54 protein-coding genes (1 of these 54 running past the window's edge) are annotated in these 56,075 nt (G+C 63.8%); 31 read left to right on the forward strand and 23 right to left on the reverse strand.

Features of this window, described 5'->3' with window-relative positions; all coding sequences use genetic code 11:
• Positions 1-406 precede the first annotated feature (406 nt).
• From P3T18_RS24425 to cysM, 7 genes are all read left to right on the forward strand, one after another.
• Positions 407-700, forward strand: a complete 294-nt coding sequence (locus tag P3T18_RS24425; RefSeq protein WP_429302558.1) for a LapA family protein — start codon at positions 407-409, stop codon at positions 698-700.
• 70 nt (positions 701-770) lie between these two features.
• Positions 771-1,946: a lipopolysaccharide assembly protein LapB gene (gene lapB, locus P3T18_RS24430; RefSeq protein ID WP_429302559.1), complete on the forward strand. Its 1,176-nt coding sequence runs from the start codon at positions 771-773 to the stop codon at positions 1,944-1,946.
• A gap of 159 nt (positions 1,947-2,105) precedes the next feature.
• The gene (locus tag P3T18_RS24435; protein WP_429302560.1) at positions 2,106-3,521 is read left to right on the forward strand and encodes a UDP-glucose dehydrogenase family protein; all 1,416 of its coding nucleotides are present in this window, start codon (positions 2,106-2,108) and stop codon (positions 3,519-3,521) included.
• The gene (gene rfaE1, locus P3T18_RS24440) at positions 3,475-4,482 is read left to right on the forward strand and encodes a D-glycero-beta-D-manno-heptose-7-phosphate kinase (protein WP_429302561.1); all 1,008 of its coding nucleotides are present in this window, start codon (positions 3,475-3,477) and stop codon (positions 4,480-4,482) included. Before P3T18_RS24435 ends, rfaE1 begins: the two co-directional genes overlap by 47 nt.
• 150 nt (positions 4,483-4,632) lie before the next feature.
• Positions 4,633-5,625 (forward strand): ADP-glyceromanno-heptose 6-epimerase, encoded by a 993-nt coding sequence (rfaD, locus tag P3T18_RS24445; protein WP_429302562.1) that lies wholly within the window; start codon positions 4,633-4,635, stop codon positions 5,623-5,625.
• Positions 5,626-5,702: 77 nt separating this feature from the next.
• Positions 5,703-6,077, forward strand: a complete 375-nt coding sequence (locus tag P3T18_RS24450; RefSeq protein WP_429302563.1) for a ComEA family DNA-binding protein — start codon at positions 5,703-5,705, stop codon at positions 6,075-6,077.
• A gap of 334 nt (positions 6,078-6,411) precedes the next feature.
• A complete protein-coding gene (gene cysM, locus P3T18_RS24455) occupies positions 6,412-7,314 on the forward strand; it encodes a cysteine synthase CysM (RefSeq protein ID WP_429302564.1) in 903 nt (300 codons plus the stop codon).
• A 99-nt stretch (positions 7,315-7,413) separates the two neighbouring features.
• Here cysM and mltB read toward each other — a convergent pair whose 3' ends face one another.
• On the reverse strand, positions 7,414-8,565 hold the full coding sequence (gene mltB, locus P3T18_RS24460) for a lytic murein transglycosylase B (RefSeq protein ID WP_429302972.1): 1,152 nt from the start codon (positions 8,563-8,565) through the stop codon (positions 7,414-7,416).
• A gap of 295 nt (positions 8,566-8,860) precedes the next feature.
• Here mltB and P3T18_RS24465 point away from each other — a divergent pair, with 295 nt between their 5' ends.
• Together P3T18_RS24465 and P3T18_RS24470 are read left to right on the forward strand one after the other, a co-directional pair.
• Positions 8,861-9,784: a histone deacetylase family protein gene (locus tag P3T18_RS24465; RefSeq protein WP_429302565.1), complete on the forward strand. Its 924-nt coding sequence runs from the start codon at positions 8,861-8,863 to the stop codon at positions 9,782-9,784.
• A gap of 39 nt (positions 9,785-9,823) precedes the next feature.
• On the forward strand, positions 9,824-10,624 hold the full coding sequence (locus tag P3T18_RS24470) for an enoyl-CoA hydratase (protein ID WP_429302566.1): 801 nt from the start codon (positions 9,824-9,826) through the stop codon (positions 10,622-10,624).
• Positions 10,625-10,637: 13 nt separating this feature from the next.
• Here P3T18_RS24470 and P3T18_RS24475 read toward each other — a convergent pair whose 3' ends face one another.
• A complete protein-coding gene (locus P3T18_RS24475; protein WP_429302567.1) occupies positions 10,638-11,540 on the reverse strand; it encodes a lysophospholipase in 903 nt (300 codons plus the stop codon).
• Between the two features lie 237 nt (positions 11,541-11,777).
• On the opposite strand from P3T18_RS24475, the gene P3T18_RS24480 reads away from it, so the two are divergent.
• From P3T18_RS24480 to P3T18_RS24505, 6 genes are all read left to right on the forward strand, one after another.
• Positions 11,778-12,812: a methionine ABC transporter ATP-binding protein gene (locus P3T18_RS24480; protein ID WP_429302568.1), complete on the forward strand. Its 1,035-nt coding sequence runs from the start codon at positions 11,778-11,780 to the stop codon at positions 12,810-12,812.
• The gene (locus P3T18_RS24485; RefSeq protein ID WP_064268517.1) at positions 12,802-13,455 is read left to right on the forward strand and encodes a methionine ABC transporter permease; all 654 of its coding nucleotides are present in this window, start codon (positions 12,802-12,804) and stop codon (positions 13,453-13,455) included. Before P3T18_RS24480 ends, P3T18_RS24485 begins: the two co-directional genes overlap by 11 nt.
• A 49-nt stretch (positions 13,456-13,504) precedes the next feature.
• A complete protein-coding gene (locus tag P3T18_RS24490; RefSeq protein ID WP_429302569.1) occupies positions 13,505-14,305 on the forward strand; it encodes a MetQ/NlpA family ABC transporter substrate-binding protein in 801 nt (266 codons plus the stop codon).
• Positions 14,306-14,560: 255 nt separating this feature from the next.
• Complete coding sequence (locus P3T18_RS24495; RefSeq protein ID WP_429302570.1) at positions 14,561-15,310, forward strand: electron transfer flavoprotein subunit beta/FixA family protein; 750 nt, start codon at positions 14,561-14,563, stop codon at positions 15,308-15,310.
• 14 nt (positions 15,311-15,324) lie between these two features.
• On the forward strand, positions 15,325-16,260 hold the full coding sequence (locus P3T18_RS24500; protein WP_429302571.1) for an electron transfer flavoprotein subunit alpha/FixB family protein: 936 nt from the start codon (positions 15,325-15,327) through the stop codon (positions 16,258-16,260).
• A 107-nt stretch (positions 16,261-16,367) separates the two neighbouring features.
• On the forward strand, positions 16,368-18,155 hold the full coding sequence (locus tag P3T18_RS24505; RefSeq protein WP_429302572.1) for an acyl-CoA dehydrogenase: 1,788 nt from the start codon (positions 16,368-16,370) through the stop codon (positions 18,153-18,155).
• A 122-nt stretch (positions 18,156-18,277) separates the two neighbouring features.
• On the opposite strand, the gene P3T18_RS24510 is transcribed toward P3T18_RS24505, so the two are convergent.
• Entirely contained in the window at positions 18,278-19,564 is a 1,287-nt protein-coding gene (locus P3T18_RS24510) for a D-amino acid dehydrogenase (protein WP_429302573.1), read from the reverse strand.
• 169 nt (positions 19,565-19,733) lie between these two features.
• Here P3T18_RS24510 and P3T18_RS24515 point away from each other — a divergent pair, with 169 nt between their 5' ends.
• The gene (locus P3T18_RS24515) at positions 19,734-20,222 is read left to right on the forward strand and encodes an Lrp/AsnC ligand binding domain-containing protein (RefSeq protein ID WP_054036112.1); all 489 of its coding nucleotides are present in this window, start codon (positions 19,734-19,736) and stop codon (positions 20,220-20,222) included.
• A 138-nt stretch (positions 20,223-20,360) separates the two neighbouring features.
• Positions 20,361-21,497 (forward strand): PA0069 family radical SAM protein, encoded by a 1,137-nt coding sequence (locus P3T18_RS24520; RefSeq protein WP_429302574.1) that lies wholly within the window; start codon positions 20,361-20,363, stop codon positions 21,495-21,497.
• An 11-nt stretch (positions 21,498-21,508) separates the two neighbouring features.
• Here P3T18_RS24520 and P3T18_RS24525 read toward each other — a convergent pair whose 3' ends face one another.
• Positions 21,509-21,976 carry an NINE protein gene (locus tag P3T18_RS24525; RefSeq protein ID WP_429302575.1) on the reverse strand — a complete coding sequence of 156 codons (468 nt, stop codon included), beginning with the start codon at positions 21,974-21,976 and terminating at the stop codon, positions 21,509-21,511.
• Between the two features lie 170 nt (positions 21,977-22,146).
• Positions 22,147-23,226, reverse strand: coding sequence for a PQQ-dependent sugar dehydrogenase (locus P3T18_RS24530; protein ID WP_429302973.1), 1,080 nt, complete (start codon positions 23,224-23,226; stop codon positions 22,147-22,149).
• A gap of 267 nt (positions 23,227-23,493) precedes the next feature.
• Here P3T18_RS24530 and rpsP point away from each other — a divergent pair, with 267 nt between their 5' ends.
• The 6 genes from rpsP (at position 23,494) to P3T18_RS24560 (ending at position 27,790) form a co-directional block, all read left to right on the forward strand.
• On the forward strand, positions 23,494-23,748 hold the full coding sequence (rpsP, locus tag P3T18_RS24535) for a 30S ribosomal protein S16 (RefSeq protein ID WP_006050280.1): 255 nt from the start codon (positions 23,494-23,496) through the stop codon (positions 23,746-23,748).
• Between the two features lie 117 nt (positions 23,749-23,865).
• The gene (gene rimM / locus P3T18_RS24540) at positions 23,866-24,600 is read left to right on the forward strand and encodes a ribosome maturation factor RimM (protein WP_429302576.1); all 735 of its coding nucleotides are present in this window, start codon (positions 23,866-23,868) and stop codon (positions 24,598-24,600) included.
• A 24-nt stretch (positions 24,601-24,624) separates the two neighbouring features.
• Entirely contained in the window at positions 24,625-25,392 is a 768-nt protein-coding gene (gene trmD, locus P3T18_RS24545; protein WP_429302577.1) for a tRNA (guanosine(37)-N1)-methyltransferase TrmD, read from the forward strand.
• A 156-nt stretch (positions 25,393-25,548) separates the two neighbouring features.
• A complete protein-coding gene (rplS, locus tag P3T18_RS24550; protein WP_429302578.1) occupies positions 25,549-25,938 on the forward strand; it encodes a 50S ribosomal protein L19 in 390 nt (129 codons plus the stop codon).
• 92 nt (positions 25,939-26,030) lie between these two features.
• On the forward strand, positions 26,031-26,738 hold the full coding sequence (locus P3T18_RS24555; protein ID WP_429302579.1) for a CoA pyrophosphatase: 708 nt from the start codon (positions 26,031-26,033) through the stop codon (positions 26,736-26,738).
• Positions 26,739-26,851: 113 nt separating this feature from the next.
• Positions 26,852-27,790, forward strand: coding sequence for a CobD/CbiB family protein (locus tag P3T18_RS24560; RefSeq protein ID WP_429302580.1), 939 nt, complete (start codon positions 26,852-26,854; stop codon positions 27,788-27,790).
• 99 nt (positions 27,791-27,889) lie between these two features.
• Here the strand turns inward: P3T18_RS24560 and P3T18_RS24565 are convergent, their stop codons facing one another.
• The 3 genes from P3T18_RS24565 to P3T18_RS24575 are packed head-to-tail and all read right to left on the reverse strand — an operon-like array spanning position 27,890 to position 30,450.
• Positions 27,890-28,210, reverse strand: coding sequence for a putative signal transducing protein (locus P3T18_RS24565; RefSeq protein ID WP_429302581.1), 321 nt, complete (start codon positions 28,208-28,210; stop codon positions 27,890-27,892).
• Between the two features lie 30 nt (positions 28,211-28,240).
• Positions 28,241-29,194, reverse strand: coding sequence for a ribosome small subunit-dependent GTPase A (gene rsgA / locus P3T18_RS24570; protein ID WP_429302582.1), 954 nt, complete (start codon positions 29,192-29,194; stop codon positions 28,241-28,243).
• Positions 29,191-30,450: a M48 family metallopeptidase gene (locus P3T18_RS24575; protein ID WP_429302583.1), complete on the reverse strand. Its 1,260-nt coding sequence runs from the start codon at positions 30,448-30,450 to the stop codon at positions 29,191-29,193. The genes rsgA and P3T18_RS24575 overlap by 4 nt, the downstream gene beginning before the upstream one ends.
• Positions 30,451-30,683: 233 nt before the next feature.
• On the opposite strand from P3T18_RS24575, the gene orn reads away from it, so the two are divergent.
• Positions 30,684-31,289, forward strand: a complete 606-nt coding sequence (gene orn / locus P3T18_RS24580) for an oligoribonuclease (protein ID WP_429302584.1) — start codon at positions 30,684-30,686, stop codon at positions 31,287-31,289.
• Between the two features lie 54 nt (positions 31,290-31,343).
• Here orn and mog read toward each other — a convergent pair whose 3' ends face one another.
• Positions 31,344-32,009 carry a molybdopterin adenylyltransferase gene (gene mog, locus P3T18_RS24585; protein ID WP_429302585.1) on the reverse strand — a complete coding sequence of 222 codons (666 nt, stop codon included), beginning with the start codon at positions 32,007-32,009 and terminating at the stop codon, positions 31,344-31,346.
• Positions 31,990-32,601 carry a ribosome biogenesis factor YjgA gene (gene yjgA, locus P3T18_RS24590; RefSeq protein ID WP_429302586.1) on the reverse strand — a complete coding sequence of 204 codons (612 nt, stop codon included), beginning with the start codon at positions 32,599-32,601 and terminating at the stop codon, positions 31,990-31,992. Before yjgA ends, mog begins: the two co-directional genes overlap by 20 nt.
• Positions 32,602-32,992: 391 nt before the next feature.
• Here yjgA and pmbA point away from each other — a divergent pair, with 391 nt between their 5' ends.
• Complete coding sequence (gene pmbA, locus P3T18_RS24595; RefSeq protein WP_429302587.1) at positions 32,993-34,363, forward strand: metalloprotease PmbA; 1,371 nt, start codon at positions 32,993-32,995, stop codon at positions 34,361-34,363.
• Between the two features lie 109 nt (positions 34,364-34,472).
• Here pmbA and P3T18_RS24600 read toward each other — a convergent pair whose 3' ends face one another.
• The 9 genes from P3T18_RS24600 to P3T18_RS24640 form a co-directional block, all read right to left on the reverse strand.
• Complete coding sequence (locus tag P3T18_RS24600; RefSeq protein WP_429302588.1) at positions 34,473-34,973, reverse strand: dihydrofolate reductase; 501 nt, start codon at positions 34,971-34,973, stop codon at positions 34,473-34,475.
• A 132-nt stretch (positions 34,974-35,105) separates the two neighbouring features.
• Positions 35,106-36,647, reverse strand: a complete 1,542-nt coding sequence (locus tag P3T18_RS24605; RefSeq protein ID WP_429302589.1) for a sigma 54-interacting transcriptional regulator — start codon at positions 36,645-36,647, stop codon at positions 35,106-35,108.
• Between the two features lie 23 nt (positions 36,648-36,670).
• Complete coding sequence (locus P3T18_RS24610) at positions 36,671-38,119, reverse strand: hypothetical protein (protein ID WP_429302590.1); 1,449 nt, start codon at positions 38,117-38,119, stop codon at positions 36,671-36,673.
• 104 nt (positions 38,120-38,223) lie between these two features.
• On the reverse strand, positions 38,224-38,964 hold the full coding sequence (locus tag P3T18_RS24615; protein WP_429302974.1) for a peptidase C39: 741 nt from the start codon (positions 38,962-38,964) through the stop codon (positions 38,224-38,226).
• Between the two features lie 74 nt (positions 38,965-39,038).
• A complete protein-coding gene (locus P3T18_RS24620; RefSeq protein ID WP_429302591.1) occupies positions 39,039-39,752 on the reverse strand; it encodes a C39 family peptidase in 714 nt (237 codons plus the stop codon).
• A 123-nt stretch (positions 39,753-39,875) separates the two neighbouring features.
• A complete protein-coding gene (locus P3T18_RS24625; RefSeq protein ID WP_429302592.1) occupies positions 39,876-41,459 on the reverse strand; it encodes a hypothetical protein in 1,584 nt (527 codons plus the stop codon).
• Between the two features lie 26 nt (positions 41,460-41,485).
• Positions 41,486-42,079, reverse strand: a complete 594-nt coding sequence (locus P3T18_RS24630; RefSeq protein ID WP_429302975.1) for a hypothetical protein — start codon at positions 42,077-42,079, stop codon at positions 41,486-41,488.
• Positions 42,080-42,135: 56 nt separating this feature from the next.
• Complete coding sequence (locus P3T18_RS24635) at positions 42,136-42,663, reverse strand: hypothetical protein (RefSeq protein ID WP_429302593.1); 528 nt, start codon at positions 42,661-42,663, stop codon at positions 42,136-42,138.
• Positions 42,664-42,747: 84 nt separating this feature from the next.
• Positions 42,748-43,230, reverse strand: coding sequence for a hypothetical protein (locus tag P3T18_RS24640; protein ID WP_429302594.1), 483 nt, complete (start codon positions 43,228-43,230; stop codon positions 42,748-42,750).
• 532 nt (positions 43,231-43,762) lie between these two features.
• Here P3T18_RS24640 and P3T18_RS24645 point away from each other — a divergent pair.
• Both P3T18_RS24645 and P3T18_RS24650 read left to right on the forward strand, forming a co-directional pair.
• Positions 43,763-45,157, forward strand: coding sequence for a sigma 54-interacting transcriptional regulator (locus P3T18_RS24645; RefSeq protein ID WP_429302595.1), 1,395 nt, complete (start codon positions 43,763-43,765; stop codon positions 45,155-45,157).
• Positions 45,158-45,411: 254 nt separating this feature from the next.
• Positions 45,412-46,383, forward strand: a complete 972-nt coding sequence (locus tag P3T18_RS24650) for a thymidylate synthase (protein ID WP_429302596.1) — start codon at positions 45,412-45,414, stop codon at positions 46,381-46,383.
• Between the two features lie 121 nt (positions 46,384-46,504).
• On the opposite strand, the gene P3T18_RS24655 is transcribed toward P3T18_RS24650, so the two are convergent.
• Together P3T18_RS24655 and P3T18_RS24660 are read right to left on the reverse strand one after the other, a co-directional pair.
• Complete coding sequence (locus P3T18_RS24655; protein ID WP_429302597.1) at positions 46,505-49,111, reverse strand: DUF6600 domain-containing protein; 2,607 nt, start codon at positions 49,109-49,111, stop codon at positions 46,505-46,507.
• A gap of 160 nt (positions 49,112-49,271) precedes the next feature.
• Positions 49,272-49,985, reverse strand: a complete 714-nt coding sequence (locus tag P3T18_RS24660; RefSeq protein ID WP_429302598.1) for an ArsR/SmtB family transcription factor — start codon at positions 49,983-49,985, stop codon at positions 49,272-49,274.
• 225 nt (positions 49,986-50,210) lie between these two features.
• On the opposite strand from P3T18_RS24660, the gene P3T18_RS24665 reads away from it, so the two are divergent.
• The 4 genes from P3T18_RS24665 (at position 50,211) to P3T18_RS24680 (ending at position 53,455) form a co-directional block, all read left to right on the forward strand.
• Entirely contained in the window at positions 50,211-50,354 is a 144-nt protein-coding gene (locus tag P3T18_RS24665) for a hypothetical protein (RefSeq protein ID WP_429302599.1), read from the forward strand.
• Positions 50,355-50,492: 138 nt separating this feature from the next.
• Positions 50,493-51,761: an MFS transporter gene (locus P3T18_RS24670; RefSeq protein WP_429302600.1), complete on the forward strand. Its 1,269-nt coding sequence runs from the start codon at positions 50,493-50,495 to the stop codon at positions 51,759-51,761.
• Positions 51,758-52,831, forward strand: a complete 1,074-nt coding sequence (locus tag P3T18_RS24675; protein ID WP_429302601.1) for a GlxA family transcriptional regulator — start codon at positions 51,758-51,760, stop codon at positions 52,829-52,831. The genes P3T18_RS24670 and P3T18_RS24675 overlap by 4 nt, the downstream gene beginning before the upstream one ends.
• 117 nt (positions 52,832-52,948) lie before the next feature.
• Positions 52,949-53,455, forward strand: a complete 507-nt coding sequence (locus P3T18_RS24680) for an acyl-CoA thioesterase (protein WP_429302602.1) — start codon at positions 52,949-52,951, stop codon at positions 53,453-53,455.
• Between the two features lie 79 nt (positions 53,456-53,534).
• On the opposite strand, the gene fumC is transcribed toward P3T18_RS24680, so the two are convergent.
• Both fumC and P3T18_RS24690 read right to left on the reverse strand, forming a co-directional pair.
• Entirely contained in the window at positions 53,535-54,935 is a 1,401-nt protein-coding gene (gene fumC, locus P3T18_RS24685; protein WP_429302976.1) for a class II fumarate hydratase, read from the reverse strand.
• A gap of 13 nt (positions 54,936-54,948) precedes the next feature.
• Positions 54,949-56,075 carry the 3' portion of a phospholipase D family protein gene (locus P3T18_RS24690; protein ID WP_429302603.1) on the reverse strand. It continues 550 nt past the right edge of the window, so the window shows 1,127 of its 1,677 coding nt (coding positions 551-1,677); the start codon falls outside the window, past its right edge — the gene reads right to left on this strand; its stop codon occupies positions 54,949-54,951.

Genomic DNA, 56,075 nt, shown 5'->3' on the forward strand with positions numbered 1-56,075 from the left:
CAAGCCAAGCCAAGCCAAGCCAAGCCAAGCCAAGCCAAGCCAAGCCAAGCCAAGCCAAGCCAAGCCAAGCCAAGCCAAGCCAAGCCAAGCCAAGCTACTCCGCATCAAGCCAAGCGCGCGCTCACGAAAAGGCCGCTACAGCCACAACGCCCGCCAATACCCCGCACCACCGCGTTCCACACGCGGCCAGCATCACCACCCCGCGCCTCTTCGACCCGCCCGCAGCACGTCCCTCGCCACATCCCGACGTCGCGGCATAAATCTCGCGTAAGTCCCGCATTTGCCAGTTCCTGCCCAGCCGCGAGGGCTTCAATTACAATACGGGTCACTTCGGCGCGGGCAACACCGTGGCGCGACGCGTCATCAGGCCGGCGTCATCCCGCAACTGCCGTGAAGAGATCTATACATGAAATTTATCGTCTGGCTGATCCGTGTACTGGTATTCGTGCTGCTGCTCGTGCTGGCACTCTCCAATACGCAACCTGCTACGCTGAATTTCCTCGCCGGCTACTCCTGGCCTGCGCCGCTTATCCTGATCGGCCTCGCCTTCTTCGTGGTGGGATTGTTGGCCGGGCTGGTGTCGTCGGTGCCTGCTACGGTGCGCCTGCGTATGGAAAACGGTCGGCTCAAGCGCGAATTGCGTGTGGCGCGCGAGACACCGGCCGTGGTCGAGACGCCGCCCATGCCGCCGCTGATCTAAGTTTCCTTCTGCCGCGCGAGTCAACGCGCGGCCCTTCGTTGTTGCCTTCCGTTTCGTTTGCATTAATCGCATGGATCTAGACTTCTGGTGGCTGCTCGTCATACCCGTCGCTTTCGCGTTCGGCTGGATGGCCGCGCGTTACGACCTCAAGACGCTGCTGTCCGAGAGCGCCAACCTGCCGCGTTCGTATTTCCGCGGCCTGAATTTCCTGCTCAACGAGCAACCTGACCAGGCGATCGATGCGTTCATCGAGGTCGTCAAGCTCGACCCCGAAACGGTCGAGTTGCACTTCGCGCTGGGCAACCTGTTCCGTCGTCGTGGCGAGACCGATCGCGCGATCCGCGTGCACCAGAATCTGCTGAGCCGCGCCGACCTGCCGGTCACGGAACGCGATCACGCGCTCTACGAACTGGGGCAGGACTTCCTGAAAGCCGGCCTGCTCGATCGCGCCGAAGAAACCTTCCGCTCGCTCGAAAGCGGGGACTACGCGCTCGGCGCACAGCGGGCGCTGCTGACCATCTACGAAATCGAGAAAGACTGGGTCAAGTCGATCGACACCGCGCGTCATCTCGAAACAATGGGCGCCGAATCGCTCGACAAGGAAATCGCGCAGTTCCACTGTGAGCTTGCGCAGGAAGCCCTGCAGCAGAAGAACGCGGACGAAGCGCGCCGGCAACTCGGTCTGGCGTTGAAAGCCAATCCGACCAACGTGCGCGCGACGATCCTGTTCGGCGATGTCGACGCAGTCGGCGGCGCACACGAAGCCGCGATTACGCAATGGCTGCGTGTCGAGGAGCAGAATGCCTCGTATCTGCCGCTCGTCGCGGAAAAGCTGATGAAGGCATACGAGGCGCTCGGCCGGCCTCAGGACGGCGCCGATCTGCTCACCACCTGGGTGGACCGCTATCCGACCAACGACCTGCTCGACATCGCCTATCAGCACGTCGCGGCGTTGCGTGGCCCGGATGCCGCTCACGCGCTGGCGCGCAGCCAGATGCAGAAGTCGCCGAATCTGGCCGGCATGACGCGTCTGCTCGAGGCGCAGCAGGCCGTCGCCGAAGAGCCGCGTCGCAGCGAGCTCGAACTGATGCGCACCCTGATCCGGCAGCGCACCAAAAATCTGCCACGGTATACGTGCCAGAATTGCGGTTTCAGGGCGCGTCTGTTCTATTGGCAGTGCCCCGGCTGCAGCGGTTGGGAAACCTATGCACCGCGTCGCGTGGAACCGATCACGGCGTCGAGCTGACGCCGCAGGAACCGCCGCGGTGTCGACCGTCGCGACAGAGGTTGCGCGGCGAATCCAGCGTAGGGGCGGCAATGCGCCGTCCGCGCGCGGACCCTGCGCTGTGTTCATAACCGGCATCACCACCGGGATTCATCACCGGAACCTTCTACCGGAAAGCGTATGAAAATCACCATTATCGGCACGGGCTATGTCGGCCTCGTCACTGGCGCGTGCCTCGCCGAAATCGGCCACGACGTTTTCTGTCTCGACGTCGATCCCCGCAAGATCGAGATTCTGAATAACGGTGGCGTGCCCATTCACGAACCGGGATTGCAGGAAATCATCAAGCGCACGCGGGCCGCGCGCCGCATCACGTTTTCGACGGATATCGAAGCGAGCGTGGCGCACGGCGACGTGCAGTTCATCGCGGTCGGCACGCCGCCTGACGAAGACGGTTCCGCCGACCTGCAATACGTGCTCGAGGCCGCGCGCAATATCGGCCGCACGATGAACGGCTTCAAGGTGATCGTCGATAAATCGACGGTGCCGGTCGGCACGGCGCAGCGCGTGCGCGCCGTGGTCGAGGAAGAGCTGGCTACGCGTGGCCTCGCCGGCAGCGCGCAGCATCAGTTCTCGGTGGTCTCGAATCCCGAGTTTCTGAAGGAAGGCGCCGCCGTCGACGATTTCATGCGCCCCGATCGCATCGTGCTCGGCAGCGACGAAGATGAAGCCGGCCTGCGCGCGCGCGAGCTGATGAAGCGTCTCTACGCGCCGTTCAACCGCAATCACGAACGCACGCTGTATATGGACGTGCGCTCGGCCGAGTTCACCAAGTACGCGGCCAACGCCATGCTCGCCACGCGCATCTCGTTCATGAACGAGATGTCGAATCTGGCGGATCGCGTGGGCGCGGATATCGAAGCGGTACGCCGCGGCATCGGCTCCGATCCGCGCATCGGCTATCACTTCCTGTATGCCGGTTGCGGCTACGGCGGTTCGTGTTTCCCGAAAGACGTGCAGGCGCTGATCCGCACGGCGAGCGAAACCGGCCACAATCTGCGCATCCTCGAAGCGGTCGAGGAAGTGAACTACAAGCAGAAAGACGTACTCGTGCACAAGATCACGGAGAAGCTCGGCCAGGATCTGAGCGGTCACACGTTCGCCGTGTGGGGCCTCGCATTCAAGCCGAATACCGACGACATGCGCGAAGCACCGAGCCGTCGTGTGATTGCCGAACTGCTGGCGCGCGGCGCCAAAGTGCGCGCCTACGACCCGGTCGCGGTGACCGAAGCACGCCGTGTGTTCGCGCTCGATCTTCACGACGCACCCGACCAGCTCGCCCGTCTGACGTTCACGAGTACCCAGGACGAAACGCTCACCGACGCAGACGCGCTGGTGGTCGTCACCGAATGGAAGGAATTCAAGAGCCCGGATTTCGTCCATCTGAAATCGGTGCTGAAGTCGCCGCTGATTTTCGACGGCCGCAATCTTTACGAGCCGGACGCGATGACCGAACTCGGCATCGACTACCACTCGATCGGACGCCCCTATGCCCAACCCACTGAACTTCCGACCCATGTCTCCAGCCAGGTCTGAGGCCAGTCCGTCCGTGACGGCGCCCGAACTCACCGTCGTCCCGCGGGCGCAACTCGGCGCGGCGCGCGTGCTCGTCGTCGGCGACGTGATGCTCGATCGCTACTGGTTCGGCGATGTTAACCGTATCTCGCCGGAAGCACCCGTGCCAGTCGTGCACGTGCAGCGTCAGGAAGACCGCCTCGGCGGCGCCGCTAACGTGGCGCGCAACGCAGTGGCGCTCGGCGCGCAGGCGGGCTTGCTGTGTGTGGTCGGTCACGACGAACCGGGCGAGCGCATCGTACAACTGCTCGACGAAAGCGGCGTGGCGCCGCATCTGGAGCGCGACCCCGATCTGCTCACCACGATCAAGCTGCGCGTTCTGTCGCGTCAGCAGCAATTGCTGCGTGTGGACTTCGAAAATACGCCGGCGCACGAAGTACTGCTCGCCGGTCTGGCGCGTTTCGACGAACTGCTGCCGTCGCACGACGTGATCCTGATGTCCGACTACGCGAAGGGCGGTCTGACCCACGTCACGCAGATGATCGCAAAGGCGCATGCGGCGGGCAAGCCGGTGCTGGTCGACCCGAAAGGCGACGACTGGGAACGCTACCGCGGCGCCACGCTCATCACGCCGAACCGCGCGGAATTGCGCGAGGTGGTGGGGCAGTGGAAATCGGAAGACGATCTGATTGCGCGCGTGACGCGCCTGCGTGCCGATCTCGAGTTCAAGGCGCTGTTGCTGACGCGCTCGGAAGAGGGCATGACGCTCTTCTCCGACGACGGCATCCTGCACGCCTCGGCCGTCGCACGCGAAGTGTATGATGTCTCGGGCGCGGGCGACACCGTGATCGCCACGCTGGCGGCCATGCTGGGCGCGGGTTTGACGCTGGTCGAAGCGGTTGGCCTCGCGAACCGTGCGGCGGGCATCGTGGTCGGCAAACTCGGCACCGCCACGGTCGATTACGACGAACTTTTTCACTGATTCGGGCCGCCGGTTTCAAGCTCGCGCATCAAGCCGAACCGCGAGGGCTGAAACCGTGCGACGTCAACGGCACTGGTCGATCGAAGTTAGCGCGTTCACGCTTTCGCGCCGGCTTCGATCCCGTGCAAAGCTCATTACCGCAGGATCATCATGACTGTCATCGTCACCGGCGCGGCCGGTTTTATCGGCAGCAATCTCGTGAAGGCGCTCAACGAGCGCGGCGAACAACGCATCATCGCCGTGGACAACCTCACGCGCGCCGATAAATTCAAGAATCTCGTCGATTGTGAGATCGACGACTACCTCGACAAGACCGAATTCGTCGCACGTTTCCAGCGCGGCGACTTCGGCAAGGTACGCGCGATTTTCCACGAAGGCGCCTGCTCGGACACGATGGAAACCGACGGCCGCTACATGATGGAAAACAACTTCCGTTACAGCCAGGACGTGCTCGAAGCGTGTCTCGCGCAGAACATCCAGTTTCTGTATGCGTCGTCGGCCGCCACCTACGGCGGTTCGAGCCGCTTCGTGGAAGAGCGCGAAGTCGAGCAGCCGCTCAACGTGTACGGCTATTCGAAATTCCTGTTCGACCAGGTGATTCGCCGCGTGCTGCCGTCCGCGAAAAGCCAGATTGCCGGCTTCCGTTACTTCAACGTGTACGGTCCGCGCGAAACGCACAAGGCGCGCATGGCGTCGGTGGCGTTTCACAACTTCAACCAGTTCCGTGCCGAGGGCAAGGTCAAGCTGTTCGGCGAGTACAACGGCTATGCCGCAGGCGAGCAGACGCGCGATTTCGTCTCCGTTGAAGACGTCGTGAAGGTGAACCTGTTCTTCTACGATCATCCCGAGAAGTCCGGCATCTTCAACCTCGGCAGCGGCCGCGCTCAACCGTTCAACGACATCGCCAGCACCGTGGTCAACTCGCTGCGCTCGCTGAACAACGAAGCACCGTTGTCGCTGGCCGAGCAGGTGCAACGCGGGCTGATCGAATACATCCAGTTTCCGGACGCACTGCGTGGCAAGTATCAATGCTTCACGCAAGCGGACCTCACCAAACTGCGCGCGGCCGGCTACGAGGCGCCGTTTTTGAGCGTGCAGGAAGGCGTCGATCGCTACGTGCGTTGGCTATTCGGCCAGGTGTAAATCCTTCGGATACCTCTTTAAACTGGAATCTCCCGGTTGGTGATGGTCGCCAACCGGTTGTACGAGGGAGATTCCATATGTTTCGAAAAATTCTGGTTACCGCGGCCATGCTCGCCGCTTTCGGTCACGCGTACGCGGCGGTCGATGTCAACACGGCTAACGAAGACGCATTGCGCGGAATCAAGGGCATCGGTCCCGCCAAAGCGAAAGCCATTCTCGACGAGCGTTCCGCGCATGGTCCGTTCAAAGACCCGGCCGACCTCGGCAAGCGCGTCAAGGGCATGGGCGGGCATACCGTCGAGCGCCTGCAGGCGGAGGGTCTCGCTGTCGGTCCGGCTGGCGCGGCTGCTAACGCGCAAACTGCGGCGTCTGCACAGGCCAAAGGCCCGGCCGCTACGTCCGGTTCATCCGCCGCGCCAAAGAGCAGCACCACAGTGGCGGTGAAGAAGTAAGCAAGCGGGCTGCGCGCGGGTGTGGTCAGCCGCGCGCGGTTCGCCATCGTTGTTCCCCTTCATGGTCGGAGTCGGCAAGAACACTCCTTCAGCTGTCATGCACTTGACTGACTCCCGCGGTACTCACCCGCGGGCTTTTTGCGTGACGTGAGCAGGGCGGCTGCGTCGAACGTGAATGACATCGAGCGCGACCCGAGCGACGCGCGCATACGCCCAACGGAGACATCAGATCGTCTGCATCCATGCGGGCAGAAGGGCCGCACGGCAGCCGCACGCACGGTGGTTTAGAATCGATGGATTCGAGACTCCCCGCATCGACGGCACCAGAACCGCTATGGCTTACAAAACGATTGAAGACACGATCGGCAATACGCCGCTCGTCCAGCTCGTCCGGCTTCCCGACGACGAAATCCGCAGCCGCAATAACGTGATTCTCGCGAAGCTCGAGGGCAACAACCCGGCTGGCTCGGTGAAAGACCGCCCGGCGTTGTCGATGATCAAGAAAGCCGAAGCGCGCGGACGTATCAAGCCGGGCGACACGCTCATCGAATCGACCAGCGGCAACACCGGTATCGCGCTTGCCATGGCAGCGGCCATTCGCGGCTACAAGATGGTGCTGATCATGCCGGAAGACCTGTCGGTGGAACGTCGTCAGAGCATGGCGGCGTACGGCGCGCAGATCGTCCTCACGCCGGTCACCGGCGGCATGGAATACGCACGCGATCTCGCCGAGCAGATGCAACGCGAAGGCAAGGGCATCATCCTCGACCAGTTCGCGAATCCGGACAATCCGGCGGCGCACGTCGAAGGCACGGGGCCGGAATTGTGGCGCGATACCGAAGGGCGCCTCACGCACTTCGTCTCGTCCATGGGCACCACCGGCACGATCATGGGCGTGTCGACTTACCTGAAGCAACAGAATCCGCAGATCGAGATCATTGGTGCGCAACCGGAAGAAGGCTCGCGTATTCCGGGCATCCGCAAATGGCCGGAAGCCTATTTGCCGAAAATCTTCGACCGTAGCCGCGTGGATCGCGTGGAGAACGTGAGTCAGGCCGCCGCGGAAGCGATGGCACGGCGCATGGCGTCGGTCGAAGGCATTTTCGCCGGCATCTCGTCGGGCGGCGCGTGCGAAGTGGCGTTACGTGTGGCGCGTCAGGTCGAGAACGCGACGATCGTGTTTATCGTATGCGATCGCGGCGACCGTTATCTCTCGACGGGCGTGTTTCCGGCATAAGCTGTGCTCTGGCAGGCGGTTCGTCCGCACTGCGACAGCCAATAAAAAAAGCGCCGATTGGCGCTTTTTTTACGTGGCTCGCATGCTTGCGCAGTTTGCTTACTGCGAAGCGGCTGCCGGTGCGGCAGCTGCGTTGCTGCCGGCATTCGCCGCGTCGTTCGCCAGCATCTGCGCCTTGACGCGCTCGCCGAGTTGATAAACCGCGAGAGCGTAAAAGAAGCTGCGGTTGTAGCGCGTCAGCACGTAGAAATTTTTTAGACCGAGCTTGAATTCGGTGCCGCGTCCGGGCGTGGGCAGATCGACCACCGTGACCGGCGTACCGGCTTCCGACGCGATGTCGACACCCGGCTCGTTCAGCAGCAAACCTGCACTCAGCAGCTGCTGCAGTTGCCAGTGAGGTTCCGGCTGACCATCGGCTGCGGCTTGTGCGACGCCGAGGCTGCCCGCGTCCGTGCCAATTTTCCAGACCACCGGCCGGCCGTTTTCCCAGCCGTTCTGACGCAGATAATTCGCCACGCTGCCGATTGCGTCGGCCTGGCTCGTGCGCAGATCGATTTGCTTGTTGCCGTCGTAGCTCACCGCGTATTGCACGATGCTGCTCGGCAGGAATTGCGGAATGCCGATCGCGCCGGTGTAGGAGCCGAGCACCGTGGTGGGATCGATCTGCGAATCGCGCGTCCACACCAGGTAGTCTTCGAGATTCTTGCGGAAGGTTGCCTGACGGTCCGCGCGATTGGCCGTGTTCGGATAGTCGAAGCTGAGCGTGGTGAGCGCGTCGAGCACGCGGAAGTTGCCCATGAAGCGGCCGTAAATCGTCTCCACGCCGATGATGCCGACGATCACTTCCGGCGGCACGCCGAACTCTTCATAAGCGCGTTGCAGCGTGGCCTGGTTGGCGCGCCAGAAACGCACGCCGGCGTTGATGCGCACCTGGTCGAGAAAACGCGATTGATACGCGCGCCAGTTTTTCACGGACGGCGACGGTGACGGCGTGACGAGCTTGACCGCGGTTGCCGAATAGCTCACGCGAGCGAAGAGCGCGTGCAGCGAGGCTTCGTCGAAATCGTAGCGCGCGGACAGGTCGTTGATGAACGCGTCGACATCCGGATTGTTGGCGTAACGCTGCGGGATGATCTCTTCCTCGAACGTCTGGCCTTGCGGCACGGCCGATTGCGGCTGGCTTTGCGCGAGCAGCAGCGGCGGTTTTTTGCCGACGGTCTGCGCCGTTGCGGGACTGGTTGCCATGAACATGCACGATGCGACGGAGAGTACGGCAGCCACGGTTTTCATGCGTAGCCGGTTTCGTGCAGACAGAGCAAGCTTGACGGTCATAGTGAGCTGGGGCGCAGTGCGAAAGAGACAGGGGAAAAACGGTACGGGGCAGTATACCCGACGCCCCTGCGCAAAACTGTGCCAGGCACGTCACGGCGTACGTGTCGACGTAATTCGTGTGGTAACTTGACGAGTGTTGGCGCACCCCGTGTGTGCGCCCCTGGATGGAGACACGCCGCGCGCGCCCGAAGGCGACGCGCCGCAGAAGAGACTCATGGCAACAGGCTTCTATTCCCACGCCGATTGTCTGCTGCACGACATGGGACACTGGCATCCCGAGTGTCCCGCGCGTTTGCAGGCGATCGAAGATCAACTGATCGCAAGCCGGATCGATTCGCTGATCGAACGCGAGTCGCCGCCGCTCGCCGACGAAGCCGCGCTGCTGCGCGTGCATACCCAGGCGCACGTCGACTACATTCGCAGCCGCTCGCCCGAAGAAGGCATGGCGGAGATCGATCCCGACACCACGATGAACCCGCACACCTGGCAGGCCGCGCTGCGCGCCGCGGGCGCCGCCGTGGCCGCCACCGACGCCGTGATCGAAGGCCGCTACGACAACGCGTTCTGCAGCGTGCGGCCGCCCGGCCACCACGCCGAGCCGGCGCGCGCCATGGGCTTCTGCTTTTTCAACAATGTCGCGATCGCCGCACGCCACGCGCTCGACGTGCACGGCCTGCAGCGTGTCGCCATCATCGACTTCGACGTGCATCACGGTAACGGCACCGAGGCGGCTTTCTCCGGCGACCCGCGCGTGCTGATGTGCAGCATCTTCCAGCATCCGTTTTATCCGTTCACGGGCGCCGACAATCAGGCGCCGAACATGTGCAACGTGCCGATGCCGGCGCGCTCGAAAGGCATGGCGGTGCGCGAGGCGGTGGATATGCTGTGGCTGCCGCGTCTGCACGAATTCAAGCCGGAGATGCTGTTCATCTCGGCGGGTTTCGACGCCCATCGCGAGGACGATCTCGGCAACATGGGACTGGTCGAAGACGACTACACGTGGATCACCGACCAGATGCGCGAGATCGCGAAACGCTATGCACGCGGGCGCATCGTCAGTTGTCTGGAGGGCGGCTACAACCTGTCGGCGCTCGGGCGCAGCGTGGTCGCCCACGTGCGTTCGCTGGCCGGCATCTGAGCCGCGCGCGATAAAAAATGCCATGAGGACAGTCGAGCCATGAATGCCGAAAACCGCGTTGCTTCACTGGTCGAGATTGCGCACGACGCATACGGCGTGCCGGGCGTCGTGTCCGTCACGATGAACCGTCCCGAGGCGTTCAATGCGCTCTCCGAAGCGTTGCTCGACGCCTTGCAAACCGCGCTTGCCGACCTCGCGCAAACCAGTACGCGCGTGATCGTGATCGGCGGCGCGGGCCGCGCTTTCTGTGCGGGTCACGATCTCAAGGAAATGCGCGCGGAGCCGTCGCTCGCTTATTACCAAAGTCTCTTTGCGCGCTGTACGAAGCTGATGCTCACGATCCAGCGCATGCCGCAGCCGGTGATCGCGCGCGTGCACGGCATCGCCACGGCGGCCGGTTGCCAACTGGCGGCCATGTGCGATCTGGCCGTTGCCGCCGACACCGCGCGCTTCGCCGTGTCCGGCGTCAATCTTGGGCTTTTCTGCGCGACGCCGTCGGTGCCGCTGTCGCGCAACCTGTCGCGCAAGGCGGCGCTGGAAATGCTGCTGACCGGCGACTTCATCGACGCCGTGGGCGCGAAGCGCGAAGGCCTGATCAACCGCGTCGTGCCGATGGACGCGCTCGACGCCGAAGTGGCGAAGCTCGCGGCGAGCATCTGCGCCAAACCGGTCGAGGCTGTCAGCGCGGGCAAAGGGCTGTTCTACCGCCAGCTCGAAATGGGCATCGAAGCCGCCTATCAACTGGCGGGCCAAACCATGGCCTGCAACATGATGGACGAATCCGCGCTCGAAGGCGTGCAGGCGTTCATCGACAAACGGCCGCCCGGCTGGAAGCGCTAGATTCGCGCGTCGTTCAGGCTCTCGGCAGACGCGCTTCGATCCACGCAATCAGTTCCCCGATCACCTTGTCGCGGTCGATGTCGTTCATCGTCTCGTGATAGCTGCCTTCGTGCAGCGTGAGCGTCTTGTCCGGCGAGCCTGCGTGCGCGCCGAACGCGCGGCTGCCGTCGGGTTCGGTGAGCTTGTCGGCGGTGCCGTGGTAGACCAGCAGCGGGACGCGCAAGCCGGCGCGGCCGCGCTCGATTCGCGCCATCGCGAGCAGGATTTCGGCGCCAGTACGCGCCGGAATCGAATCGTGATGCACCAGCGGATCGCGGAGGTTGGCGTTCACCACGGGTTCGAGCCGGGACAGCAACTTCACGTCTATTTTCATCGCCGGGAAGGTCGGCCAGACGCGGCTGATGACCTGGCTCAGCTTCAGCATCCAGACCGGCACGTCGCGCCCCGGCGCCAGTGCGGGACTCGACAGAATCAGTCCGCTCAGCCGCCGTCCGCTCGCGTCGAGCCGTTCGATCGCGTACAGCGCGGCGATCGCGCCGCCCATGCTGTGCCCCATCAGGAAGAGCGGGGCGCAACTTTGCGCGGCGGCGTCGAGCAACGCCTGCGCGTCCAGCAGATACTGATCGAAGCGGCCGACATAAGCGCGTTTGCCGGGCGCATTTCCGTGACCGCGCAGATCGACGGCGACCAGTTCGATGCCGGCTGCGTTCAGGCGCGCTGCCAGTGCCGCATAACGGCCGGCGTGCTCGGCGAGTCCGTGCAGCAGCGCGACCGTGGCGCGCGTCGGCGCCGCCGCCGGCCAGCGGTACAGCGGCAAGTTCACGCCGTCGCTCGTCGTGACCGTCGAGCGCTGCGACATGCTGTTTTTGGAGCCACCCGCGTTGGGGTCCGCCTTGCTCGTTTGCGATATTTCCATAGCCGCCAGATATGCAGTTTTTGTCGCCCGATCATAGACGCAGCGCGAGCCGCCGCGCGAGCGATCCGGCTTGGCTGAGCCTCTAATACCCTCAGGTTATGAAAAGATCGTAATTGATTATTAAAGGGAATGTCGACGCTGCGGTAGAATCGCGGGCTCAAATCCCAATAAAGCAACGGCGGCCGCTTGTCGGGAGCGCATGACGCTCGCCGGGCAACTCCGCCGTTTCGTTTTTCCATGATCGAAATACGCAATATCTCTCAGCGCTTTCCTGGGCCCCGGGGCTGGGTCGAGGCGCTGCACAACGTCAATCTGTCGATTCCGGCGGGCGAAGTGTTCGGCATCATCGGACGCAGCGGCGCGGGCAAGAGTACGCTCGTGCGTACCATCAACCTGCTGACGCGTCCGACCGAAGGCAACATCGTCGTCAACGGCCGCGATCTGACGACGCTGCCGGCCGCGCAACTGCGCGAGGCGCGTCGCGAGATCGGCATGATCTTCCAGCACTTCAACCTGCTGTCCTCGCGCACGGTCTACGAGAACGTCGCGTTGCCGCTCGAACTGGCCGGCATGAAGCGCGACGAGATCGAGGCCAACGTGCTGCCGCTGCTCGAACTGGTCGGGCTGTCGGCGCAGAAAGATCGCTTTCCGGCGCAGATCAGCGGTGGACAGAAGCAGCGCGTCGGCATTGCGCGCGCGCTTGCCAGCAAGCCGAAGGTGTTGCTCTCGGACGAGGCGACCTCGGCGCTCGATCCGGAAACCACGCGCTCGATTCTCGAACTGCTCAAGCGCATCAACCGCGAACTGAACCTCACCATCGTGCTGATCACGCACCAGATGGACGTGATCAAGCAGGTCTGCGACCGCGTCGCGGTGCTGGACGCCGGCCGCGTGGTCGAAGAGGGCAAGGTCATCGACGTGTTCCTGCAGCCGCATCATGACGTTACGCGCGCGTTGATCGGCGACGTGATCGCGCAGGAACTTCCGCCCGCGATGAAGGCGCGCGTCGCCGAACGTCTGAAGACCGGTAGCGGCCACCTGCTGCGCCTTGCCTTCACCGGTTCGGGCGTCGACCAGCCGATCCTGTCGGAGACGATCCGCCGCTACGAACTCGATTTCAACATCCTGCACGGCCAGATCGACGAGATTCAGGGGCAGGCGTTCGGCTCGCTCGCCGTGCTGGCGGGCGGCGAACCGACGAAGGTGGCGCAGGCGCTGACGTATCTGCGCGAACAGGGTGTGGTGGTAGAGGAGCTCTCGTATGTTGAGTGAAATGTTCGATATGTTCGTCCAGTCGTTCTGGGAAACGCTCGTGATGGTGGGCATTTCCGGACTGGTCGGCGCGGCGGTCGGTTTGCCGCTCGGCGTGCTGCTGTATCTGACGGACCGTCAGGGGGTGCTGCAGAACATCGCCGTGAATCGTGTGATGGGTGTGATCGTCAACGCAGTGCGCTCGACGCCGTTCATCATTTTGCTGGTCGCGGTGATTCCGTTCACGCGTCTGGTGGTGGGTTCGTCGATCGGAACGGCGGCTGCGGTGGTGCCGCTCACGATCGCCGCCGCGCCGTTCATCGCGCGTCTGGTCGAGACGGCCCTGCGCGAAGTGGACCGCGGACTGATCGAAGCCGCGCAGGCAATGGGCGCGACGACCAGCCAGATCGTCTTCAAGGTGCTGCTGCCGGAATCGTTGCCGGGCGTGGTCGCCGGCCTGACGATCACGTTCGTTTCGCTGGTCGGCTACTCGGCGATGGCCGGCGCGATCGGCGGCGGCGGTCTGGGCGATCTGGGCATCCGTTACGGGTATCAGCGTTTCCTGCCGGAAGTCATGCTCACGGTCGTGGTGATTCTGATCGTGTTCGTGCAACTGGTGCAGTCGTTCGGGGATTGGCTCGTGCGTCGTTTGAGCCATAAATAAAACAGGGCTGTCACAGCCCGGCAAATCAACAGGTTTGGAAAGGTCCATCATGCAACGTCGCTTCATTCTCAAGCTGGCCGCCACGCTCGGCGCCGCATCGCTCTTCGCCGCCGCTACCACGGCTCGCGCCGACGACACCATCAAGGTCGGTGTGACCGGTGGCCCGCACGCGCAGATCATGGAAGTCGTGAAGACGGTCGCCGCGAAGAGCGGTCTGAACATCAAGATCGTCGAATTCTCGGATTACGTGCAGCCGAACGCGGCGCTCGCCGGCGGCGATCTCGACGCGAACAGCTACCAGCACGACCCGTACTTGCAGGCGCAGGTCAAGGATCGCGGCTACAAGCTGATCCGCATTGCCGACACCGTGACGTACCCGATGGGCATCTACTCGAAGAAGATCAAGACGCTGGCCGAGTTGCAGCCGGGTTCGAAGATCGCCGTGCCGAACGACCCGACCAACGGCGGCCGGGCACTTCTGTTGCTGCAGAAGCAGGGGCTCCTGAAGTTGCGCGCCGACGCGGGCCTGAAGGCGACGCCGCTCGATATCGTCGATAACCCGAAGAAGCTGAAGATCGTCGAACTGGACGCCGCACAGATTCCGCGTTCGCTGAACGACGTGGATGCCGCCGCGATCAACACGAACTTCGCGATGGAAGCCGGCCTGAAGCCGAAGCAGGACGCCATCGCGATCGAAGACCCGAAGGGTCCGTACGTGAACATCATCGCGATCCGCGAAGCCGACAAAAACAAGCCGTGGGTCGCCAAGCTGGTCGCGGCGTATCATTCGCCGGAAGTGAAGCAGTTCATCGAGAACAAGTTCGGTGGCGCGGTCATTACGGCCTGGTAAGCCGGTCAGCGGCCGGTTGAGCGGCTGTTTTCACATGAAAAGACACGACGGCAATGCGAATTAGAGTCGAATGTCGGAACCCGGGGTTGTCGCCCGGGTTTTTTCGGGATTAAAATAGAACGACCGTTCGATATTGCCGTCACGCAACTGAGGAGCGATATCCTCCTGCTAAAGCGCCCGCGAGAAGGCTGCCGCGAAAGGGCAGTCGTTATAATGTTCGTCGGGTTGACGTATTCGTAACTTTGGAGCGTGTGCATGAAAATCCTGGTGCCAGTCAAGAGAGTGGTCGACTACAACGTGAAAGTCCGTGTGAAATCGGACGGCACGGGTGTCGACATCGCGAACGTGAAGATGTCGATGAATCCGTTCGACGAAATCGCGGTTGAAGAGGCCGTGCGCCTGAAAGAAGCGGGCGTGGCAACGGAAGTGATCGCCGTGTCGGCGGGTGTGACGCAGTCGCAGGAAACGCTGCGCACGGCGCTGGCCATTGGCGCGGACCGCGCGATCCTGATCGAGTCGTCCGAAGAGCTGCAGCCGCTGGCGGTCGCCAAGCTGCTCAAGGCGCTGGTCGACAAGGAACAGCCGCAGCTGATCATCCTGGGCAAGCAGGCCATCGACGACGATTCGAACCAGACCGGCCAGATGCTCGCCGCGTTGGCTAACCTGCCGCAGGCGACGTTCGCGTCGAAGGTTGTCGTGGCTGACGGTAAAGCTACTGTTTCGCGTGAAGTGGATGGCGGTGCTGAGACGCTGTCGCTCACGCTGCCGGCCGTGGTCACCACCGACCTGCGCCTGAACGAGCCGCGCTACGTCACGCTGCCGAACATCATGAAGGCGAAGAAGAAGCCGCTGGAAACGATCAAGCCGGAAGACCTCGGTGTCGACGTTGCACCGCGCCTGAAAACGCTGAAAGTCGCCGAGCCGCCCAAGCGCTCCGCCGGTGTGAAGGTGCCGGACGTGAAGACGCTGGTCGAGAAGCTGAAGACCGAAGCCAAGGTGCTGTGAGGGAGCGAGACAAAATGACGAATCTGGTAATTGCAGAACACGATAACGCGTCCATCAAGGCCGCGACGCTGAACACGATTGCAGCGGCGCAGAAGATCGGTGGCGATATTCACGTGCTGGTCGCCGGTCACAACGCGCAGGCAGCGGCCGACGCGGCAGCGAAGATCGCAGGCGTGTCGAAGGTATTGCTGGCCGACGCGCCGCAACTCGAAGCGGGTCTCGCGGAAAACGTGGAAGCCACGGTGCTGAACATCGCGAAGGACTACACGCACATCCTCGCGCCGGCAACGGCGTACGGCAAGAACATCGCGCCGCGTGTCGCCGCGAAGCTCGACGTCGCGCAGATCAGCGACATCACCGCAGTCGATTCGGCTGACACGTTCGAGCGCCCCATCTACGCGGGCAACGCCATCGCGACGGTGCAATCGGCTGACCCGATCAAGGTCATCACGGTGCGCTCGACCGGTTTCGACGCCGTGGCGGCCGAAGGCGGCAGCGCAGCGGTCGAGAAGATCGAGGCCGCGGCAGACAGCGGCATCTCGTCGTTCGTAAGCCGTGAAGTGACAAAGCTGGACCGTCCGGAACTGACGTCGGCGAAGATCATCGTGTCGGGCGGTCGCGGTCTGGGCAACGGCGAGAACTACACCAAGGTGCTGGAGCCGCTGGCCGACAAGCTGAACGCAGCGCTGGGCGCATCGCGCGCCGCAGTGGACGCGGGCTTCGTGCCGAACGACTATCAGGTCGGACAGACCGGCAAGATCGTCGCGCCGCAACTGTACGTGGCGGTCGGCATTTCGGGTGCGATCCAGCATCTGGCCGGCATGAAAGACTCGAAGGTGATCGTCGCGATCAACAAGGACCCGGAAGCGCCGATCTTCAGCGTGGCCGATTACGGTCTCGTCGGCGATCTGTTCACGGTCGTGCCGGAACTGGTCGGCGAACTCGGCTAAGCGCCGCAGCGCCGCGTATTGAAAGCGGCGTCTGGCCATGAACAAAGGGCGCGGGACCTATGTAGTCCGGCGCCCTTTTTTTATCGAAAATCAGGAGGAGAACTGAAATGTATAACGCGCCGATCAGGGACATGCTGTTCGTGATGAAAGAGCTGGCCGGTCTCGACGACATCGCGAGCCTGCCGGGCTTCGAAGACGCGAATTTCGACACCGCGCAGGCCGTGCTCGAAGAGTCCGCGAAACTGTGCGGTGAAGTGCTGGCGCCGCTGAATGTCGAAGGCGATCGCAATCCGAGCAGCTGGAAAGACGGCGTGGTGAGCGCAACGCCCGGTTTCAAGGAGGCGTTCCGTCAGTTCGCCGAAGGCGGCTGGCAAGGCGTGCAGCATCCGACCGATTACGAAGGCCAGGGCTTACCGAAGCTGATCGCCACGCCTTGCGTCGAGATGCTGAACGCGTCGAACCTGTCTTTCGCGCTGTGTCCGTTGCTGACCGACGGCGCGATCGAAGCGCTGCTCACGGCCGGCACCGAAGCGCAAAAGCAGACCTACGTGCCCAAGCTGATTTCGGGCGAGTGGACCGGCACGATGAACCTGACCGAGCCGCAGGCCGGCTCCGACCTGGCGCTGGTGCGCACGCGCGCCGAACCGCAGGGCGACGGCTCGTTCAAGGTTTTCGGCACGAAGATTTTCATCACGTGGGGCGAGCACGATATGGCGGCGAATATCGCCCATCTCGTGCTGGCGCGCACGCCGAATGCACCGGAAGGCGTGAAGGGCATTTCGCTATTCATCGTGCCGAAGTTCCTCGTCAACGAAGACGGTTCGCTCGGCGAGCGCAATGACGTGCATTGCGTGTCGATCGAACACAAGCTCGGCATCAAGGCGAGCCCGACAGCCGTGTTGCAGTTCGGCGATCACGGCGGCGCGATCGGCCATCTGATCGGCGAGGAAAATCGCGGCCTCGAATACATGTTCATCATGATGAACGCGGCGCGTTTTGCCGTGGGCATGCAAGGCGTGGGCGTGTCGGATCGCGCGTATCAGAAGGCCGTCGCGTACGCGAAGGATCGCGTGCAAAGCCGTCCGGTGGACGGCACGGCGAAGCAATCCGTGGCGATCATCCAGCATCCGGACGTGCGCCGCATGCTCTCGACCATGCGCGGACTCACCGAAGCGTCGCGCGCGCTGGCCTATGTGGCGGCGTCGCATTGCGACATCGCGCACCGTCATCCCGACGAGGCGAAGCGCGCCGAGCATCAGGCCATCTACGAATACCTCGTGCCGATCGTGAAGGGCTGGAGCACGGAGCTGTCCATCGACGTGACGAGCCTCGGCGTGCAGGTGCATGGCGGCATGGGTTTCATCGAAGAAACCGGCGCGGCGCAGTACTATCGCGACGCACGCATTCTGCCGATTTACGAAGGCACCACCGCGATTCAGGCCAACGACCTGATCGGCCGCAAGACCGTTCGCGACGGCGGCAAGGTCGCGAAGGCGCTGCTGGCCGGCGTCGCGGAAACGGTCGAAGCGCTCGGTTCGCAGCAAGGTCCCGCGTTTGCATCGATGAAGAAATATCTGGCGCTGGGTCACGACTCGTTGAGCGCCGTGGTCGATTTCGTCGTGGCGAATACGAAGAGCGATCCGAACGCGGTGTTCGCCGGCAGTGTGCCGTATCTGAAGCTGGCCGGCGTCGTGCTGGGCGGCTGGCAGATGGCGCGCGCGTTGCTGGTCGCGGCGGCAAAACGCGACGAAGATCCGTCGTTCTACGGCGCCAAGATCGCGACCGCGCAGTTCTATGCCGAGCATGTGCTGGCGCAGGCGTCGGCGCTCGAGGCGTCGATCGTCACCGCGAAGGGCGGCGAGAGCGTGCTGGCCTTGTCGGACGATCAGTTCTGAGCTTGCCGGGCGTCGCGATCATTCGCGAACGCTGAAGCAAAAAGCAAACGGCGCCGTGAGGCGCCGTTTGTCTTGCAGCCTGTCACCGTCGCTAATGTTTGCGACGGCTTCGATGCCGATGCTCAGGCGTAAGCGGGACGATGCGCTCCGCCGGTTTCGCCAAGGTAGCGATGGACCGAGAGGTCGTCAGCCTTGATGGCCGGTTGCTTGCCCGACATGACGTCGGCCAGCAATTGACCCGAGCCGCACGACATCGTCCAGCCCAGCGTACCGTGGCCGGTGTTCAGGAACAGGTTGGAAACCGGCGTGCGGCCGACGATCGGCGTGCCGTCCGGCGTCATCGGGCGCAGGCCGGTCCAGAAGCTGGCCTTCGACGTATCTCCGCCGCCCGGGAACAGATCATTCACGCACAGTTCCAGCGTGGCGCGACGTGCTTCGCGCAGCGATTTGTCGAAGCCCACGATCTCTGCCATGCCGCCGACGCGAATGCGGTCGTCGAAACGCGTGATGGCGATCTTGTACGTTTCGTCGAGCACGGTGGACACCGGCGCGGCGGCTTCGTTGACGATCGGCGCGGTGATCGAATAACCCTTGAGCGGATAAACCGGAATCTTGACGAGGCCGGACAAAAATTTTGTCGAGTAGGAACCGAGCGCGACGACGAACGAGTCCGCGCGTACCAGCTCGCTGCCGCATTGCACGCCGGCGATGCGGTCTCCCGCCATGGCGAGCGAATCGATCGGCGTGTTGTAGCGGAACTTCACGCCGAGTTCTTCGGCGAGCGCGGCGAGGCGCGTGGTGAACATCTGGCAATCGCCGGTTTCGTCGCCCGGCAGACGCAAGCCGCCCGTGAGCTTGTGCGACACCGCCGCGAGCGCCGGCTCGGCCTGTGTCAGTTCGGCAGGCGAGAGCAGTTCGTAGGGCACGTTGGCCTCTTTCAGCACCGCGATGTCTTTGGCCGCGCCTTCGAACTGCTGCTCGGTGCGGAACACCTGCAAGGTGCCGCCCGTCCGGCCTTCGTATTGGATGCCGGTTTCGGCGCGCAGCGCCTGCAGACAATCGCGGCTGTATTCGGCGAGGCGCACCATGCGGCCTTTGTTGACCGCGTAGCGCGACGACGTGCAGTTCTGCAGCATTTGCCACATCCATTGCAGCTGGAACTGCGTGCCGTCGAGGCGAATGGCGAGCGGCGCATGTTTCTGGAACATCCACTTGACGGCCTTCAGCGGCACGCCCGGCGCCGCCCACGGCGACGCGTAGCCCGGCGAGATTTGGCCCGCGTTGGCAAAGCTGGTTTCGAGTGCCGGGCCGGCTTCACGGTCGATCACGGTCACGTCGTGACCGGCGCGCGCGAGGTAATAAGCGCTCGTCACCCCTACGACGCCACTGCCCAAAACGACGACTCGCATAGCTGCTCCAGATGTTCGATAAGAGGTCGGTGGACGCCGCACTCGCCGTGTCGTTTTGCGTTCGTTCGATTGACGAGGTCTAACGCGGACTGTCCAGTGTTAACCGCTATACTATTAACAGTCAGGTAGGTTTTGTTATTGTATTTTCAAGATTTTCAGCAAAAACACCATGCGAACACAGCGCCAACCGATCCGGGCCCTCGACAAACTCGATCACAAGATCCTGCGACTCCTGCAACAGGACGGCCGGATGGCGATGAAAGACCTCGCGGAACAGGTCGGACTCTCGGTCACGCCTTGTATCGAGCGGGTCAAGCGTATGGAGCGCGACGGTGTGATTACCGGCTATCACGCGCGCGTGAATCCGGCGGAACTGGGGGCGGCATTGCTCGTGTTCGTCGAAATCACGCTGGATCACAAGAGCGGCAACATGTTCGACCAGTTCCGCCGCGAGGTGCAGAAGATTCCCGAGGTACTGGAATGCCATCTGGTGTCGGGCGATTTCGACTATCTGATCAAGGCGCGCATTGGCGAAATGGCGGACTACCGCAAGCTGCTCGGTGACATCCTGCTGCAGTTGCCGGGCGCCGTGCAGTCGAAAAGCTATGTCGTGATGGAAGAGATCAAGGAGACGCTGACCATCGCTGTCGGCGACTGAGCGGGGCCAACGGGCATTCCATTCTGAGCGTGATGGCAAGGCTCGACAAACGGCGTAAACACTGTATATTTATACAGGTAATTTGCGCCGTTTCCTTTTGCGGCGCGATCCTGTCTTGTAATTGCAAGTGCCGCCGCCGTGACCGATTCCTGCCCCGAATTTTCCATTGCACCGCCTGCGCCCAGAAAGGGGCGCGGCGCGGTCACGAATCTGCAAGGCCGCTACGAAGTCGATCAGCGCGAGGCGGTAGACGACGGCTGGCAGCCGCTTGAAGAAGACGGCGACGAGCCGAAGAAGCTACGCACGCAGGTCTTCGAAGAGCGAGCCAAAACCATACTTACGCGCAATGCGTCGCCAGATATTCCGTTCTGCGTGTCGTTGAATCCCTATCGCGGGTGCGAGCACGGCTGCATTTATTGCTTTGCGCGGCCCACCCACAGTTATCTGGGCCTGTCGCCGGGTCTCGACTTCGAAAGTCGCATCTACGCGAAAATCAACGCGCCGGAGTTGTTGCAGCACGAGCTGTCGAAGAAATCTTACGTGCCCGAGCCGATCGCGCTGGGCGTGAATACCGACGCCTGGCAGCCGGCGGAGCGGGACATGCAGATCACGCGGCGAGTCATCGAAGTGCTGAGCGAGCGGGGGCACCCGTTTGCGGCCATCACCAAGTCGTCGCTCATCGAGCGCGATCTGGATTTGCTGGCGCCAATGGCGGCGCGCGGTCAGTTCATGGCTGCCATTACCATCACCACGCTCGATGCCGAGATCGCACGTACGCTCGAACCGCGCGCGGCCACGCCGTCGCGCCGTTTGCGCACAATCCGCACGCTGAGCGAGGCGGGCATTCCCGTCGGCGTCAGCATTGCGCCGGTTATTCCGTTCGTCACGGAGCCGGACATGGAGCGCGTGCTGGAAGCATGCGCGGAGGCGGGCGCAACGAACGCGAGCTATATCGTGCTGCGTTTGCCCTGGGAAGTCGCGCCACTGTTCAAAGACTGGCTGAGTGCGCATTTCCCCGACCGCGCCGACCGCGTCATGAGCCGCGTGCGCGACATGCGCGGCGGGAAGGATTACGACTCGTCCTTTTCCACGCGAATGAAAGGCGAAGGTTTATGGGCCGACTTGCTGAAGCAGCGGTTTCATAATGCGGCGCGTCGTTTGGGATTGAATCAGCGCGATCGCGGCATTCTGGATATGTCGCATTTTCGCCGGGCCGAACCGCCGAAGCCGGCGGCCGAGCCGGCACCGGTCAACCCTCAACTAAGACTCTTCTAATGCCGCCAGCTTTACTGCGACAACGCTTTGGCGGCTTGCACCTGACTTTCGAAATAAGTCTGGAACGAAATGGCAAGGCCGGTCATGAGCAGAAACGCGCCGATCAGCAGCGAAAAAATCACGATGAAGATAACCGTCCAGCCTGAACGGCTCGTGCGCTGCGTTTGCGCGTTGAATTGCGCGTCCCACTTTTCGTCGGGGCGCAGACCGTAGACGATAGCGGCCAGAAAAGCGGCGAGTAGCGAGACTGCGCCGGGAAACACCAGCAGCCAACCGAGCATCGAAGCGCGCTCGCTTGCCACCAGCAGCATTGCGCCCGGAATGCCGATTAGCGTACCGAGCAGATGCGCCCAGCCGTAAATGTCACGCATGCCGTACAGATAGAAGCGATGCGCGCCCAGGCTGCCGAACAGAAAAGCCAGCGCGGCGGTGATGGTTTTGGATCGAAAGCGCGGAGAACTCGAAACCAGAGTGGACATGTAGGCGAGAAAGGGATGAGAGCGGGTCGAAAGGCGGACTGCATCGGCGGCAGCGGGTCGAGGCGCATTCTACGCCCGCCGGCACGCAGGCGGTCACATGCGCTAAGACCGCATCGGAATAGCGGTTCCTATATAGGCGCGTGAATTCTGAGCCGATGCGCGAGGCGGGCTCAGGGCGCCGAATAGGTGACGCGATAAACGGCACCGGCGTAATCGTCGCTAATGAGTAGCGAGCCGTCGGGCAAGGGTTGCACGTCCGCCGGTCGGCCCCAGACCGTCTCGCCAGGTTGAAGCCAGCCTTCGGCGAAGACTTCCTGGCGGGCATTGGCGCCGTTCGGATCGACGCTCACGCGTACGACGCGATAGCCCACTTTTTTGCTGCGATTCCACGAGCCGTGTTCGGCGATGAAGATGCTGTTGCGATAGGCCGCCGGGAACATCGGTCCGGTGTAGAAGCGCATGCCGAGCGCGGCCACGTGCGCGCCCAGTTTGACGACGGGTGGCGTGAACGAACTGCAGGAGCGATCTTTGCCGAACTCAGGGTCGAGCGTGTCGCCCCCGTGACAGAACGGGAAGCCGAAATCCATGCCGGCGCGCGGGGCGCGGTTGAGTTTGTCGTCGGGAACGTCGTCGCCTAACAGGTCGCGGCCGTTGTCGGTGAACCACAGGTCATGCGTTTGCGGGTGCCAGGCAAAGCCGACCGAGTTCCGGATGCCTCGCGCCACGACCTCGTAATGACTGCCGTCCGGGTCCATCCGTCCAATGAGGCCGAAGCGGTCCCGGTCTTTCAGGCAGACGTTGCAGGGCGCTCCTTGCGGAACGTAGAGCTTGCCGTCCGGGCCGAAGGCAAGAAATTTCCAGCCGTGGTGCGTCTCGGTTGGCAATTTATCGGTGACGATGACGGGCTTGGGCGGATCGTTCAGATGGGAGTCGATGGCGTCGAAACGCAAAATCTTCGAAACGGCGGAGACATAAAGCGCGCCGTCATGCCAGACCACGCCGGCGGGCGTTTCCAGCCCCGATGCGATGACGTGCCGCGCAGTCACGTGACCATCCTGCAACTCGAGCGCGTAGACGTGGCCGTCGAGGCTGCCTATATAAAGAATGTTTTTCGGCGAGAGCGTCATGCCGCGCGCACTCGGCACGGCGTCGGACAGCACTTCGATATGAAAGCCGGGCGGCAATTTGATGCGTTCGACCGGCAGCGCGGCAAGCGCCGGCAGACTGGCAGCGGCGAACAGCAGCGCCAGTCCCGACCCGGCGGCGCGTCTTCGCGGCCCGTTTGCCGAACCGGGCAGCAAAATTAAGGAGACGAACAAAAACGCGGTCTGGAGCAGGAGTTTCACAGGCGTTCCGTCAGGTAATTCAGGCGTTTCGGCGTTGTCCGCGAGCCACGTCCAGAGGCCCGACGAGACCGCATAGCCCAGTTTATCCGGTAAGTGTTTGTTATGGCGTCGGTTTCCCGCTATAATCGCGTGTTTCAGTCGTTCCGCACCCCGGTTTTCAAGGATTCTAATATGGTCATCATCCGCTTGGCTCGTGGCGGCTCCAAGAAGCGCCCGTTCTACAACATCGTCGCAACCGATTCGCGTAACCGTCGTGACGGCCGCTTCATCGAGCGCGTTGGCTTCTACAACCCGGTCGCTACGAAGGGTGAGTCGCTGCGTATCGCTCAAGACCGCCTGACGTACTGGCAAGGCGTTGGCGCACAACTGTCGCCGACCGTCGAGCGTCTGGTGAAAGAAGCGCAAAAGGCGCAGCCGGCTGCTTAATGGTAGCCAGCAAGCGTATCGTGGCCGGTTCGGCCGGCGGCTCGCGCAATTTGCGTGAGCAGTTCGATGCGCGAGTTTTACTGACGCAGGCGTCGACATTTGTGGTGAGGTTGGATTATGTCTGAGCGTGATTCCAGCGGGTCAGGGCGCGCGAAGGCAAAATCAGCAGTGCCGCGTACAAAGACGTCTGATCAGTCGCCGTTCGGCGCATTCGTCCGTAAGCCGGTCGAGCGAGCCGAAGGCAAGGCGAAAGCCGATGTTATTGCCGCTGATTCCGGTGCTGCAGAAATGCGCGCGGAAACAGCGGAAAGCTGGCCGGCCGATGCGGTCGAGGTCGGCGCAATCGTCGACGCTTACGGCCTCAAAGGCTGGGTCAAGGTGGCCGCTCATGCGGACGCCGGCCATGGCGGCGACGCGTTGTTGAGCGCGAAGCGCTGGTGGCTGATCAAAGGCCATGAGCGTAAGTCGGCGCCGTCGTTGCAGGCTAAGACGCATAGCGACAGTGTGGTGGCTCATCTGGGCGGCATTGCTGATCGAGATGCGGCGCTCGCATTGCGCGGTTCCCGTGTGTATATCAGCCGCAGTGAGTTCCCGGCCCTTCCGGCCGATGAATTTTACTGGGTCGATCTGCTCGGGCTCGATGTGGTGAACGTTGCCGGTGTTGCTCTCGGTAAGGTTGCCGACATGATCGACAACGGTGCGCATTCGGTGTTGCGCATCGAATATCCGGATACCGACAAGAACGGTAAGCCGGTCACCGGCGAGCGATTGATCCCGTTCGTCGGCGTGTTCGTCAAAACGGTGGATCAGGCGGCGAAGCAGATCACCGTCGATTGGGAAGCCGATTACTAAATCATTCGCTGAACGGAGAGAGCGATGCAGTTCGATGTCGTCACGCTCTTTCCTGAAATGTTTCGTGCGCTGACCGACTGGGGCATTACCAGTCGTGCGGCGAAGCAGGAGCGCTACGGTTTGCGTACGTGGAATCCACGCGATTTCACGACCGACAACTACCGCACTATCGACGATCGCCCTTACGGCGGCGGCCCTGGCATGGTGATGCTGGCGAAGCCTCTCGAAGACGCGATCGGCGCGGCAAAAGCGGCGCAGGCAGAGCAGGGCATTGGCGCATCGCGTGTCGTGATGATGTCGCCGCAAGGTGCCACGCTGAATCACGATCGCGTCATGCAGTTTGCTGCCGAACCCGGTTTGATTCTGCTGTGCGGTCGTTATGAAGCGATCGACCAACGTTTGCTCGACCGTGTCGTCGACGAAGAAGTCAGCCTCGGCGACTTCGTGCTGTCAGGCGGCGAATTGCCCGCGATGGCGTTGATGGACGCTGTAGTGCGCCAGTTGCCCGGCGTGCTGAACGACTCGCAGTCGGCAGTGCAGGACAGTTTTGTCGACGTGCTGCTCGATTGCCCGCATTACACGCGTCCGGAAGAATACGACGGCGTGCGTGTGCCCGACGTGCTGCTCGGCGGTCACCATGCGGAAATCGAAGCGTGGCGTCGGCGCGAAGCACTGCGTAACACGCTGAACAAACGGCCGGATCTGATCGTGAAGGCCAGAAAGAACAAGATGTTGAGCCGTGCCGACGAGGCATGGCTTACGAGTCTCGCAAAGGAAGCATCGAAGGCGTAAGGCTTTTGGGTCTTTCGAGCGGACATAGGCGGCGCCGCACATGCGTGTACGGCGCCAGATGTGAACCCATCCTCTATCGGGGCCGTAGCCGAGCGCAGCAAGGAAGTTTGCGCAAAGCAGGTACGAACGCCGACAAGATGGATCTAGGAGTCAGTAATGAATCTGATTGCAAAACTCGAGCAGGAAGAAATCGCGCGCGCCCTCGGCGAGAAGACCATCCCCGAATTCGCCCCCGGCGACACGGTGATCGTCAGCGTGAACGTGGTTGAAGGTACGCGTAAGCGTGTTCAGGCTTACGAAGGCGTCGTGATCGCCAAGCGTAACCGTGGTCTGAATTCGTCGTTCATCGTCCGCAAGATTTCGTCGGGCGAAGGCGTCGAGCGTACGTTCCAGACGTACTCGCCGCTGCTGGCAAGCATCGTCGTGAAGCGTCGCGGCGATGTGCGTCGTGCAAAGCTGTACTACCTGCGCGACCGTTCGGGCAAGTCGGCCCGGATCAAGGAAAAGCTGGTCGCGAAGAAAGATCGCGCAGCTGCCGAAGCGTAAAAGCTGTAAGAAAAAGCACCCCTCGCGGGTGCTTTTTTGTTTGCCAGGTCAAAATAGCGAGATGCTCCTAACCGCTCGTTCCGAGAGACCCGTTGATCCGTCCCGCCTTTGAGCCCGAATCCCTGCCTGTCGAAGCGACAGGCGCCAATCTGCCGCCGGTCGCTGCCGGTCGTCTGACGCCCGATGGGCTGCGGGCGCGTTTCGAGCAACGGCTCGACTGGACCCCCGAACCCATCATCGAAGCACCCTGGCGCGATCAGCACGTCGATCCGCGAGTGGCTGCCGTGCTAGTGCCCCTGGTGGTCCGCGAGAACGGTCTGACCGTGTTGCTGACGCAACGTGCCGATCATCTGAACGACCACGCCGGCCAGGTCAGCTTTCCCGGCGGCCGCCACGAACCCTTCGACGCCGACGCTACAGCCACCGCGCTGCGCGAGGCGCAGGAAGAAGTGGGCCTCGACCCGTCGCGCGTGGAGATTCTCGGTGCGCTGCCCGACTATCTGACCGGCACCGGTTTCCGCGTATCGCCGGTGATCGGACTCGTGCACCCGCCGTTCACGTTGAAGGCCGACGCACTCGAAGTCGCGGAAGTATTCGAAGTACCGCTTGCTTTCCTGATGAACCCCGCGCACCACGAAGAGCGCGTGTTTCGTTGGGAAGGCGGCGAGCGACGGTTTTTTGCCATGCCATATCCGCGTGCCAAATCGACGGAAGGTGACGCTGAAGTCGGTGGCCATCACTTCATCTGGGGTGCCACGGCTGCGATGTTGCGCAACTTTTATCGCTTCCTTGCGGCATGAATGCAACGGGCTACGCGCTCGTCAGGCCTTTGTCGGCGTCTGTGCTCAGTCGCATCCGACCCTGTGCTATCGTTATAAAATAATCGTAAAACTCGAAAAGCACGGCGCACCGCATGACTTTTTTCTCCGTATTGCTGGCTCTGATCATTGAACAGGTACGCGCGCTGTCGCCGAGCAATCCGGTGTCGGCGTTGCTTCAATACCATGCGGAGTCGGCGGCGCACGGATTCGATGCCGGCAAGCCCAAGCATGGTCTGGTCGCCTGGCTCGTAGTGGTGCTGCCCTGGACACTGGCTGTCGCGCTCGTCTACTACGTGCTGTACCACATCCATTTTGCATTGGCGTTCCTGTGGAACGTCGCCGTGCTGTATTTCACGCTCGGCTTCCGCCAGTTCAGCCATTACTTCACCGACATCCATCTCGCGTTGAACAACGACGACGTGCCGCGTGCGCGCGAGATCCTGAATGAATGGACCGGCCTCGACACGGTCGACATGCCGGTGAGCGAGATCGTGCGGCACACGCTGATTCACGCGGTTGTCGCGTCGCACCGGCATGTATTCGGTGTGTTCTTCTGGTTCCTGGTTCCGGTCGGCCCGGCAGGCGCGGTGTTGTACCGGATCGCCGAATATCTGGCGCGCGCATGGGCGCGTCCGGCGGACGACCGGACCGTCGCGTTCTCCAGCTTTGCGCAGCGCGCGTTTTTTGTCATCGACTGGGTGCCGGCGCGGCTTACGTCGCTGGGCTTTGCGATCGTCGGCAATTTCGAAGACGCGATCTATGCGTGGCGCAATCATGCGCGTCAGTGGCCGGATGCGAACGACGGCGTGTTGCTCGCAGCGGGCAGCGGCGCATTGGGCGCGCGCCTGAGCGGGCCGCTCGCCGAACCGTCGAGTCTCGACGCGCTGGCCACCGGCGACGGCGGTCCGATGCAGGTCGGCGACGACTGTACGCCGCGTACGTTGCAATCGGCAGTGGGACTGGTGTGGCGCGCCGTCGTGTTGTGGATGATCCTGTTGCTGATGCTCACCATCGCAGTCTGGCTAGCCTGATATCGCGGCAGGTCGGACCATGCAGCACAGCGCATAAAAAAACCGGGCAAGTCCCGGTTTTTTACGTCTATACGTCGGTGAGATGTGAAGGTCGCGGCATCAACCGTCGAGCGGATTGCGCGCTGTTCCACACTGCCAGCACACAGTGAACTGCGCCTCCAGCGTCTCGCCGCATTCACGGCAATGCCAGGCAGGCGACCCCGCGTCGGGCCCTTGCGAAGCCGCATCGATCAACCGCCGCGCCACGGTTTCATCGCGTTCGTCGACGAGCCACAATTCGGGCGAGCATTGATCCGCGGGAATGTCGCCGAGCGCGCCGTTCAGATAGCGGTTATGCAGTTCGCACGCAATGCCCGCCGTCTCCAGCACGTTGACCCAATGCTGTCCGATGATCAGGTTCGGCGCGCGCATCAATTTCATTGTCGTTTCGTCTGTGAAAGATGCCGCGCGTCAGCGCACGATCTGGCTGGCTTCGTGCACCAGTTGCGCGTACAGCGCGTGCCGCTCGGGCCGGATGCGACCATCGGCGACGGCTTCGAGAATCGCGCAACCCGGCTCATGCAGATGATGGCAATTGTAGAAGCGGCAATTGGGCAGCAGCGGCCGGAACTCGGGAAACGCGCGCTCGAGGCGTCCTTCGGTCAGATGATGCAAGCCGAATTCCTGGAAGCCGGGCGAGTCGATCAGCGCGCCACCGGTTCCGTCCGCACTGTCGGGCAAAGGGTAGAGGCGCGTGAACGTGGTGGTGTGGCGACCGCTGTTCAATGCCGTCGAAATCTCGCGCGTGGCCACTTCGGCGTTCGGAATCAGCAGATTGACGAGCGTCGATTTGCCCATGCCCGACTGACCGAGCAGCAGCGTGGAATGTCCGTGGAGGTGTTCGATCAGGGCGGCGCGTGCGGCGTCGGGCTGCATCTTGATCGAGACTTCCACGACCGTATAGCCGAGTGCCGTGTAGCGCGCGAGCCGGGCGCGCGCGCCGGCGAGTTCGCCCTCGACGTCGATCTTGTTCAGCACGATCAACGGCTTCAGTTCGTTGGCTTCGGCGGCCACGAGGGCACGCCCGAGCAGGTCTTCGCTGAAGTGCGGTTCGGTGGCGAGCACGATCAGAAGCTGATCGAGGTTGGCCGCGAACAGCTTCGACTTGTACTGATCCGAGCGATACAGCAGGTTGCGCCGTTCGCCAATTTCGACGATTACGCCCTGGTCGGCCGATGTGGGTTCGTAGATCACGCGGTCGCCGACGGCCACTTCGCTGCGTTTCCCACGCGGGAAGCACTGGAGCATCGGGCCGCCGTCTTCCGGCGCAACGAGGTAATGGCGGCCATGCGCGGCCACGACCAGGCCGCCCACGCGCGTGCTGGACGGCGCGCGCGGCGCTTTCTTCTGCGAACGGCCGCTCATGCGTGCCGCAACAGACGGTCGATCCGCTGCGAAGCCGGCGGATGCGAGTAATAGAACGCGGTGTAGAGCGGGTCCGGCGTCAACGTCGACGCATTGTCTTCGTACAGTTTGACCAGCGCGTTGACCAGATCCTGCGCGTCGGTTTGCGTCGCGGCGAAGGCGTCCGCTTCGAACTCGTGCTTGCGCGAACTCAGGCTGCCGAGCGGCGTGACGAAGAACAGGAACACCGGCAGCGCGAGGAAGAACAGCACCAGCGCGAGCCCGCTATTGCCGCCGATCAGCGACGGACGCACGCCGAGCCCTTCGTAAAACCATACGCATTGTGTCAGCCAGCCGAGCAGCGCGAGCATGGCCAGGCTGATCGCGAACGTGACGAGCATCCGCTTGATCACGTGACGGCGCTTGAAGTGGCCGAGTTCGTGCGCGAGCACCGCTTCGATTTCGTTGCCCGACAGACGCGCCAGCAGCGTGTCGAAAAACACGATGCGCTTGGCGGCGCCGAAGCCGGTGAAATACGCGTTGCCGTGAGCCGACCGGCGGCTGCCGTCCATCACGAAGAGACCCTTGGCGGCGAAACCGCAGCGTTGCATCAACGATTCGATGCGGCTTTTCAGCGCTTCGTCTTTCAGCGGCTCGAACTTGTTGAAGAGCGGCGCGATGAACGACGGATACAGCACCAGTACCAGCATCTGAAACACGACCCACACGATCCAGGTCCACAGCCACCACAGGCTGCCGGCCTGGTTCATCAACCACAGCACCACGAACAGCAGCGGCAGGCCGAACGCTGCGCCGAGCAGCACGCCCTTGATTCGGTCGACGAAAAAGATGCCCTTGGTCATGCGGTTGAAGCCGAAGCGCTGTTCGACCACGAACTGGCGGTAGTAGTCGAACGGCAGGTCGATCACGCTCGTGATCGCGATCACGGCTGCGACCAGCGCGATCTGGCCGACATAGCCGCGGCCGAGCCAGTCGGAGAGGCCGAGATCGAGCGCCTGCACGCCGTCGAGCAGCGTCAGGCCGATCAGCACCGCCGCGCTGACCACGATCTCGATCATGGTGAGGCGGGTGCGTTCGACGGTGTAGTCGGCGGCGCGTTGATGCGCGGCCAGCGCGATGGTGCCGGCGAACTGGCTCGGCACCTGCTCGCGGTGCGCGGCGACGAAGCGGATTTGCCGCGACGCGAGCCACAGTTTGGTGCCGACCATCGCCACGACGGCGACGACGAACAGAACGGTGAAGTACAGGGTAGGCATCCGGGGATTCCGTGGTATCTATGCGAGAATTATATGTTTCTTCCCGCCGGCAGGCGGAAGATAGGCCAAAAGCCGTGGAGGCCCGCCATGAGTGGCTCTCCGCGCTGCTTTAAGCTGGTCTTTAAACGGCTCACCAATTTCAAACGAACAATCGCCGCGGCACGACGGCGCGAAAACGGCCCGCCAGGGCCCGATTCCCGCCAGTCGTCTGCCCGGCCATCAGGGTTGCCTTCATGACTGACATCCTCGCCTCCACCGAACAGCCGCTCGTCCGCAGCGAAATGAACCTCGTCTGGCTGGACATGGAAATGACCGGACTCGAGCCCGATTCCGATCGCATCATCGAAATTGCCGTCGTGGTCACCAATTCCACGCTCGACAGAATGGTCGAAGGGCCGGTGCTGGCGATTCATCAAAGCGACGAAACGCTCGCCAAAATGGATCAGTGGAATCAGAACACGCACGGCCGCTCGGGCTTGATCGACCGGGTGAAGGCGTCGACGGTGAGCGAAGCCGACGCCACCGAACAGATTCGCGATTTCCTCAGCGCCTACGTGCCGCCGGGTAAATCGCCGATGTGCGGTAATTCGATCTGTCAGGACCGCCGCTTCATGGCGCGCTGGATGCCGGATCTGGAACGCTTCTTCCACTACCGCAATCTCGACGTGAGCACCTTGAAGGAACTGTGCCGCCGCTGGCAGCCCGCGATTTACAAAGGCTTTCAGAAGCGCGCGATGCACACGGCATTGGCCGACATCCACGAGTCGATCGACGAACTCAAGTACTACCGCGAGCACTTCCTGATTCCGTCGGCGCCGGACGGGTCGGCGGCGGAATAAGATTGCGCCCGTTCTCGGCCGCGAGCGGCGCGTGCAAGCCGCCGCTCACGAGATTCAGTCCTGCCGGGGAGCGCGCACCGCGTTCTTCGGCCTGAATGCCTTCACGACCTCGGCGTTCGTCTCCACATACGGGCCGCCGATCAGGTCGATGCAATACGGTATCGCGGCGAAAATGCCCGGCACCTTCACCGCGCCGCTTTCGCCGTCGCGCAAACCTTCCAGCGTTTCCTTGATCGACTTCGGCTGACCGGGCAGATTGACGATCAACGCCGCGTGATCGGCGGTTTCGCGGATCACGGCCACCTGGCGCGACAAAATGGCCGTCGGCACGAAATTCAGGCTGATCTGCCGCATCTGCTCGCCGAAACCCGGCATTTCCTTTGTACCTACCGCGAGCGTCGCCTCGGGCGTCACGTCCCGGCGCGACGGACCGGTGCCGCCGGTGGTCAGCACCAGATCGCAGCCGGCCACGTCCACGAGTTCCGTGAGCGTGGCGGAGATGGTGGGCGCCTCGTCCTGGATCAGGCGCGTGACCAGCTGGAACGGCGAGCTCAGCGCCGCGCCGAGCCATTCCTGCAGCGCCGGAATACCTTTGTCTTCATAGACGCCGGTGGACGCACGGTCGCTGATCGAAACGAGGCCGATCACGATTTCGTCCGGATGCCGGCGTGCCACCTTTCGGCCTGCTTTTGGCGCGTTGTCAGGCGTCGTGGTCGTCATCGTCGTCTTCCTGGCTTTCGTCAGCGTCGGAATCGGCTTGCGCGGACGGGCCGTCCGCGTTCTTGATCCACTGGAACAGCTCGCGGAAGTAGCGCGGCGGCTTGCTTTGCTGCGCTTCCTTGCGGGCGTTGCGGATCAGCGTGCGGCCCTGTTGCGGATCGGCGTTCGGGTGCTGACGGATGAAGTCGGTCAGGGCGGCGTCGTCGGCGAGCAGCTTTTCGCGGGTGCGCTCGATCCAGTGCAGCTTGGCCGTCTCGGCCTTGTTGACGCCGTTGTAGGTGTCGAGCGCGGTGCGCAGGGCGGCCGTTTCCTCGTCCAGCAGCGAGCGCATGACGCGCCCGACGTACTGCACCTGGCGGCGCTTGCCTTCGTGATCGGTGATGCGGCGCGCTTCGCGCACGGCGTCGTCGAGGTTTTCGGGCATCGGCATGCGCTTGAGCGCGTCTTTCGGCAAGGCGATCAGCGCCGCGCCCAGTTCCTGCAACTCGTGCATTTCGCGCTTGAGTTGGGACTTGCTGGGACGGTCGTAGCCGTTTTCGTCGACTTCCGGTTCGGCGGACTCGATGGGTTGAATGCGGGTTTTGCGTGTCATACCGATATTGTAGCGTGCCGCGCCCGACAAACCCCGTCCGGCTCCGGCCCGCGCGCCTGCCGCCCATCTGCCGCGCGCCCGGTTCCCGTCCGGCGGACCCGAGGCGAATGCCAGGTACGGCGTCGCTTACCTTGCTATGATCGCGGGATGCGTCACGCCGCTGAGCCGCGCGCTCTTGCGAGAGCGAAACCGCGAGCATCGATGCGAACGGGCGCGATGAATCAACGCGTTGAAGCAAGGCAGCGGAGCGAGGCAGTGAAGCAACGCACTGAATCAGAACGCGAGCGATAGCGCAGGCGGACGCGCTTCCGATGAGCACGCACATGCGCTCGGGCTCGCCAGGCATTTGCGAACACACAGGGCCGCCGGCCCCAACAGGATGGCAACGACAATGGCAGCAGACATGGACGTCAAGCAGCGCTTTTTTCCGCATACCCAGGATGAACTGAAGGAAATCGCCTCGGACATCCTTCGTCACGCGAAGTCGCTCGGCGGCACCGACGCGGCGACCGAGATTTCCGAAGGCGACGGCCTGTCCGTCTCCGTGCGGCGCGGCGAAGTCGAGACGATCGAACATAACCGCGACAAGATGGTCGGCGTGACGGTGTTCATCGGCAACAAGCGCGGCAACGCGAGTACCTCGGACTTTTCGTCGCAGGCATTGAAAGACACGGTCGCGGCCGCGTACAACATCGCGCGCTTCACCGCGGAAGACGATTGCGCCGGTCTCGCCGAAGCCGAACTGCTCGAAACCGCACCGCGCGACCTCGATCTCTATCATCCGTGGAATCTGAGCGCCGACGAAGCCGTGGAAATCGCGCGTCGCTCGGAAGACGCGGCCTTCGCGACCGATCCGCAAATCAAGAACTCGGAAGGCGCGAGCGTGTCGGCGCAGCATTCGCAGTTCGTGCTCGCTACGTCGCGCGGTTTCCTCGCCGGCTACCCGTATTCGCGCCATTACATCGCCTGCGCGCCGATCGCCGGCAGCGGACGCAACATGCAGCGCGACGACTGGTACACCTCGACCCGCAGCGCGGGCGATCTCGCCGATCCGGAAGCGGTCGGACGCTACGCGGCGCAACGCGCGCTGTCGCGCATCGGCGCGCGCGGGCTCGATACGCGCAAGGTGCCGGTGCTGTTCGAGGCGCCGCTCGCCGCCGGCATTCTCGGCGCTTTCGTGCAGGCCACCAGCGGCGGCGCGCTGTATCGCAAGACCTCGTTTCTCGTCGATAGCCTCGGCAAGCCGGTGTTCGCTCCGCACATTCAGGTGGTCGAAGATCCGCACGTGGCGCGCGCCATGGGCAGCGCGCCGTTCGACGAAGAAGGCGTGCGCACGAAGCAGCGCTCGGTGGTGAAGGACGGCGTGGTGGAAGGCTACTTCCTGTCCACCTATTCGGCGCGTAAGCTCGGCATGCAGACCACCGGTAACGCGGGCGGCTCGCACAATCTCTCGCTGCGCAGCTCCACCACGCGTCCCGAAGACGACTTCGAGGAAATGCTGAGAAAGCTCGGCACGGGCCTGTTGCTGACCGAGTTGATGGGGCAGGGCGTGAACTACGTGACGGGCGACTACTCGCGCGGCGCGTCGGGCTTCTGGGTCGAGAACGGCAAGATCCAGTATCCGGTGGAAGAAATCACGGTGGCGAGCACGCTGCAGGAGATGTTCCGCCACATCGTCGCGGTCGGCGCGGACACGATCACGCGCGGCACCAAGCAAACCGGCTCGGTGCTGATCGAACGGATGACGATCGCCGGCCAGTAAGCGGGCCTCTGACTGCGCGGGCTGAAGTGGCCGCGCAGAAGCTTCGGCACAAAAAGGAAACGCCACGCATTGCGTGGCGTTTCTGTTTCTGCGCTATCCGGCGTGATCGTCACGCGCCTTTGCGCGTGTACGTCACGAAGGCGTAGTCGAAATCGTTCGGCGCGTGCGCGCGGTGCGTTTCGTGCGCGACTTCTTCCCATTCGTCTTCATCGAGTTCGGGGAACGTGGCGTCGCCTTGGAAGTCGGCGGAAATCTCGGTGATGATGAGTTTGTCCGCCTGACGCAAACCTTCCGCATACAACTGCGCGCCGCCGATCAGAAACGCTTCCGGCGCCTGATCCTGAGCCGCCAGTTCGAGCGCTGCTTCGAGCGTGGTGGCCGCGTCGCAACCCTGGAAGCGGCGCGTGGCGTCGCGCGTCACGACGATGTTGCGGCGACCCGGCAACGGCCGGCCGATCGACTCGTGCGTCTTGCGGCCCATGATGATGGGCGCGCCCATGGTGGTGCGCTTGAAGAACGCGAGGTCTTCGGGGAGTCGCCAGGGCAACTGGTTGTCGCGGCCGATCACGCCATTGTTGGCGCGAGCGACGATCAGGGTGAGCGTCGTCATCGAATGAAAGGGAGAACGGAACCGTACCGATTCTACCTGAGCCGCGTGACCGGTCCGTCGCAAGCACCGGGCCGCCGCGCGGTGCGGCGCCGGCGCCCGTCTCCCCGTTCGTTTCCGGCGCTCCGGCGCACGCTAATCCGCGGGCGTGTCGTTGTCGGCGGCGCTGATCTCGCGCAGTCCGTGCTGTCCCATCAAACGGTACAAGGTCACGCGCGAAATGTTCAGATCGACCGCCGCCTCGTTCAACCGATGCCTGTGCCGCAGCAGCGCCGCTTCGATCGCGCGTTTCTCGGCGGCTTCGCGCGCTTGCGACAGGCTCATCGCCTGCTGCGCGGTGAATTGCGCGAGGTCGAGGTCGTCGGCGGAAATCAGCTTGTTCTCCGCCATCACGATCGCGCGACGCACGCGGTTGATTAGTTCGCGCACGTTGCCGGGCCAGTTGTAGTTGTAGAGCGCTTCGATCGCCGACGGCGTGAAGCCGCGAATCTTGCGCGCGCTGTCGATCTTGAACTTGTGCAGGATGTGATGCGCGAGAATTTCGATGTCCTTGCCGCGCGCGCGCAACGGCGGTTCGTCCACGCGCAGCACGCACAAACGGTGAAACAGGTCGGCGCGGAACTGACCTTCGCGCATCGCGCCTTCGAGATCGACGTGGGTGGCCGAGATGATGCGTACGTCCACGGGAATCGATTCGCGACCGCCGAGCCGCTCGATCTTGCCTTCCTGCAGGAAGCGCAGCAGGCTGGCCTGGCTTTCCATCGGCAGATCGCCGATTTCATCGAGCAGCAAGGTGCCGCCGTCGGCCGCTTCGACCCGGCCGATCTTGCGCTGGTTCGCGCCGGTGAACGCGCCGCGCTCGTAGCCGAACAACTCCGACTGCAGCAGATGATGCGGAATCGCGCCGCAGTTGATCGCGACGAACGGCGCCTTGCGGCGCGGCGAGCGCTCGTGAATCGCCAGCGCGGTGAGTTCCTTGCCGGTGCCCGACTCGCCCGAGATGAACACACTGGCGTCGGTGTTCGCCACTTTGCGGATGGTGCGAAACAGTTGCTGCATCGCTTCGCAGGTGCCGACCATTTCCTCGTCGCCGGATGCGCTCGCGGGCGGCGCGATCTCCGGTTCGCACAAGGTCACCATGCCGAACGCGTGACCGACCAGATAGTCGACCGTCGCGTGGGCGACCGGCATCTTGACGTAGTCGAAACAGTAGTGGCGCACGAGTCGCCGCACCAGCGGATCGTTGAGGCGCTCGTTGGTGGCGAGCGCGATCCAGCCGACCTGCTGCTGGCGCAGGCTCGCTTCGAGTCCGCCCAGATCGCGCGGCGGAAAGCTCGCCAGATCGACGACGCCGGCGCAAGCCACGTCGGGCTTCACGAGCTTGCCGAGTTCGTGCGCCGAGCGCGCCACGGCGACTTGCCAGCCACGGCTCTTCAGATGCGCGACGAGGGTGTCGTCGGGCGTTCGGGCGACGTACAGCAGCGTGCGTCCGGTTTGCGCGCGCGGCGCGGCCATGCCGCCCGTCACCGCGGTGAGCGTCGCCGAGGGCCGCGCCGGCACGTCGTCACAACGCTCGACGGCGGCCTCCGCCGGCCGGGCACGCGCCAGATGCGCTCCCGCTCCCGCGCCCACTCCCGCCACCGGCGTCACACTGGTCAGATGAGGTGATTCACGCACGTTCGACCTCGATTCGTTGGCGGTTAAAAGGTGTACGGAAAGCGCACGCCGACCACGAAGTTCGGCGCGTCCGGCGTCAGGCCGACCGAGACCGAACCGTTGATGGTCAGGTGTTTGTTGACGACGTGGTTCAGGCCGAAATTCAGCGCGGCCGCCGTGGTCTCGCTGCCCGGCACCTTTTCGTACGAGCCGCCCGGCGCGCGCGTCTTCGATTCGGGTTCGAGCGCCATGGTGTACGAGATGCTTGCCGAGTCCTTGTCCGAGAACGCGAGCGCCACGCCGCCGCCGAACTGCACGATGTCGCCGAGCTTGACGGTGGCCGGTTGCGTCTGCCCTTGCACGGACGAGATGTCGGCGAAGGAACGGGCGATGTTGTAGGTGTACGAAAGACTGCCGAACAGCACGACCGGATCGTAGGTCTTCAGCAGCGACACGCCGGCCGTGACGTTCCAGAAGCCGGTGCCGGTGGGCAGCTTGTTCGGGGCGACCAGATTGGTGTTGTTGGCGTCCACCTGGACCAGCTTTTCGCCGAATGGCGAGGTGCCCGTCGGCGCCTTGAAACGCAGACTGCCGACGATGTCGGGCAGGCTGTTGGTTTCCTTCAGGAACTGGTAGTAGATCCCGAAGTTGACGTCGCCGATGGCGTTGCCGTTCACCGACGCGTCCGAGAGCGTGCTCGCCGCGCCGCCCGCACCGCCGACGATGAAGTTGCTGTGCCGGTAGATGTACGGCACGTCGACGTCGATGCTCATACGGTCGGTCAGGCCGTAGCGCGTATCGAGGTCGGCCATCACCTGGTGCGACTTGGTCTCGCCCAGGTTGATGTTGCCGAGGAAAATCGCGTCGAGTGCGAGGAAGCCCGACAACTGCAATTGCCGGCGATCGTAATACGTGTCGCTGATGCCCCAGTCCATCGTCAGCTTGTGATCGAAGAGCGGCGCGTGTTCGCGCTGCACGACGGCTTCTTCGGCCTGGGTGCGCACCGGCTCGGCGGCTTTCTGCGTCGTGCCGACCGCGCCGCTGCCGTCGGTGGCGGCGGGCAGTCCGCCTGCCGCGGCGCTTGCATTGCTGCCGTCCGGTGGCGGCGGATACACCGGGACGCCGGTCGCCGTCCCGGTGGTGCCGCCAGGCGCCGGCGCGCCCGGATTGACCTGGGCGAGCGGCGGCAGCGGGACGGGCAGGCCGTCGGCGCCGGGCTGCTCGGCTACCGCCTCACTGCCCGCCGGCGCGCCGTAGCCCGGTGCGCCACGGCCGCGTTGCGCCATTTCGAGGTTGGTCACCTGACGCTCGAGCGAGTGAATCTGCCGCTGCTGCTCGTCGACCACCCGCATCAACGTGTTGAGCCGTTCTTCAACGGACTGTCCCGCGAGCGCCTGCGCGCCCGCGCCCTGTGAAAGTGCGAACAGCATCACGGCGGCAGGAATAGCCGCCAGTGCCGTACGCGGCACCTTTGTCGTTAAACGATTATTCATTCTGTACTCCCCCGGTGTTCCGGCCGCGCGGCGTCTGTCTCCCGACAAGGCGCGGCCGTATCTTTACTGCTGGTGCTGCGAGCGGCGGGTGGCGGCCCGCCTCGTCATCTCCTTGAGTTCTGCAGTGCTTGTAGTACGCCGAGTTGCCGGATCATCGCGGCTGACATTTGCTGCGTCTGCAAATGCAGTTGCAATGCGTTGGCGACCTGCTGGTTATTGCCTGCAATCTGCAGCAACTGGGCGATCTGCCCGTTGCCTGGCGTGATGGTCTGGGTTGCGAGCCCAGCCGGTGTCTGCAGCGCGACGCTCACGCCGTTGCTGCCGAACGAAATGCCGGCTTTGATCGAGCCGGTCGAATTGCTCGCGACGGCGGACGGAGCGGTGGCGGCGCCCGTCAGCGTTACGGCGTTATTGTTGAAATCGATCAGCGCGGAGTTGGTGCCGGTGTTGCGATCGCCGGCCACCTGCGTGATCTGCGAGACGCCGTTGACGGAAATGTTCTGTCCGCCGGTGGCCTGCGCGTTGGGATTGGCGCCGGCGTTGGCCGCATTGCCGGAATTGCCGCCGCTCACGCTCGCGAGCGTGCTGACGGTGCTGTGGACCTGGCCGGCTGCGTTCTGCACCGCGCCGAGCGTGCCCTGGGCGAGAGCGGTCACGCCGTTGGGCAACTGCCATTGCGATATCACGTTGAGAACGAAGCCGGAAATCATCGTGGCGCCGGCGTACTTGCCGGTCTGGGTGGAGAGCACGTCGTCGTCGACCATCTGGACCTTGACGGGCGCGGTGTCGATGTCGCGAGCGCTGCTTTCCGACGCGACGGCGTTCGTGCTGACGCTGCACAGCATCGTGCAGACGGCGAGGGCGAGCGGCGTCAGGCGTGTCGTAAGAAGCGTGTTGAGAGAGTGCTTCATGGTTTGGGTCAGAACAGGTCTGCCTTGATCAAGCCGTACTCGACGAAGGGAGTCGCCGCCGTGCCGTTGGCCAGCGCACTGGCGCGCAGCTTGAGCGCGAGCGACTCGTTGTCCTGCAAGAGCGGGGAATCCTCCCTGAAGGGTTTGCCGAGGACCGCGAACACCAGACCGTTCCAGGTCCTGGCGAAGTCCTCTTCGAGCACGATGCGATTGCCGAGCGCCGGGTCCGCGATGAACACGCGGCCGTCCTGAACGTGCTTGACGATCACGAAATGCTCGTACCCGTCGATGTTCATCAGCACCATGACGGGAATCTGTAGATGGGTGAGGGCGTCGGCGTTCACGCGAAAGCCGCGTCCGCGCAAGCCGATGGTTTCGACGAACTTCTTCATGTCGAGCATCGAGAAGCCGTTCTTGACCACGACCTCGGGTGTCGAGAACACCATCATCCGGCGAATCAGTTCGGTCTCCGGAATGTCGATGCCGTAACCGAATTTGAGAAGGGTCGCGAGCGCTGCCGCACCGCAGCTGTAGTCGAACTGCTGGCTGACGATGTGGCTATAGCGGATGTCCTTCATCGAGCGGACCGTCTTGGTCAGCGGAACACCCGTGAAGGTCGACGTGTCGATGCTCGCCTGCGCATAGGTGTGGCCCGCGCAGAGCGTGCAACTGGCCAGCGCTACGGCGAACCGTAGCGCCAGGAACCCCTTGAACCCGGTCATGCTGGTCTCCCCCTTCCGCTCGCACCGGCGGCTTCAGTGGCCGCCGGCGCGTTTCCTTCTTACTGCTTTTTCAGACTGTGTTGCCTGCTGTCAGCCTGTATCGGTCCGCGTACCGCGAGCCGCTCAGTGACCGCTGTTCAGCGCGGCGATCGCCAGTCCGTTGTGTTGCAGGTTGCCCGCGCCGCCGGCAATGTTCACGCCGATGTTGCCCGACGCGTTAGCCAGCGAGTTGGAACCCAGCATCGCGGTGCCCTGGAATTGACCCTTGACCGCCATGTTGGCGTTCTGCGAGTTGTCGTCCGTGGCGACCATGGCGGTGGTCTGCGCGTTCATCGGGTTGGTGGTCGTCACGGCGCCGGCAAGGCTGTTGTTCTGCACGTTGCCGATACCCGAGGCGACGTTCACCCCGACATTGCCCGTCACACCCGACAGCGAGCCATCTCCGATCGACGCGTTCAGATTGAAGTTGTTGATCTTTGCCATGCCGGCCGAGGTCTGGCTGTTGAAGATCTGCGCATTGCCGAACACGTTGCCGATATCGACCGAGGCGAGCGACACGTCGTTGCTCTGGGCGTTGCTGATGCCTTCGGCGATGTTGATGCCGAGGTTGCCCGAGACGCCGTTGGCCGCGTTCGTGCCGGTGGTGGCGTTCAGCGTGCCGGCGGCTTGCGTGTTGATGTGCTGCGTCACGCTGCCGGTGGTCGTCTGATCGGTCACGTTCAGCGTGTCGTTCACGCTATAGCCGGACGAGCTCGTGGTGGCCGAAGCGGTCGAGTAGTTCGACGAGAACGACAGCGAGCCGCTGGCCGAACCCGACGCGCTCTGGGACTGGCTCTGGCTGCCGCTCGACGACCGGCCGCCCGAGCCGCTGTCGGATGCCGTGGCTGCCCAGCTTTGCGAACCGTCCCGATAGGCGGTTTGTGCTTCGCCGTACGAGTGCGTGCCGTTCGATGCATTCGACGAGCCGTGCGAGTTCGCGCTCGACGAACCTTCGTTCGCCGCGATCGAGCCGCTCGAACCCGACGAGGTCTGCTCGTAACCGGCGATGCCGATCGCTGCATGACCGTTGCCGAGGTTGCCGCCGCTCGACGTCGCGACGCCGATGCCGGCCGAACCCTGTGCGCCTTGCGACTGCGTGGCAGTGTAGTTCGCGCCCTGGCTGGCGGTGTGCGTGCTGCTGTCGTTATGCGCCATGTTCGAGGTGTTCGAGTAGGCGCTGTTGTTGGTGCGGCCGCTGTCGCTCGCCTGGTGATAGACGCTGCCTTCGCTGGCGGAAGCCGTGTTGCCGTAGCTGTAGGCGCTGGTCGAGTTATGCGACGAGCTGCTGCTGGTCGATTCGGAGCCGGAAGCGGAGAAGCTGCCGCCGCCTTGCTGCGCGGTCGAGAAGCCGCTCGTGTGGTAGCTGCTGTTGGCGCCCGTGCCGCTCACTGCGAACGTGGCGTTGTTGTAGCTGGTCTTCACGTTGCCCGTGTTATAGCTCTGGGCTTGCGGGACCAGCGAAGCGTTGACGTTGACCGACTGGGTGTTGTTGATGACGGCGCCGGCCGTGCTCGAGACATGCACGCAGCCATACAGGCCAACCAGACCTTCCACGCCGACTGCTTCGCCGATCAGCGTCGCATTGAACAGGTAGGCCTTCGGCGATGCGGCGAACGCGCTGCTGGAAGCGGCGACGAGTACGGCTGCAGCGATAAGAGTGCGCTTCATGATTCGCTCCGATACTTTAAGTGTGGTCAGTTAAAAAAAGTGCCCGCCGGGGGACGGAGCACAAAACTGTTTGCCGTGGCATTACCGGCGCCGGCTGTCTGGTTGATCTGCACGATCCCGCTCGCGTTTCTGAAGGCATCGCTGGAGATGTTTGCTTCACGCACGCTATGAACCCCGATGGATTGACCCAAACCTCCGTTTTTCGGGGCCGTCGCGGATAGCTCCCCATCCGAGACGGTCTCGACTCCGAGCGCCGCAGTACCGAGTTGCGTGCTGTTGCGCTGCAGATTCCCTGCTCCGGCGGACTGGTTCACCAGCACCGCGCCGGATGTGTTCGAAAAAGCATTGGCCTCGATCGACGCCCGCGCGCTGGTGACTTTCGCGTTCACCGACGCGCTTTGTCCGCTGAGGTTGGCGTTGCGCACCACGCCGCCGTTCGAGACCGTGACCTGATTGGCCTGCACGTTGTCGAGGCCGGCCGTTTCGTTGACCGTGAAGGCGCCTGTCGTGCCCGCGCCGGCGCCGTTGCCGATCGTCGCGTTGGCGCCGATGACCGGCGCCGATTGCCCGTGGGCCTGCCCGGCCGCGAGCGCGGCTGCGCTCAGGCAGAGCAGGAGCATCGTGTGAAGCGGTTGCGGGCCGAGTCTCAAGGCCGGCTTGCGTGGATCGCGCGGGCTCATTTCAGACCTCCCAGCGCGCCGCTCAGCACGTTCGAGAGCGGCGCGAGCGAGCCCGTCACCGACGAGGTGATCGTGCCGCCGATGCCGGGGCCCGGCGCACCGATGCCGCCTGCGTTGAGCGCGACGTTGTTGCCGGTCGCCTTGCCGCTGAGAATCTGCGTGACTGCCTGCATGCCGGTGCCGCCGAGGACGCCGCCCTCCGCCACGCCGCTCGATCCATGCGCATTCGTCAGATCGGTGTCGCCCACCAGTTGGGCGACGGCCGGATTGAACGTGTTGGCAGGGAAAGTGGTGGCACGCACGGCAACCGGGTCCTGGTTCCTCGGCACGGGAACGAAGGCGTCGCGTGGCGTGACCGTGCGCTCGACGATGATGTCGCCGGGATTCACGACCTGTTGCGCGTGAGCGTCGAAGGCGAGAAGCGAACCGGACAGAGCGGCGACGGCGGCGATGGCGGCCGGCGCCAGGGCGAGCAATGCCACCGGCGGCCCGAAGGCGCGCCGCTTCTGAGGTGAGGAAATCATGATCGGTCCTTGGCTTTAGTCTTCTTTAGCTTGCGGTGTGTGGGCTTCGCCACGCCGCCGGTTTGCATCGTTAAATTGTTCCGGCTACTTTCTCTGGTAACTGGCGACGTTGCCCTGGGCAGCGCGCGCGGCATCGACTGGAATCGGCAATTGAGCGGGCGGAGCGATCTCGTCCCACAGCGTCACCGTGCTGCCGCTGCTGCCGCGCATGAGTTGCGGCGTGGCGGCCACCATCAGCATGCCGACCGCGCCGCCGCGTTGCCGCGACAGCATCTGGTCGTCGAGTGAAAAGTCGTTCACAAATGCATCAGCGGTGATGCCGAGCGCCGGCGCGGCGAGCGGGCCGTCGACGAGCGCGGCCGAATCCGGCGCAGACATCGTCGAGGCTTGTGAAGTCACCAAAGTGGCGGATCCGGTATCGGCGGAATCGGCCACCATGGCGGATTGCGCCAGTCCGGCCTGCTGGGCGCACACGGGTGCAGGCAGTGCAATAAACAGTGCTATTGCGGTGCAAATGGCTGCGTATGGTGCAGTGGTGCCCGGATCGATGCGTAAAGCGAGTCGCATGATGTGTCTCCTTGGTGCATGGCATTTAGCGAAACGTGTGCCATGAGTCGCAATCCATTGATGCGCGTGGATACGCACCGCAATCCGCGGAGTAAGGAAGGAGAAATCGGACAAAAATGTTTCAGCGCTGAAACGGCAGGCAGAAAATACCTATAATTCGTTAATCGCGACGGTACGAACTACCTTCGGGTGAACACTAGGAAAAGCGCTTCCACAATGTTTTTATTTGTAGGCTTAATAACCGTGAATCGCCCGCCAGGCCTTGCTGGGCAAAGAGTCCCCGATTAAATTCGCATATTTGTTTTCCAAGCGGCGCGCGTATAGTAAGCTCTCGAAAACAGCTTCAGATTTAAAAAAGCCTGTTAAAGGCCGTCTCAAACACACACGCCGCTTTCTTGGGGATCAGCTGTCCGCACGGAATGGAATGACCGTTCGGGTTTTGCTATTGCGAATCCCGGCCGAGTCAGCGTGTCTGAACCTCGTTCAGGTGCGTGCGTCATCCTTAACGTTCGTTGACGAGAGGATCTGAATAATGGAACCCGCAACGCGGCAACTGATTTACGTTTCGCGAGATCCGAGCGCGGAATTGCACACTCGTTTTAATCAGCGCGGCTGGCATGTGGAAGTCGTGGGGTCGGCGCGCGACGTGCGCCGTGCTGTGCGCGCCGGAATGGCAGCGGGTGGTTTGCTCGATCTTTCCAGCCATTTTCAGTCACACGAGATTGCCGCTTTCGAGTCCTGCCTGACCATGCCGAACGTCGGCTGGGTCGCGGCAACCATGCCCGGCCAGCTTCAGGACGCCGCTTTGCGGCGCCTCGTGCGCGACTATTGTTTCGACTATGTAACGGTGCCTTACTCCGGCGATCGCATCGTCGATTCCGTTGGTCATGCATATGGCATGGTCTCGCTGGGCGAACCCGCGTCGAACGACGCCTCGCAAGGCGCCGAGGGTGAAATGGTCGGTTCGTGCGACGCCATGCTCGCGCTGTTCCGTTCGATCCGCAAAGTCGCAATGACCGACGCACCGGTGTTTATCTCCGGCGAATCGGGCACGGGCAAGGAACTGACGGCAGTGGCTATCCACGAACGTTCGGCGCGTCGCAGTGCGCCGTTCGTGCCGATCAACTGCGGCGCGATTCCGCCGCATCTATTGCAATCGGAACTCTTCGGCTACGAACGTGGCGCGTTCACTGGCGCCAATCAGCGCAAGATCGGCCGCGTGGAAGCGGCCAACGGCGGCACGCTGTTTCTCGACGAAATCGGCGACCTGCCGCTGGAAAGCCAGGCGAGCCTGCTGCGTTTTCTGCAGGAGCGCAAAGTGGAGCGGCTGGGCGGTCACGGTTCGATCGACGTGGACGTGCGGATCATTTCGGCCACTCACGTCGACATGACGGCGGCAATGATCGAAGGGCGCTTCCGTTCCGACCTGTATCACCGTCTGTGCGTGCTGCAGATCGACGAACCGCCGTTGCGTGCACGGGGTAAGGATATCGAACTGCTCGCGCGCCATATGCTTGAGCGCTTCAAGAAAGACGCGAGCCGCCGCTTGCGCGGTTTCGCGCCCGACGCGATCGCCGCGCTGCATAACTACGGCTGGCCGGGCAACGTGCGCGAGTTGATCAACCGCGTGCGTCGCGCCATCGTGATGTCGGAAGGGCGCGCGATCACGGCGCGGGATCTCGAACTCGCCGAGTATGTCGAGATCGTGCCGGTGTCGCTGGCGCAGGCGCGCGAGGCCGCCGAGCGGCAGGCCATCGAACTCGCGCTGCTGCGTCATCGCGGCCGGCTCGGCGATGCCGCGCAGGAACTCGGCATTTCGCGTGTCACCTTGTACCGCCTGCTGTGCGCGCACGGCATGCGTCATATGGAAAGCGAACCGCTGGCCGCGCCGCATGGCGAATTGCCGGCTTCGGTTCCGCATCTCTGATCGACCGCCGATCCGGCGCCTGACGACCCGACGACCCGACGACCTAGCACTCGCCGCTTGCGAGCCAGGTTCGGGCGTCGCGGGCCGGCCCGCGTACGGTGCCTGCCCGGTTTCGCGCAACGCTCCCCGTTTTTTCCTCGCGCCGGCAGATGGTTGCCGGGCAGCGCCTGCCCGCGCTTGTTAAAATCGGGTTTTCCGCTCAATCTCCGAGACGCCGATCCCAGCCGGACGCGCGTCCCGTCGAAGGAACCCGCATGAAACAATATCTGGACCTCGTTCGCACGATTCTCGACACCGGTACGTGGCAGGAGAATCGGACCGGCATCCGCACCATCAGCATGCCGGGCGCCATGTTGCGTTTCGACCTCCAGCAAGGCTTCCCCGCGGTCACGACGAAAAAGCTGGCGTTCAAGTCGGCGATCGGCGAACTGGTCGGTTTTCTGCGTGCGTCGCGCAGCGCCGCGGACTTTCGCGATCTCGGCTGCAAGGTGTGGGACGCCAACGCGAACCAGAATCCGCAATGGCTCGCCAATCCGTATCGTCAGGGGCCCGACGATCTGGGCGACGTGTACGGCGTGCAATGGCGTCAGTGGCCGGCTTACAAGGTGCTCGACGCGAACGCGAGCGCGCAGCTGGCTGACGCCACCTCGCGCGGTTTTCAGGTGGTGACCGAATTCGAGGAAAACGGCACGCCGAAGGTGCTGCTCTACAAGGCCATCGACCAGCTTCGCCAGTGTCTCGACACGATCATGCAAAACCCCGGCGACCGGCGCATTCTGTTCCACGCCTGGAATCCCGCGGTGCTGGACCAGATCGCGCTGCCCGCCTGCCATCTGCTGTATCAGTTTCTGCCGAACGTCGCGCGCCGCGAGATTTCGCTGTGCCTCTACATCCGCAGCAACGACGTCGGGCTCGGCACGCCGTTCAACCTGACCGAAGGCGCGGCCTTGCTGCATCTGGTCGGCCGTCTGACGGGCTACACGCCGCGCTGGTTCACGTACTTCATCGGCGACGCGCACATTTACGAAAATCAGCTCGACATGCTGCAGCAGCAGCTCACGCGCGAGCCGTACGAAAGCCCGTCTTTCGCGATTGCCGACCGTGTGCCGGACTATGCGCAAACCGGCGTGTACGAGCCGGAATGGCTGGAGAAGATCGAGCCGTCGGATTTCTCGCTGGTCGACTACCGGCATCACGAGCCGCTGACGGCGCCCATGGCGGTATGACGTAAGCGTCGGCGAGTTCGTTTCGTCGATCCGAGATGCACAAAGAAAAACCCCCGCGATGCAGATCGCGGGGGTTTTTTACTTGCGTCACCGGAAAGCGGGCGTCGCTCGTCAGACGGACTCAACCCCGATGGTGCTCGTCGCGGTTGCCGCCGCCCGAATGCTGCTCGGCGCGTTGCGGCTGAGGACGCGGCTGTTCGGCACGCTGCGGCTGTGCTTGCGGACGCGGCTGCTCGACACGCTGCGGTTGCGGCTGGGGACGCGGTTCCTGACGTTGCTGCTGCGCCTGCATCTGCTGACGTTGCGCCTGGGCCTGCTGCTGCGCCTGCATCTGCTGACGCTGCGCCTGGGCCTGCTGCTGCGCCTGCATTTGCTGACGCTGCGCCTGGGCCTGCTGCTGTGCCTGCATCTGCTGACGCTGCTCTTCGCGAGCCTGCTGCGCCGGCTGCGGATGAAACTCCTGGCGCGGCTGGGCTTGCTGGGCCGGTTGCATCGGCTGCGGACGCGGTGCCTGTGCTTCAGGCTGACGCTGCTGCTGCCGAGCCTGTTCCGCGGCGGCGTTTTCCGCCGGACGCGGCGCGCCGTGCTGCTGCATGGCCGCGTTCGGTTGCGCACCCGGCTGCTGCGCGTAGTTCGGCCGACCGGCCTGTTCCTGCAGACCGCCGCGCTGTTGCGCCATCGGCGTATGCGGCTGCGTCCAGGCCGGCTCGTGACGTCCGTTGGCCTCGGCCTGCTGTCCCGGCTGCCCCATTTGCGCCGGCGCGCCGTGTTGCTGGGCGAATGCGTTCGGGTTGCCGCCATTGCCACCGTTCGCACCCACGGCGCCGTTGACTTGCGGCGGATGCGGCACGCCGTTGCCCGGACGACCGGCTTCACCCTGTTGCGGACGCTGGTTCGCCATCTGCGGCGGCACGCCCGGTCGCGCTTGCGGTTCGCCACCGCGCGGCGGCTGACCGTTCGGCACCGCTTCACCCGGACGTTGCCCCGCCTGCTGGGCGAAGTTCGGCGCGCCCGGCGCCATGCCCGGCGCACGGCCGGCCATATGCGACTGCACGACGCGCACGTTCTGCGCCGGCATGCCCGGTGCGCCGGCCATATGCGCCGGCACGGAAGTGCGCACGATCGGCGCGCCCGCACCGGGCACCCGTCCGCCGTTCTGCGCGAAATGCTGGGCGAGGTTGTCGTGGTACGCCGCCGGCATGGCCGGGTTACGCGTGGCGACGACCGGCCGCGTCATCGCATTGGCCGGCGGCCGGTAATTGGCGTTGCGCAGACCCGGGCTGAAGCTCTCCTTGACCGGGGCGATTCCGGGGCCGCCCGGGTTGATCTGGGCATTGCGCCACTGACGCGGATCGACCTTCTGCGCAAAACGGCCAGTAGGTTGTCCATGGACGAAGGCGGTTGCCGGCACCGCCGTGACCGCACCCGGACGATAGTTGACGTACGTGTTGTGAATGTTGGTCACGTTCACGTTCGTCACGTTGCGGTTGTAGTTGTTGACGATGGTGGTGCGGTTCACCCGGTCGTAGTAGCGCGGGCTCCAGTTGTCGTGACCGCCCCAGCGCGGATGCCACGGTTCGCCCGGACCGAGCGGGAACCACGCGACACCCGCCGCGACCGCGCCGCCGATGGCCAGACTCACGCCCCAATCGACGCCGCCACCGCCGCCGCCGCCCACGAAGCCGACCAGCGCCGGCGCATACACGGGCGGCTGGTCGACCACGACCGGGCCCGGCACCCACGCCCACGAGTCGTCGATCTGCGCCCAGCGTCCGTAGTGATACGGCGCGAAGCCCCACGGCGCGTCGTCGACCCATGTCCAGCCCCACGGCGCCTGCCAGACCCAGTGACCGTCGTGATAAGGCGCCCAGCCGGCCGGCGTGGCGCGCGGCACCCAGACTTCGCCGTATTGCGGCGTGCTGCGCCACGTACCGTTGGCGTCGAGGTCCTGATAGCCCGGAATGTCGCGCGACACGTAGCGCGCCGACACCGAGCGATCTTCCGCGGCATCGCGGCTCGCGGCCCATTGATCGAAGCCGTCGAGACCCGGCGCGCCGTTGTCCGCGGCCTGTTGCAGGTTGGTGCCCGCAAAGCGGATCTGTTGACCCGCCGCCACCGGCACCTGACCGGCCTCGCCGTACACCGTGGCGCTGCCGCTGCGCACGGTGACGGTCGTGCTGCTGCCGTCCGGCGCCACATCGACGCGGTAGTCGCCGGGACCGTTCAGGCCCAGCGCGAGATTAGGCGTGTCGATCTCGTACGACGAGCCCGGCGGCAGTTCGCGGACCCGCGCCGACAGCGTGCCTTGCACGACCTTCAGTTGCGCGGTGTTGTCGTCGAGATTGAGGATGTCGAGGCTGGTGGACTGGTCGAGTCGCAACGCGGTCGAGCCGATATGCAATTCGGAGCGCGCGTTCTGGTCGTTCCAGAGCTGGTCGCCGGTGGTGAGCGGACGGTTGATCTGCGCGTAAGACCAGTCGGTCGCGCTGGCCGGCTCGGTGGTGACGGCGCCGGCCGTGTAGTTCAGGCGCGCGATGCGTCCCGGCGGATCGCCGTTCGGCGAAGTCTGCGGTCCGCCTTGCGGATTGTCGGCGACCGCGCCCGGCGGCGGCATGCCGGCTTCCTGCGCGAGCGTGATCTGCGAGCTGAGCATGAATGCGGCTGCTGCGATCATCGTGTAGCCGATCACGCGCCGGGTCGAATGTTGGGTTCTGGTGACTGTTCTCATGGTTTATCTCCGACGGACGCGGCATCTTGCTGCATCCGTGAGTCACTGTACCCGTGGCGATTGTTTCAAGGCCCCCACATTTGTAAGGCGGTCTCACCGCCGTGTAACAAAAGGTCTCGATAACGCCTTTCGTCGGCCCAATGGGCGGTTCGAGCCGTTTTCAGTTCGTCAGAAGCGCGTCGAAATGCCGATGACCGGACGGCGTGACGCGCAGAATCCGCGGCCGCTCCGTGCGCTCGACCCAGCCGTGCGTGGTCCACGAATCGAGCAGCGCCGCACCGAGCGCGCCGCCCAGATGCGGACGCCGCTCGCTCCAGTCGGGACAGGTGCAGGCAAAGCGGCGCCGGCGGCTTTTCTGCGCGCTCATGTCGATGCCCCATTCGGCGAAGCGGGCGGCACCGTCGGGCGTCGCTTCGAGCGTCGTGCCGTGCAAGGTCAGCAGACCGCGTTTCATCAGCCGCTCGAAGACCTGCACCGACAACTCGCCCGCCATGTGGTCGTAGCAGGTGCGCGCGTAGCGCATGTCGACGGGCACGGTGCGCGCGGGACGCGGCGCACTGCGTTGCGGCGCGCTGACCTGGGCGACGTTGGCGAGCGCTTCGATGGAGGCCGCAATTTCCGCCGACGCGATCCGGAAATAGCGATGCCGCCCGCGCACCTCCAGCGCCAGCAGACCGCCGTCGGTCAGACGCGCGAGGTGGGCGCTGGCCGCCGACGGCGACAGGCCGGCGATGAGGGTCAGCTCGCCGGCGGGGCGCGCGCTGCCGTCCATCAGCGCCCACAGCATGGCGGCGCGGCCGGGGTCGGCGAGCAGCGCACCGATGCGGCTGAGACCGGGGAAGTGGTTCTGTTCGTCTGCGAGGATCGCGGGCATGAGGCGTCTCCGATAAGTCTCTGGCGTCATGAGCGGCATGGACCGCCATCGAGACATTCACTCTAACGGGTGGCGGTAGGCGATGTTTCAGCTTAGCGTGAAACGTCGGATGTAGTGTCGACGAAAAGGCGTGGATCGCGGGCGGGCAGGGCGCTCCGGGCGCTTGCCGCGTCGTACGAGGGCACCAGGCTAGAATCGAAGCCTGTCTTTGCAGGATAAGTCGTCATGAAATTCTTCTTTGCCGCTGCGGCGGTAGCCGCCGCTTTGCTGCTGGGGGCATGCGCTCAGGGCGGTTCGTCGTCCGGCGCGGGGACGGGCAGCGTCACGATGTACGGCACGCTCGACGAAGGCATCAGTTTTCACAAGTAGGCCCGCTGCGGCGTCCGGACGATCTCGCCAGAGTTGATCGGCAATCGGACGAATGGCTGGAATTGAAGCATCATTGGCATCTCTGCCAAAGTGCGCCGTGTGACGATTACCCGACCGTCACCCGTTCCCGAAGCCCCGATGCCGCCTACGCCACCGCCCGCCGCACCTTCCGTCGCCGTCAGCCAGACGGCTCCGCGCGACGCCGATCCGCACAGCCGCCGCGCCGCCCGCGTGCTGGCGGTGTGCCAGGCGCTCTACACCTCGTCCGTCTCCATCGACCTGACCTTGACCGGCCTGGTGGGCTACACGCTCGCCCGCGACAAAGCCTTCGCCACCTTGCCGTTTTCGCTGATCACCGTGGCCGCCGCGCTGACCACGATCTTCGCGTCTTTCCTGATGGCGCGTATCGGTCGCCGCGCGGGCTTCATGCTCGGCGCGGCCGTCGGCGCAGTGGGCGGCGCGGTGTCGGTCTGGGCCATCTTCCACCAGAGTTTCTGGGCGTTCTGCGCCGGCACGTCCACGGTAGGCGTGTTTCAGGCATTCGCGCAGTACTACCGTCTCGCCGCCGCCGATGCGGTCGGCGTCGATCACAAGAGCCGCGCCATTTCGACGGTGTTGACAGGCGGCGTGGTCGCGGCGGTTTGCGGGCCCTTGCTCGCCGCCTGGAGCAAGGACTGGCTCGCGCCGGTGGCGTTCGCGGGATCGTATGCGCTCGTCACCGGCTTCGGACTCGTCTCGATCGTCTTGCTGGCCACGCTGTATCGTGACGCTGCTCCGTCCGCGAATCACGCAGCGGCGCATGAAGCCGCCCGGCCGCTCGGCGAGATCGTGCGTCAGCCGATCTTCGCGGCGGCGCTGGCCAACAACGCGCTCGGCAACGCGGTCATGATGTTCGTGATGACCGCCACGCCGATCGCGGCCGTCGCCTGCGGCCACACGATCGGCGACGGCGCCGCGATCATCCAGTGGCATCTGGTCGGCATGTTCGCGCCTTCGCTGGTGTCGGCCGGGCTGATCCGGCGTTTCGGCGTGCTGCGTGTGATCGGCGCGGGCATCGTACTGTCGGCGCTGTGCGGCGTGTTCGCCTTGCACTCCACCGATCTGCCGTATTTCTACGCCGCGCTGGCGTGTCTCGGTGTCGGCTGGAATTTCATGTTCGTGGGCGGTTCGACCTTGCTCGCGCAGTCGTACCGTCCCGCCGAGCGCGCTAAAACCCAGGCGACCAGCGAATTCACCACCTTCGCGTTCACCGCGCTGGGCTCGCTGTTCGCCGGGCAATTGCTGGCGCGTTTCGGCTGGGCCACGATCAACGCGGCCATTTTTCCGCTGCTCGGCATGGCGGCACTGACGACGCTGGCCTACGCCTGGTCGCGCAACCAGAAACTGAAGGAGGCGAATTTCCGATGACTGTGCGGCATATCGTGTTCGCGGTCGCACCCGACCTCGTGCTGCTCGACGCATGCGGTCCGCTGGAGGCTTTCTGGCGCGCCGAGTTGACGCTCAGAGCGGGCGAGTCCGGTGATGCATCTGGGCCGGTGGCTTATCGCACGACCGTTGCGTCGATCGACGGCGGCGTCCTGCAAACTTTCCCCGGTCTGCCGGTGGTCACCGAACGGCTCGATTCGCTCGACGATCTGCCGATCGACACGCTCATCGTGCCCGGCATTCCAGTGGACGAACCGGACTCGCTACAAGCGGAACTCGTCGCGTGGATCGCGCGCCGTGCGCCGCAGGCGCGGCGCGTCTGCTCGGTGTGCACCGGCGCTTTCTACCTCGCCGCGGCGGGCCTGCTCGACGGCCGGCGCGCGACCACGCACTGGCGCGATGCAGCGCTGCTCGCCCGACGCTTTCCACGCGTCCAGGTGGACGCCGATCCGATTTTCATCTGCGACGTTCAGCCCGGCGACGGCGCGCAAGCCGTCTGGACTTCGGCGGGCGTCACGGCAGGCATCGACCTCGCGCTGGCGCTGATCGAAGAAGACGTCGGCCACGCGGTAGCGATGCAGGCGGCGCGGCGGCTGGTGGTGTTCATGAAGCGGCCGGGCCGACAGTCGCAGTTCAGCGCGGCGCTGGCGGCGCAAGCGTCGACGGACGGCCCGTTCGAGGCCTTGCATGGCTGGATGGCGGCGCATTTGCGCGACGATCTTTCGGTCGAGCGACTCGCCGAACGCGCGCAGATGAGTCCGCGTACTTTTGCGCGCCGCTACGTCGGCGAGGTCGGCCGCACGCCGGCCAAAACCGTCTCGGCTTTGCGACTCGAAGCGGCGGCCCATTCGCTCGCGGAATCGCGCCGGCCGCTCAAACGGATCGCGCTCGACTGCGGTTTCGGCAGCGAACAGAACCTGCGCCGCGCCTTCGTGCGGCGCTTCGGCGTGCTGCCGCTCGATTACCGCGAGCGCTTCATGTCGGCAACGGCAACGGCAACAACACCGCCGCCGCACGGGTCGCGGCTGAATGAAAGCTCACCAGGCTATTGACGGCGTCATGCCGTGCCAAACCCCTACCCGGCATGGCACGCGATCAAGCCACAACATAGTCAATATGGCGCTCGTATAATCGCCTCCTTTCAATGCATTCGATTGACCGGAGTCAAGATGAGCACCCCTGCCTTTGCGCCGCTGGACCGTTCCGAAACCACTTTCCGCTTTCTGGCCGAGCCGAGCTCGGTCAACTTCGGCGGCAAAGTGCACGGCGGCGCCTTGATGAAGTGGATCGACGAAACCGCGTATGCGTGCTCGGCGGTGTGGTCGGGGCGTTACTGCGTCACGGTCAGCGTCGGCAATATCCGCTTTCGACGGCCGATTCTGGTGGGCAATCTGGTCGAGTTGCGAGCGCGCGTCGTGGCGACGGGCCGCACCAGCATGCACATCCACGTGTCGGTTCAGGCCGGCGACCCGAAAGGCGGCGAGTTGCTGCAAACCACGGATTGTCTGGTCGTGATGGTGGCCGTCAACGAAAACGGTCATCCGGTGCCGGTGCCGGCGTTCGTGCCGGAAACGGAAGAGCAGAAGCGTCTTGCCAAGTACGCGATGGACGTGAAAGAAGCGCTCGACGCGATCGTCGAACTGAAGCCGGAAGAAGTGGCGCAGGGCAAGGTGTAAGCCGCCGGCCGACCGTACGGCCGGCCGGCGACATGACGTGGACTTTCGCATCATGTCGCCACGGCGGCGCGTGCGAAGATCAGCCGGCCGTGTTGCCGACCATGTCCTTCGGTATGACCCACTCGTCGAACTGCTGCTCGGTGACGTAACCGAGCGCCAGCGCCGACGCCTTCAGCGTCGTACCTTCCTTGTGCGCTTTCTTCGCGATCTGCGCGGCTTTGTCGTAGCCGATGTGCGGATTGAGCGCCGTCACCAGCATCAGCGATTCATTGAGCAGCGTGTCGATGCGCTCGTGATTCGGCTCGATGCCGACCGCGCAGTTGTCGTTGAAACTCTGCGCGCCGTCCGCCAGAAGACGAACCGATTGCAGCACGTTATGCGCGATCATCGGGCGGAACACGTTGAGCTCGAAGTTGCCGCTCGCGCCGCCGATATTCACCGCGACGTCGTTGCCGAACACTTGCGAGCACAGCATCGTCAGGGCTTCGGACTGGGTCGGATTGACCTTGCCCGGCATGATCGAGCTGCCCGGTTCGTTTTCCGGGATCGACAGTTCGCCGAGTCCGCAACGCGGCCCGCTCGCCAGCCAGCGGATGTCGTTGGCGATCTTGTTCAGACTCGCCGCCACCGTCTTCAACGCGCCGTGCGCGAACACCAGCGCGTCGGCCGCGGCCATCACCTCGAACTTGTTGGGCGCCGAGACGAACGGCAGGCCGGTCTGCTTGCCGATCGCGGCCGCGACCTTATCGGCGAATTGCGGATGCGCGTTCAGGCCGGTGCCGACCGCCGTGCCGCCTTGCGCGAGTTCGTACAGATGCGGCAGCGCCGATTCCACGTGACGGATGCCGTGATCGAGCTGCGCGACATAGCCGGAAAACTCCTGACCGAGCGTCAGCGGCGTGGCGTCCTGCAAATGGGTCCGGCCGATCTTGACGATGCCGGCGAACGCGCGGGCCTTGCCGTCGAGCGTGTCGCGCAGCGTCTTGAGCGACGGCAGCAGATGCTTGACGATGGCATAGGCCGCGGCCACGTGCATGGCGGTCGGGAACACGTCGTTGGACGACTGGCCGCGATTGACGTCGTCGTTCGGATGCACCTTGCGCGATTCGCCGCGCTCGCCGCCGAGCAGTTCGCTCGCCCGATTCGCGATGACCTCGTTCAGGTTCATGTTGGTCTGCGTGCCCGAGCCCGTTTGCCAGACAGCAAGCGGGAATTCGTCGGGATGCTTGCCTGCGATGATCTCGTCGGCGGCCTGGATGATCGCCTTCGCCTTGCTTTCGTCGAGCACGCCCAGACCGTGATTGACTTCCGCGGCGGAGCGCTTGATCACGGCGAGCGCAGTGATCAGTTCGGGCGACTGCTTCTCGGTCGAGATGCGGAAATTCTGCAACGAGCGCTGGGTCTGCGCGCCCCATAAACGAGCGTTCGGCACGGCGATTTCACCGAATGTGTCACGCTCCATTCGTACGTCTTCAGTCATCATCCACTCCGCTTCAAAGTTCTGCGTTGACAGGCAATAAGGAGAATAGTCCTGTTAGCGCGTTACGGTACAAGCCCGCTTGAGGATCGAAAATGTAGGTGCGGCGCACGCCGTTTTCTTCGTCGCTCCAGACGAGCGGCGAGAGCGGCGCGCCGATTGAGCGCAGATAGGCGATCTGTGCGTCGTCGGCGAGCGTGACGCGATAGCTTTCCTGCGGCGCGGTGGCGCGCGCGAAGATTTGCGCGACCTGTTCGGCGAGCACCGGGCTATGAATCACGAGCGCGAGTTCGGTGTTCAGATTGGCCGAGCGCGGGTCGAGATTCATCGAACCGATCACCAGAATCTTGTGGTCGATCACGTAGGTCTTGGCGTGCAGACTCGCGCGCGAACGCGAGCCCACGAAACTCGCGCGCGGCGGTTGCTGGTCCGGCTTGAATTCGTACAGTTCGACGCCTTGCTGCAGCAGCGGCACGCGGAACGGGCTATAGCCCGCCTGCACGGCGACGGCGTCGGTGGCGGCGAGCGAATTGGTCAGGACAGCGATGCGCACGCCGCGCCGCGTCAGTTCGCTCGCCGCCTTCACGCCGGATTCGTGCGGCACGAAATAAGGCGAGATGATCAGGAAGTCTTTCTGCGCGTCTTTCATCAACTCGCCGAGCCGCTGCATGGGCGGACTCACGTAATCGGGCGACGGATGCTCGATCTTCTCCGGCAGGTCGGCCTTGAACTCCGCGGGCGCCCAGGTCAGCGCGAGTTGATCTTTGGCGATCTGCGCGGCGAGCGGCGTGGCGTTCAGGGGTTTCGCGTTGTACGGATCGGCATTGGTGCGCCAGTGTTGCCGCAGATCGTCGCGCGTCTGGTCGAGTTCTTTCGCGTCGAATTTCTGTTTGTTCAGCGCGCGCAACGGATAGGAAATGCTGCTGTTCCAGTAGTCGTCGAAGCTGGCGGAAACGTCGGCGGTGATCGGACCGGCTGCGAGCACGTCGAGGTCGCGGAATTGCAGCGTCTCGCTGGCGCTGAAATATTCGTCGCCGAGATTGCGGCCGCCGACGATCGCCAGCTGGTTGTCCGCGATCATCGCCTTGTTGTGCATGCGCCGCGTGAAGTGGCCGATCTGCGTGAAGAGATTCGTGGTGCGCT

Source organism: Paraburkholderia sp. GAS199 (assembly GCF_050436585.1).
In the GTDB taxonomy this organism is placed as follows: Bacteria; Pseudomonadota; Gammaproteobacteria; order Burkholderiales; family Burkholderiaceae; genus Paraburkholderia.

Excerpts from the sequence above, each read along its gene's own strand:
- P3T18_RS24610 (WP_429302590.1), bottom strand. The coding sequence starts at position 38,119 with ATGAATAATCGTTTAACGACAAAGGTGCCGCGTACGGCACTGGCGGCT.
- P3T18_RS24495 (WP_429302570.1), top strand. The coding sequence starts at position 14,561 with ATGAAAATCCTGGTGCCAGTCAAGAGAGTGGTCGACTACAACGTGAAA.
- yjgA (WP_429302586.1), bottom strand. The coding sequence starts at position 32,601 with ATGACACGCAAAACCCGCATTCAACCCATCGAGTCCGCCGAACCGGAA.
- P3T18_RS24450 (WP_429302563.1), top strand. The coding sequence starts at position 5,703 with ATGTTTCGAAAAATTCTGGTTACCGCGGCCATGCTCGCCGCTTTCGGT.
- lapB (WP_429302559.1), top strand. The coding sequence starts at position 771 with ATGGATCTAGACTTCTGGTGGCTGCTCGTCATACCCGTCGCTTTCGCG.
- P3T18_RS24500 (WP_429302571.1), top strand. The coding sequence starts at position 15,325 with ATGACGAATCTGGTAATTGCAGAACACGATAACGCGTCCATCAAGGCC.
- P3T18_RS24635 (WP_429302593.1), bottom strand. The coding sequence starts at position 42,663 with ATGATTTCCTCACCTCAGAAGCGGCGCGCCTTCGGGCCGCCGGTGGCA.
- P3T18_RS24615 (WP_429302974.1), bottom strand. The coding sequence starts at position 38,964 with ATGCTGTGCAGCGTCAGCACGAACGCCGTCGCGTCGGAAAGCAGCGCT.
- P3T18_RS24490 (WP_429302569.1), top strand. The coding sequence starts at position 13,505 with ATGCAACGTCGCTTCATTCTCAAGCTGGCCGCCACGCTCGGCGCCGCA.
- mog (WP_429302585.1), bottom strand. The coding sequence starts at position 32,009 with ATGACGACCACGACGCCTGACAACGCGCCAAAAGCAGGCCGAAAGGTG.
- P3T18_RS24620 (WP_429302591.1), bottom strand. The coding sequence starts at position 39,752 with ATGACCGGGTTCAAGGGGTTCCTGGCGCTACGGTTCGCCGTAGCGCTG.
- P3T18_RS24630 (WP_429302975.1), bottom strand. The coding sequence starts at position 42,079 with ATGCTCCTGCTCTGCCTGAGCGCAGCCGCGCTCGCGGCCGGGCAGGCC.
- rimM (WP_429302576.1), top strand. The coding sequence starts at position 23,866 with ATGTCTGAGCGTGATTCCAGCGGGTCAGGGCGCGCGAAGGCAAAATCA.
- rpsP (WP_006050280.1), top strand. The coding sequence starts at position 23,494 with ATGGTCATCATCCGCTTGGCTCGTGGCGGCTCCAAGAAGCGCCCGTTC.
- P3T18_RS24505 (WP_429302572.1), top strand. The coding sequence starts at position 16,368 with ATGTATAACGCGCCGATCAGGGACATGCTGTTCGTGATGAAAGAGCTG.
- P3T18_RS24650 (WP_429302596.1), top strand. The coding sequence starts at position 45,412 with ATGAAACAATATCTGGACCTCGTTCGCACGATTCTCGACACCGGTACG.
- P3T18_RS24680 (WP_429302602.1), top strand. The coding sequence starts at position 52,949 with ATGAGCACCCCTGCCTTTGCGCCGCTGGACCGTTCCGAAACCACTTTC.
- P3T18_RS24515 (WP_054036112.1), top strand. The coding sequence starts at position 19,734 with ATGCGAACACAGCGCCAACCGATCCGGGCCCTCGACAAACTCGATCAC.
- cysM (WP_429302564.1), top strand. The coding sequence starts at position 6,412 with ATGGCTTACAAAACGATTGAAGACACGATCGGCAATACGCCGCTCGTC.
- P3T18_RS24670 (WP_429302600.1), top strand. The coding sequence starts at position 50,493 with ATGCCGCCTACGCCACCGCCCGCCGCACCTTCCGTCGCCGTCAGCCAG.
- P3T18_RS24640 (WP_429302594.1), bottom strand. The coding sequence starts at position 43,230 with ATGCGACTCGCTTTACGCATCGATCCGGGCACCACTGCACCATACGCA.
- P3T18_RS24480 (WP_429302568.1), top strand. The coding sequence starts at position 11,778 with ATGATCGAAATACGCAATATCTCTCAGCGCTTTCCTGGGCCCCGGGGC.
- rsgA (WP_429302582.1), bottom strand. The coding sequence starts at position 29,194 with ATGAGCGGCCGTTCGCAGAAGAAAGCGCCGCGCGCGCCGTCCAGCACG.
- P3T18_RS24645 (WP_429302595.1), top strand. The coding sequence starts at position 43,763 with ATGGAACCCGCAACGCGGCAACTGATTTACGTTTCGCGAGATCCGAGC.
- P3T18_RS24575 (WP_429302583.1), bottom strand. The coding sequence starts at position 30,450 with ATGCCTACCCTGTACTTCACCGTTCTGTTCGTCGTCGCCGTCGTGGCG.
- P3T18_RS24600 (WP_429302588.1), bottom strand. The coding sequence starts at position 34,973 with ATGACGACGCTCACCCTGATCGTCGCTCGCGCCAACAATGGCGTGATC.
- trmD (WP_429302577.1), top strand. The coding sequence starts at position 24,625 with ATGCAGTTCGATGTCGTCACGCTCTTTCCTGAAATGTTTCGTGCGCTG.
- fumC (WP_429302976.1), bottom strand. The coding sequence starts at position 54,935 with ATGACTGAAGACGTACGAATGGAGCGTGACACATTCGGTGAAATCGCC.
- P3T18_RS24625 (WP_429302592.1), bottom strand. The coding sequence starts at position 41,459 with ATGAAGCGCACTCTTATCGCTGCAGCCGTACTCGTCGCCGCTTCCAGC.
- rfaE1 (WP_429302561.1), top strand. The coding sequence starts at position 3,475 with ATGCCCAACCCACTGAACTTCCGACCCATGTCTCCAGCCAGGTCTGAG.
- P3T18_RS24660 (WP_429302598.1), bottom strand. The coding sequence starts at position 49,985 with ATGCCCGCGATCCTCGCAGACGAACAGAACCACTTCCCCGGTCTCAGC.
- P3T18_RS24560 (WP_429302580.1), top strand. The coding sequence starts at position 26,852 with ATGACTTTTTTCTCCGTATTGCTGGCTCTGATCATTGAACAGGTACGC.
- P3T18_RS24485 (WP_064268517.1), top strand. The coding sequence starts at position 12,802 with ATGTTGAGTGAAATGTTCGATATGTTCGTCCAGTCGTTCTGGGAAACG.
- P3T18_RS24465 (WP_429302565.1), top strand. The coding sequence starts at position 8,861 with ATGGCAACAGGCTTCTATTCCCACGCCGATTGTCTGCTGCACGACATG.
- P3T18_RS24665 (WP_429302599.1), top strand. The coding sequence starts at position 50,211 with ATGAAATTCTTCTTTGCCGCTGCGGCGGTAGCCGCCGCTTTGCTGCTG.
- P3T18_RS24435 (WP_429302560.1), top strand. The coding sequence starts at position 2,106 with ATGAAAATCACCATTATCGGCACGGGCTATGTCGGCCTCGTCACTGGC.
- P3T18_RS24525 (WP_429302575.1), bottom strand. The coding sequence starts at position 21,976 with ATGTCCACTCTGGTTTCGAGTTCTCCGCGCTTTCGATCCAAAACCATC.
- P3T18_RS24475 (WP_429302567.1), bottom strand. The coding sequence starts at position 11,540 with ATGGAAATATCGCAAACGAGCAAGGCGGACCCCAACGCGGGTGGCTCC.
- P3T18_RS24510 (WP_429302573.1), bottom strand. The coding sequence starts at position 19,564 with ATGCGAGTCGTCGTTTTGGGCAGTGGCGTCGTAGGGGTGACGAGCGCT.
- mltB (WP_429302972.1), bottom strand. The coding sequence starts at position 8,565 with ATGTTCATGGCAACCAGTCCCGCAACGGCGCAGACCGTCGGCAAAAAA.
- rplS (WP_429302578.1), top strand. The coding sequence starts at position 25,549 with ATGAATCTGATTGCAAAACTCGAGCAGGAAGAAATCGCGCGCGCCCTC.
- orn (WP_429302584.1), top strand. The coding sequence starts at position 30,684 with ATGACTGACATCCTCGCCTCCACCGAACAGCCGCTCGTCCGCAGCGAA.
- P3T18_RS24655 (WP_429302597.1), bottom strand. The coding sequence starts at position 49,111 with ATGAGAACAGTCACCAGAACCCAACATTCGACCCGGCGCGTGATCGGC.
- P3T18_RS24470 (WP_429302566.1), top strand. The coding sequence starts at position 9,824 with ATGAATGCCGAAAACCGCGTTGCTTCACTGGTCGAGATTGCGCACGAC.
- pmbA (WP_429302587.1), top strand. The coding sequence starts at position 32,993 with ATGGCAGCAGACATGGACGTCAAGCAGCGCTTTTTTCCGCATACCCAG.
- P3T18_RS24675 (WP_429302601.1), top strand. The coding sequence starts at position 51,758 with ATGACTGTGCGGCATATCGTGTTCGCGGTCGCACCCGACCTCGTGCTG.
- P3T18_RS24565 (WP_429302581.1), bottom strand. The coding sequence starts at position 28,210 with ATGAAATTGATGCGCGCGCCGAACCTGATCATCGGACAGCATTGGGTC.
- P3T18_RS24425 (WP_429302558.1), top strand. The coding sequence starts at position 407 with ATGAAATTTATCGTCTGGCTGATCCGTGTACTGGTATTCGTGCTGCTG.
- rfaD (WP_429302562.1), top strand. The coding sequence starts at position 4,633 with ATGACTGTCATCGTCACCGGCGCGGCCGGTTTTATCGGCAGCAATCTC.